This is a genomic window from Nonomuraea sp. NPDC049758, assembly GCF_040674635.1.
Classification (GTDB): Bacteria; Actinomycetota; Actinomycetes; order Streptosporangiales; family Streptosporangiaceae; genus Nonomuraea.
In genome coordinates this window covers 226,579-270,499 of the sequence record NZ_JBFAMZ010000017.1, presented here as the reverse complement: position 1 = coordinate 270,499, position 43,921 = coordinate 226,579, and the positions used below count along the sequence as shown (strand labels likewise).

The following is a 43,921-nucleotide window of genomic DNA, read 5'->3' as shown; positions in this document are numbered from 1 at the left end:
CCCACCTCACGCGCCACCCGCGTGACCTCGTCGGCGAACGACGACAACTGGTCCACCATCGTGTTGACGGTGTTCTTCAGCTCCAGGATCTCCCCGCGCGCATGCACGGTGATCTTCTGCGACAGGTCACCCCGCGCCACCGCCGTCGTCACCTGCGCGATACTGCGCACCTGATCGGTCAGGTTGCCCGCCATCGCGTTCACCGACTCCGTCAGGTCCTTCCACGTGCCCGACACCGCCGGCACATCGGCCTGACCACCCAGCCGCCCGTCCGTGCCCACCTCACGCGCCACCCGGGTCACCTCGGAGGTGAACAACGACAACTGGTCGACCATGCCGTTGAACACCGAGGCGATTTCACCCAGCAACCCGTCGGCGTCCTCGGGCAGACGGGTACGGAAATCGCCGTCCCGGACCGCCGTCAGCCCGCCGAGCAGCTGACGCAGCCGAAGCTCGCCGACCTCGGCGCCCCCGGACGCGGAACGGGAGCCACCGGTCATCGCTTCGCTCATGTCACCCTCGTGTCCTACGACGTTGTCAGGACTGTCCTGCCGGTGACCTCGCGAACGGCCCTGATCAGGAGGCCATGATCGAGGTCGTCGACGGAACAGTCGTGGTTGTTGGTCATCCGGATTCTAGAGCCGGTACTCATGATCTTCAGCCCCGAACGCCGAGGTGCGGCGGGGACCGCTCACGACGACTCGCGGAGGCTGTCGGGGCGCTGCGCGCCCATCGCGGCCACGGCGTCGCCCACGTCGGCGTGGACGGTCAGCGAGGACCACACGCCGGTGACCTGGAGGACGCGCGCGGGCAGCTCCTGCACGCCGGCCAGGCGGAGGACGCCCCCGTGTTCGAGCACCGCGGCGTTGAGGCGTAACAACACGTGCAGGCCGCGGCTGTCCATGAAGCTCAGCCCGCCCAGGTCGAGCACCATGCCCGCCCCGGGCCGCAGGTGCCGCTCGGCGAAGGACTCCAGCCGCGTCGAGTTGGAGGCATCGAGCTCGCCGATCACGGTCACCAGCACGCCGCCGGGCAGGTCGCGGCAGCTCAGGCTCAGAGGGGTCACGTTGTCACCGGAGGCCGGGCAGCACGAAGGCCCGTCCGGCCGAAAGGGGACGGGTGTGGCGGCGGACGAAGGAAATCAGGCATCACAGGCCGGCGGCGGGATCGGCTCGGTCACGGGACCGACGCGGTCGCCCGGAGGGCGCGGCCACCCCGACTGTGGTCCTTCTCGATCGCCTGGCCTGCGGCTACGGCCTCGCCGCGGACGCGCCATGTCGCCGCTACGGCCGGGACTCAATCGCGATCATCTCCTCCGTGCCGCGGCGATCGGTGCTCGCCTCCAACCCTTGAGCCTTCGGCGGTGGCGGGTCAGCACATCAGGCGAAGAATCCGGCTCACTCCTGTCCGCAGAACGAAACGGGCATCAGAGGATCAGTTGCGGCGGAGCTCGGCCGCGGAACGGAGGGTGTCGCCGGGCGAGCAGCCGAAGGCCGCCCGGTGGAGCTGGGCGAAGCGCCCGGGGTGGAAGAAGCCCCAGCGGGCGGCGACGGCGGTCACCGTGGTGGCGGGATCGCCGGTCTTCAGCTCGGCGTGCGCGCGGGCCAGCCGGGTCTGGCGCAGGTAGCCCAGCGGCGTGGTGCCGAGGTGCCGGCGGAAGGCGTACTGGAGGGCGCGGGCGCTGACCCGGGCGGCGGTGGCGATCTCGTCGATGCCGATGGGCAGGTCGGCGTGGTCGTCGATGAAGGCCGTCGCCCGGCGCAGCGCCTCGGGGCGGGTGGAGCCGGGGGAGGCGTCGTCGGCGTTGGTGGGCAGGGCGGTGAGCACGCTGGCGGCCAGGAGCTGCCCGGCGGTGGAGACGACCAGCGGCTCGGCGGCCAGCTCGGGGGCGGCCAGGACGTCGTCGCGCAGGTAGGCGAGCGTGCGCCGCAGGTGGCGGCCGGCGGCGGCGGAGACCGGGCGGTGCCCCACCAGCCGGATCGGCTCGGCCCGGCGGCCGGGCAGCGTGCCGGCCACCTGCTGCAGCAGCGCGGGGTCGAACATGATGATGTCGTAGCGCGAGCGGCGGATCTCGCCGGTGTAGGGCAGGTCGTGCGGGGCGAACAACACCGTGTCGCCGGGGCCGAAGAGCTCGTCCGGCCCGCCGGCGACCTGCTGGGCGATGGTGCCGCTCTCGACCGCGCACAGGCACACCTTGCCGAGCGGGTTGACGTCGAAGCTCATCGCGTATTCGAGGTTGAGCCGGTCGATGCTGACCGAGCCCATGACCTGGCGGGAGATCTGGGTGCGGGGGTTCTTCACGTCGGAGCCGATGCGCATCTTGGCGTACGCCTTGCTGAGGAACTCCTCCGTCTGGCCGATGTCACGGCTGTCGAAGACCTCTGGGCCCATCGGACCACCTCTTTCCGGTCGGGGGGACCCGCGCCTGCCGCGGCCCGTGCCGATTTTCCCAAACGGCTACGACAACGGCTGCACGACGACGGAACAGGGCCCTCTGCCAGGGACGATCCGCGTTTGGTATACCATTTTTCGGGTGACTTCCTGGACGATCTCCAACGTGCGCCCCTGGGGCGGCGCGCCCGTGGACCTGACCATCGACGGTACCCGGATCGCCGCCGTGCTCCCGGCCGGGACCACCCCGCCCGCCGGCGAGCACATCGACGGCCGCGGCCTGCTGGCCCTGCCCGGATTCGTCAACGCCCACGCCCACGTCGACAAGAGCTGGTGGGGCCGGCCCTGGGTGTCGTACGGCGGCGTGGCGACCACGCAGGGCCGCATCGAGCACGAGCGCGCCGAACGGGACAAGTACGGCATCCCGGGTGTCGACGGCACGGTGGCGGTGCTGCGCGAGTTCCTGCGGCACGGCACCACGGCCACCCGCACCCACGTCGACGTCGACCTCGGGGTCGGGCTGCGCGGCATCGAAGCCGTGCGCGAGGCCGCGGCCCGGCTCGACGGGGCGATCGAGGTCGAGATCGTGGCCTTCCCGCAGGACGGCGTCGTCCGCCGGCCCGGCGTGCTCGACCTGCTCGACCAGGCCGCGCGGGCGGGCGCCGCCAGCATCGGCGGCATCGACCCCGCGACCATCGACCGGGACCCGGTCGCCCAGCTCGACGGCCTGTTCGAGATCGCCGAGCGCCGCGGCGTCGGCCTGGACATCCACCTGCACGACGGCGGCGAGCTGGGCGCGTTCCAGTACGAGCTGATCATCGACCGCACGCTCAGGACCGGCCTGCAGGGCAAGGTCACCGTCTCCCACGGCTTCGCCCTCGGCGACCTGGCCCCCGAACGCCAGCGCGGCCTGCTCGACGACCTCGCCGCGGCGGGCATCTCCTGGGCGACGGTCGCGCCGGTGCGCACCGCGCCCCTCCCGTGGCGGGGCATGGCCGAGCGCGGCATCGGCCTCGGCCTCGGCACCGACGGGATCAGGGACCTGTGGTCGCCGTTCGGCGACGGCGACCTGCTGCGCATCGCCCTCGGCTTCGCCCGGCTGCACGGGCTGCGCTCCGACGACGAGCTCACCGCCGCCGTGGAGCTGGCCACCACCAAGGCGGCGCCGTTCGTGCACCGGGACCGGCACGACCTGGTCGCGGGGGCGCGGGCCGACGTCGTGCTCGTGGACGCCGAGAACGTGCCGGACGCGCTCGTGCGGGTGCCGCCGCGGGCGCTCGTGGTCGCCGGCGGCCGGGTGGTCGCCCGCGACGGCGAGGTGCTCCTGGACGCCTGACGCCCACGACGTGCTCCTGGACGCCTGACGCCCGCGCGGGGTCGCCGGACGCCCGCGCGGAGTCAGGGGTCGCCGGACCGCAGCCGGTCGGCGTGCTCCCCGATGAGCCGGCCGCTGGTCGCCACGTGCCGGGCGACCAGCTCGCCGACGAGGGTCACGTCGCGGGCCGCGATCGCCTCGTAGAGCTCGCGGTGCTCGTCGGCGACCGCCTGGAGGTCGTCGTGCCGGCCGAGCAGCCAGCGCATCCGGCTGCGCAGGACCTGCCCCACCTCGACCAGCAGGTCGTTGCCCGCGATGGCGGTGGCCGTCTCGTGGAAGTCGGCGGCGGCCCGCCGGGCGCGGACCGCGTCGCCGGCGCGCGCCGCCCGCAGCTCCGCGTCGAGGTCGGCGCGCAGCCGCCGCAGGCCCTGCGCGTCGTGCCGCCGGGCGGCGAGCTGGAAGGTGACGGCCTCGAACGCCGAACGCACCTCCACCAGGTCGGCGACGTCGCGGGCGGTGAACTCGCGCACCACGGCCCAGGTGCGGGGCCGCAACGTCACCAGCCCCTCGGCGGCCAGGGTGGCCAGGGCGTCGCGCACCGGCACCCGGCTCACGCCGAGCTCGGTGGCCAGGTCGCGCTCGACGAGCTTGCTGCCCGGCGGGCGGACGCCGTCGAGGATGTCGTCGCGCAGCCGCCGGATGACGCGTACGGACTCGGGCTCGAACCCGGCTCCTGCCACCATGCCCTCAGTCTCCCACCGGCGCCGCACCGGACGGGCTGTCCGCGTCCCCGGTGTCGAGGCGGCGCGCCTGCTGCTGGAGGTGGGCGAGCATGACCTTGCCCGCGGGCGTCAGGGCGCGGGCCCCGGGCAGGGTGGCGCCCACCGAGCGGCGCACCGACGGCAGCGGCACCTGGAGTTCGAGGAGCTGGGGGTCGGTCCTGACGAAGAGGGCGGGCAGCGCGGCGATCATGTCCGTGCCGAGCAGCAGGGAGCGGATCGTCAGGATGGAGCTGCATTCGGTGCGGTCGGGCGGCAGCGGCAGCCCGTTGCGGTGGAACACCTGCTCCAGCTCCCGTCGCAGCGAGGTCTGCTCCAGCGGCAGGATCCACGGGTAGTCCAGCAGGCCGGCCAGCGCGCGGGCGTGCGCCGCCGGGTGCCCGGCGCGGGCGACCAGCAGCACGGGCTCGTTGTAGAGCGGGATCTGGCGCAGGTCAGGGCGGTCCTCGATCGGGTTGAGCCGGCCGAGGATCAGGTCGAGGTCGCCGCCGGTGAGCTGGGGGACCAGTGAGTCGAACGTGCCCTCCTTGACGATCACGGTGATGCCCGGCCGCTCGGCCTTGAGCGCCGCGATCGAGCGGGGGAGCAGCACGTTCGTGGCGGCCAGCAGGGTGCCGACGGTGACCGTGCCGGCCGTGCCGTCGGCCAGGCCGGCGATGCGCTCGCCCGCGCGGCGCAGCTCGGCCTGCACGGCACGGGCGTGGTCGATGAACGCCTCGCCGAAGAGGGTGGGGGTGACGCCGCGCGATCCGCGGGTGAACAGCTCCACCCCGAGGATCTGCTCCACCTCCCGCAGCCCCCGGGTCACGGCGGGCTGGGCCAGGTGGAGGTGCTCGGCGGCGCGCAGGACGCCGCCCTGCTCGGCGATGGTGGTCACGAGCACGAGGTGCCGCAGCTTGAGCCGGCCGCTCAGCAGGTCCAGCGGACGAGATATCACGAAATCATCATATGACCAGGGCGAACCTGCCCTATTTCGCTATGTTGGCGGGAACCGGCTGGTCACCCAGGCGTTCGGCGTCGTTGCGCGGGATCACCAGGGCGGCGACCAGACTGATGACCGTCACCACGGTCAGGTAGGCGGTGATCGACAGCGAGGTCCCGGTCGAGGCGAACAGCGAGGCGGCCACCAGCGGCGTGATGCCGCCGCCCAGCAGCGAGGCGAGCTGGTAGGCCACCGACGTGCCGGAGTACCGGATGGCGACCGGGAAGAAGCTGGCGGTCAGCGTGCCCTGCGGCGCGTGGGTCATGGCCAGCACCGCGCCCATCACCAGCATGAACACCGCGATGAGCGGCTTGTTGCCGGTGTTGACGACCGGCAGGATCGCCAGGGCGCCGGCCAGCAGCACCACCGAGCCCCAGGTGAAGACGGCACGCAGCCCGTGCCGGTCGCCGAGGTGAGCCCACAGCGGCGCGGTGACCAGCCAGACGGCGGCGCCGCCGATCACGCAGCTCAGCAGGAACGTCCGCGACAGGCCGGCCGCGGCCTCGCCGTAGCCGAGGATGTAGACCATGAAGATGTAGGCCAGCGCGCTGTTGCCGATGATCACGCCGATCGTGTGCACCACCTCGCGCCAGTGGTCGCGCAGCACCACCGCGATCGGCAGCTTGACCGGCTTGCGCCGCTCGACCAGGTCGGCGTAGTCGGGGCTCTCCTCGATGCGCAGCCGCAGGTACAGGCCGACCGCCACCAGCACGATGCTGAGCAGGAACGGCACCCGCCAGCCCCAGGCCATGAAGCTCTCCTCGCCCAGCAGCGAGGACGTGCCGAGGAAGACGGCGTTGGCGCACAACATGCCCGCCGGGGTGCCCATCATCGGGAACGCCCCGAACAGGCCGCGCCGGCCCTTCGGCGCGTGCTCCATCGTCAGCACCACCGCGCCGCCGAGCTCGCCGCCCAGGCCGATGCCCTGGGCGACGCGCATCACCACGAGCAGCACCGCCGCCCACACGCCCAGGCTGTCGTACGTCGGCAGCACGCCGATCAGCGTGGTGCCGATCCCCATGATGAGCAGCGAGACGACGAGCGTGTTGCGCCGCCCGATCCGGTCGCCGAAGTGGCCGAAGACGATGCCGCCGAGCGGGCGGGCGAGGAATCCCACGGTCATGGTGCCGAAGGAGGCGATGGAGCCGGTGACCGGGTCCATCGCGGGGAAGAACTGCTTGTTGAAGACGAGGGCCGCGGCGGTGCCGTAGAGGAAGAAGTCGTACCACTCGATGGCGGTGCCGATGAAGGCGGCCCGCGAGACGCGGCGGGCGGCCAGGCGGCGATCTGTGTCCATCTCTCTGTGCCTTCCGAATGAGGGTACGGAAGAGGATGCACGCTGGTGGTATGCCAGAACGAATACCGATTCGGTCGGCAGGCATAGCAGAACCGACATATAACGAAATAAAGATAGCCAGGCGACATTTCGGTATTGGACTGTTATGTCGAGCGATCAGCAGAATGTCGACCATGAAGCCCGCGCACTACGTCAACGGCGTCTTCACGACGGCGGGGACCGACTTCCCCCTCATCTCGCCCGTCGACGGCCGCACCGTCGGAGCCGTCCCCGAGGCGTCCCGCGAGACCGTCGACGAGGCGGTCCGGGCCGCCCGCGCCGCCCTCGACGGCCCCTGGGGCGCCACCTCCAGCGAGGAGCGGTGCGCGTACCTGCGCCGGATCGCCGACGGGATCGAGGCCAGGTTCGAGGAGTTCGTCGAGGCCGAGGCCGCCGACACCGGCAAGCCGCGCGAGCTGGCCGCGACGGTGGACATCCCGCGCGCCGCCGGCAACTTCCGCGCCTACGCCGACCTGGCCTACGGGCGTCCCGAACGGGCCTACAACACCAGCGTCCCGGCCTGGAGCGGCAGCGGGCAGGCGCTCAACTACACCGTGCGCCGCCCGCTCGGCGTGGTCGCCGTCATCTCGCCGTGGAACCTGCCGCTGCTGCTGCTCACCTGGAAGGTCGCGCCGGCCCTGGCCGCGGGCAACGCCGTCGTCGCCAAGCCGTCGGAGGAGACGCCCTCCACCGCCACCCTGCTGGCCGAGGTGATCGACGCGGCGGGCCTGCCGGCCGGCGCGTTCAACCTGGTCCACGGCCACGGCGCGGGGGCGGCCGGCGAGCACCTGACCGCGCACCCCGGCGTGGACGCCATCGCCTTCACCGGCGCCTCGGCCACCGGCAGCGCCATCATGCGCAACGCCGCCGCGCACGTCACCCCGGTCTCCTTCGAGCTCGGCGGCAAGAACCCGGCCCTGGTCTTCGCCGACGCCGACCTGGAGGAAGCCGTCGAGGGCACGATCCGCTCCAGCTTCACCCACTCCGGCCAGATCTGCCTGTGCACCGAGCGCGTCTACGTCCAGCGCCCGATCTTCGAGGCGTTCACGCGGGCGCTGGCCGAGCGGGCCAGGGGCCTGCGCGGCTACGGGCCGATGATCTCGGCCCAGCACCGCGACAAGGTGTTGTCCTACTACCGCCTCGCCGTCGAGGAGGGCGCGACGGTGCTGGCCGGAGGAGGCGTGCCGGAGTTCGGCGACGCCCGCGACGGCGGCTTCCACGTCGAGCCCACCGTGATCACCGGCCTGCCGCCGCACGCCAGGACCGTCCGCGAGGAGGTCTTCGGCCCCATCTGCCACGTCGCCCCCTTCGACGACGAGGACGAGGCCGTCCGGCTGGCCAACGACAGCCCGTACGGCCTGGCCGCCACCGTGTGGACCACCGACCTGTCGCGCGCCCACCGCGTGGCACCCCGGATCCAGGCCGGCATCGTCTGGGTCAACTGCTGGAACCTGCGCGACCTGCGCACCCCGTTCGGCGGCGTGAAGGCCTCCGGCATCGGGCGTGAGGGCGGCGAGTACTCGCTCGACTTCTTCTCCGAGCCGGTCAACGTGTGCGTCAAGATATGAGGACAGAAGTGACAGACAACCATCGCGCCGCCGCCGCGCGGCTGCTGGAGGCGTACGCGTCCGGCCGCCCGTGCGAGCCAGTCCGCGACCTGGTCGACGGCCTGGAGGCGGCCTACGCGGTGCAGAGCCTGCTCACCGAGCACTGGCTCGGCGAGGGCAGGCGGATCACCGGCCGCAAGGTCGGGCTGACCAGCAAAGCCGTGCAGCGGCAGCTCGGCGTCGGCTCGCCCGACTTCGGCGTGCTGTTCGCCGACATGGCGGTGCCCGACGGCGCGGAGATCCCGGCCGGCGCGGTGCTCCAGCCGCGCGCAGAGGCCGAGGTCGCGCTCGTGCTCGACCGCGACCTGCCGCACGAGCGCCACACGGTCGCCGACGTGATCGCCGCGACGGCGTTCGCGCTGCCCGCGATCGAGGTCGTCGGCAGCCGCATCCGCGACTGGGACATCACCCTGGCCGACACCGTCGCCGACAACGCCTCCTCCGGCCTGTACGTGCTCGGCAACCGCCCGGTCCCGCTGCGCGACGTGGACCTGCGGCTGGCCGGCATGGTCATCGAACGGCGCGGCGAGCAGGTCTCGACCGGCGTCGGCGCGGCCTGCCTGGGCCACCCGCTGCACGCCGCGGTCTGGCTGGCCGACACGCTGGCCGCGCTCGGCCGCCCGCTCCGGGCGGGCGACACCGTGCTGACCGGGGCGCTCGGCCCGGTCGTCCCGGTGAGTCCGGGCGACGTGCTGGAGGCCCGCATCGACGGGCTGGGCGACGTCCGCGCCGCTTTCGCCGCCGACGACGAGAAGGCCGACGACGAGAAGGAGGAGCGGTGAACGCGCTCGCCGAACGCCTGGACGAGGCCACCCTGACCGGCCGCGCCATCCCGCGCCTGACCGACACGGCCGACCTCGACGTGCCCGCCGCGTACGAGGTCCAGCGCGCCCTGATCGAACGGCGGCTGGCCCGCGGCGAACGGCTCATCGGCGTCAAGATGGGCTTCACCAGCCGCGCCAAGATGGCCCAGATGGGCGTGGACGACGTCATCTGGGGCCTGCTCACCGACGCCATGCTGGTGGAGTCCCGGCTCGACACCGCCGGGCTGATCCACCCGCGGATCGAGCCGGAGATCGCGTTCCTGCTGGACCGGCCGGTGCGCGGCACGGCCGACGTGGCCTCGGCCGTCGGCGGCGTCGCGGTCGGGTACGAGGTGCTCGACTCCCGCTACGAGGGCTTCAGCTTCACCCTGCCCGATGTCATCGCCGACAACGCCTCGGCCAGCGGCTTCGGCGTCGGCCCCTGGCACCGCCCGCAGGACGCCGGTGACATCGGCAACCTCGGCCTGGTCATGGAGATCGACGGCCGCCAGGTCGCCGGCGGCTCGTCGGCGGCCATCCTCGGCCACCCGCTGCGCGCGCTGACCGCGGCCGCCCGGCTGACCAGGGCCGCCGGGATCGAGATGGAGGCCGGCTGGATCGTCCTGGCCGGCGCGGCCACGGCGGCGCTGCCGCTGCCCGCCGGGGCGCACGTACGCGTCGGCGCCGCCGGCCTCGGACACGTGGAGGTGACCACCCGATGAGCGACGCGCTGCTGGTCGAGGGCAAGGCCCGGCCCCGCGGCCGGTTCCCGCACGTCAAGCGGGCCGGCGACTTCGTGTTCGTGTCGGGCACCAGCTCCCGCCGCCCCGACGGCTCCTTCGCCGGGGCGAGCGCGGACGAGCTGGGCACCACCAGCCTCGACATCCGCGAGCAGACCAGGGCGGTGATCGAGAACATCGCCGACCTGCTGGCCGCCGCCGGAGGCGGCCTGGACGACGTGGTGAACGTGACCGCGTACCTGGTCAGCATGAACGACTTCGGCGGCTACAACGAGGTCTACGGCGAGTACTTCGACGAGAGCGGCCCCGCCCGCACCACGGTCGCCGTCCACCAGCTCCCGCACCCGCACCTGCTGATCGAGATCTCCTGCACCGCCCTCATCCCCCGAAGGAGCCAGGCATGATCCCCCCCTTCAACCTGAACAAGTGGATCGACGAGCACCAGGACCTGCTCAAGCCGCCGGTCGGCAACGCGCAGATCTGGAAGGACGCCGACCTCATGGTGACGATCGTGGGCGGGCCCAACCAGCGCACCGACTTCCACGACGACCCGATCGAGGAGTTCTTCTACCAGCTGCGGGGCGGCATGGTGCTGCGGGTCATGGAGGAGGAGGGCAAGCCGCCGGTGGACGTGCAGATCGGCGAGGGCGACGTCTTCCTGCTGCCGCCGCACGTGCGGCACTCGCCGCAGCGGCCGGTGCCCGGCTCGATCGGCCTGGTCGTGGAGTTCGCCCGCCCGCAGGGCGCGCTGGACGCCTTCGAGTGGTACTGCGTCAACTGCCACCGCCTGGTCCACCGCGCCGAGGTGCAGCTCCAGTCGATCGTGGACGACCTGCCGCCGGTCTTCCGCGCCTTCCACGAGGGCGACCGCACCTGCCCCCACTGCGGCGCCGAGCACCCCGGCAAGGACTGGCCTGAGCACCTGCGGCCGGTGGTCCGGTGACCATGATCGACGTGCACGCGCACGTCTTCCCGCGGATCTCCCGCGAGGAGGCCAGGACGCTCGCCGGGGCCGGTGAACCGTGGCTGCGCGACGGCATGATGATGAGCGGCGAGGACGACTACCGCCCGGTCACGCCGGAGCTGTGGGACGCCGGGGCCCGCGTGGCCGCCATGGACCGCATCGGCGTGGCCGTGCAGGCGGTCTCCTCGACCCCGCTGCTGTTCGGCTACGCGGCCGACCCGGCCCGCGCCGCCGAGTGGTGCGCCATGGTCAACGACCGCGTGCTCGACCACTGCGCGCAGGCCCCCGACCGGCTGCTGCCGCTGTGCCAGGTGCCCTTGCAGGACGCCGCCCTGGCCGCGAAGACCGTCACCGAGGCCAAGGCCGCCGGTCACCGCGGCGTGCACATCGGCAACCACGTCGGCCCGCGCAACCTGGACGATCCCGACATCGTCGCCTTCCTCGCGCACTGCGCCGAGCAGGACATGCCGGTGCTCGTCCATCCCTGGGACATGCTCGGCGCCGACCGCATGCGCGGCCACATGCTGCCGTGGCTGGTCGGCATGGCGGCCGAGACGCACCTGGGCATCCTGTCGCTGATGTTGTCCGGGGCGTTCGAGCGGCTGCCGGGCTCGCTGCGACTGTGCTTCTGCCACGGCGGCGGCAGCTTCGCCTACCTGCTGGGCCGGGCCGACAACGCCTGGCACCAGCGCGACATCGTCCGCGAGCACTCGCCCAGGCCGCCGTCGGCCTACACCGACCGCTTCTACGTGGACTCCGCGGTGTTCGACCCGCGCGCCCTGCGGCTGCTGGTGGAGGTGATGGGGGCCGAGCGCGTCATGCTCGGCACCGACTTCCCGTTCCCGCTGGGGGAGCAGGAGCCGGGCGCGGTCGTGCGCGCCTGCGCCGAGCTGGACGAGCAGGGCCGCGCCGCCGTCCTGGGCGGCAACGCCGCCGCCTTCCTGGGGCTCGGGGGATGACGGTCGCCGAGACGCCGCTCGGGGTGTTGCGCGGCGTCCGGGCCGGCGGCGTGAGCACGTTCAAGGGCGTGCGCTACGCCGCGCCCGCCCGCCGCCTGGCCGCGCCGGAGCCCGCACGCCCCTGGCGGGGCGTCGCGGACGCCCGCACCCCCGGCCCGCCCGCCCCGCAGCGGCCCGGCCGCATGGCCTGGGTGCCGGGCCTGGAGATCGACCCGGCCACGTCGGCCGAGGACTGCCTGTTCCTCAACGTCTGGACGCCCTCCGCCGAGGGGCGCCGCCCGGTGCTGGTGTTCCTGCACGGCGGCGCGTTCGTCTTCGGCTCCGGCTCCCAGGCGATGTACGACGGCACCGCGCTCGCCCGTGACCACGGCCTGGTCGTGGTGACCGTGAACTACCGGCTCGGCCTGCCGGGCTTCTGGCACGGCGACGGCGTGCCGGCCAACCTGGCGCTGCGCGACCAGATCGCCGCCCTGGAGTGGGTGCGCGCCAACATCGCGGCCTTCGGCGGCGACCCGGCGAACGTCACCCTGGCCGGGCACTCGGCGGGCGGCACCTGCGTGCTGGCCCTGATGACGTGCGCGCCCGGCCTGTTCGCCCGGGCGGCGGCGATGAGCCCCGTCCCGTACGGGTTCCGCACGCCCGCCGAGGCCGCCGACTGGACCTCAGTGGCACGTTCCGCGCTCGGCGGCGACCCGTACGCCGTGCCGCTCGCCGGGCTGCTGGCCGCCGAGGAGGCCGCCGTCCGCGCCTGCGCCCCGGCCGCGGGGCTGCTGCCCGCGGCACCCGTCGTGGACGGCGACCTGCTGGCCGTCCACCCGGTGGAGGCCGTCCGGACGGGCGCCGCCGCGCGCGTCCCGCTGCTGGTGACGACGACGGCCGAGGAGACCCGCCTGTTCACCGCGATCGGCCAGGACGGCCTGGACACCGGCGAGCTCTTCGCCGGGCCCGCCCAGGAGCTCGCCGACGCCCATCACGGCCCCGCCGGGCACCACGTCTGCGGGCACCGCTCGCCGATGAGCCACGCCGGCGTCGCCCTGGGCGCCTGCCACCTGGCGGACGTCCCCCTCTACCTCGGCACCCACGGAACCCCGCTGACCGGCACGGGCCCCCAGGTGGACGCCCTGTCCCACGCGATGAGCACCACCTTCGCCCGCTTCTGCCACGACGGCACGGGCCCGTGGATCACCACGGCCGGCCGCGAGGCGGACGGGTTCACGGGCCGTCGGGGGTGGTGAGGGGGTGGCCGGGGAGCGGGGTGGACAGGATCATGGTGCTGGAGGGCGGGCCGTAGACCGCCAGGCGGTCGATCAGGTCCTCGAAGGCGACCATGGAGACGGCCACGATCCGCAGGATGCTGCACACGTCGCCGGTGACCCGGTGGATCTCGCGGACCTCCGGCCAGCCGGCCACCTCGGGGTCGCGCAGCACGCAGCGGGTGCCGTAGCAGGACATGCGGATGAAGGCCGAGACCGGCCAGCCGGCCCGCACCGGGTCCACCGCCGCGTGGTAGCCGGTGATCACGCCCGACTCCTCCAGCTTCCGTACGCGGTCGGCCACCGAGGGCGCGGACAGGTGGATCCGGCGCGACAGCTCCTTGAGGGAGAGCCGGGCGTTGTCCTGGAGTTCGCGCAGCAACTCCCAGTCGGTCTCGTCCACGATCATGCCTTCCGTTCGTAAGCCCCAAATCGCGATTTATACCGAAACATAAGCCTATATGGCGATATAGCCTTCCATAGGGCATTCCTTCTCCATCATCCCGACGCCATCATGGGGACAGCAAGGCTAAGAGAAGGGCAAGCGCGTGGACGCGACGCGACAGTTAGCAGCAGTGCGGCCGACCACGGCGGAGGAACGCGCCGAACGAGCCAGGGCGACGGGCGGAGCGCCCACCCTGGACTTCCAGACCCGCACCCCCTACGACGCCTACGTCCGCACCGACGTGCTGCACGACCTGCAGCACCCGATGAGCGACGACGCGGGCGAGATGTCGTTCCTGATGATCACTCAGGTGATGGAGCTGTACTTCAAGCTCATCGCCTTCGAGCTGCGCAACGCGCAGGAGCGGCTGCGGGCCGACGACGTGTGGGCCGCGCTGGACCCGCTCCGCCGTACCGTGCTGCACCTGGAGGGCCTGAACGCGAGCTGGCGCGGCCTGCGCTGGATGACCCCCGCCGACTTCAACCGCTTCCGGGACGAGCTCGGCGAGGCCAGCGGCCTGCAGTCGGCGATGTACCGGCACGTGGAGTTCCTGCTGGGGCTGAAGAACCCGGCCCTGCTGCGCCCGTTCAGACGCCAGGACCGCACCCACCGCGACCTGCTCACCACCCTGGAGTCGCCGAGCCTGTGGGACGACGCCATCGCCCTGCTGGCCCGGCTCGGCCACGACCTCCCCCGCGAGCTGCTGGAGCGCGACTTCGCCGTCGAGCACGAGCCGCACCCGGCCGTCGAGCGGGCCTGGGTCGAGGTGTACCGCGACACCGGCCCCGGCAACGCGCCGCGACTGCTCGGCGAGGCGCTGACCGACGTGGCCGAGCAGTTCGGCGACTGGCGCTACCAGCACGTGACGGCGGTCCGCCGGTCGATGGGCGCCAAGCCCGGCAGCGGCGGCTCCAACGGCCTGGCCTGGCTGGAACGCAGCATGGCGCGGGTGGTCTTCCCCGAGCTGTGGTCCGCCCGGACCCACATGTGAAGGACGGACGACACGTGATCGACGACTGGAAGCCCGCCGAGCAGGACGCCCTGCGCCGCGACCGCGACGACCCGGGCCACCGCGAGCTCTTCCTCATCCCGCCCGCCGACGGCGGCGGTCATCCCGAGTGCGCCTACTTCGCCGGCAACTCCCTGGGCCTGCAGCCCCGGGCGACCGCGGCGGAGCTGGCCGAGGACCTGGAGGCATGGGCCCGGCTCGGCGTGGAGGGACATCTGGAGGGGGCCCGCCCGTGGCTGCCCTACCACGAGCGGCTCACCGGCCCGGCCGCCCGGCTGGTCGGCGCGCTGCCCGAGGAGACCGTGGTGATGAACTCGCTGACGGTCAACCTGCACCTGCTGATGGTCTCGTTCTACCGGCCGCGCGGCACGCGGACCCGGATCCTCATCGAGGACACCGCGTTCCCCTCCGACAGCTACGCCGTGCGCAGCCAGGCCCGCCTGCACGGCCTCGACCCGGACGAGACGGTGGTCCGGCTGCGCGACGGCCGGGAGGTGCTGGACTTCCTGGACCGCGAGGGCGACACGGTCGCGCTGGTCCTGCTGGGCGGCGTCAACTACCTGACCGGCGAGCTCATGGACATCCCGGCGATCACCGCGGCCGGCCGGGCGAGCGGCGCGGCCGTCGGCTGGGACCTGGCGCACGCCGCCGGGAACGTCCCGCTGGAGCTGCACGCGTGGGGACCGGACTTCGCCGCCTGGTGCTCCTACAAGTACCTCAACTCCGGGCCCGGCGCCCTCGGCGGCGTGTTCGTCCACCAGCGGCACCTGGGGGACCCGGCGCTGCAGCGGCTGGAGGGCTGGTGGAGCACCGAGCAGGCGACCCGGTTCGAGATGGCGCCGGTCTCCCGGCCGCCGGCCAGCGCCGACGCCTGGCAGGTGTCCAACCCGCCGATCTACGCGATGGGCCCGGTGCGCACCTCGCTCGGCGTCTTCGACCGGATCGGGATGACCGCCCTGCGGGCCCGCAGCGTACGGCTCACCGCCTACCTGGAAAGCCTGCTCGACCGGATCACCCCCACCAGGCCGCTCACGGTGGTCACGCCGCGCGACCCCGCCCGCCGGGGCTGCCAGCTCTCCCTGCGCGTCGAGCGCGGCGGCGCGGCCGAGCTCACCCGGCGGCTGCGCCACGAGCACGGGGTGATCGCCGACGCCCGCGAGCCGGACGTCGTCCGCCTGGCGCCGACGCCCCTGTACTCGACCTACCACGACTGCTGGCGCGCCGCCGTCGCGCTGGCCGAGTGCGTCGAGGAGGACCGATGAACGTCACCGTGGTCGGCGCGGGCCTGACCGGCTGCCTGCTCGCCTGCTACCTGGCCCGGCGCGGCCTCGACGTGACCGTCTACGAACGGCGGCCCGACCCGCGCGCCGGGCTCGCCGAGCGCGGCCGGTCGATCAACCTGGCGATCTCCGAACGCGGGCTGGACGCGCTGCGCCGGATCGGCCTGGAGGAGCAGGTCATGGCCGGCGCGCTGCCCATGCGCGGCCGGATGATCCACCCGGTGGACGGCCCGCTGAACTTCCAGCCGTACAGCCACGACGGGGTGCGCTCGATCAACTCCATCAGCCGCGGCGCGCTCAACAACACGCTGCTGGACGCCGCGGAGTCGGCGCCCGGCGTGAAGATCTTCTTCGGGCACCGGCTGACCGGCCTGGACCCGGCGACCGGCGCGATGGAGTTCGACACCGCGGCCGGCCCGGTGCGCGCGGCGGCCGGCGTGGTGCTCGGCGCCGACGGGGCCGGCTCGGCCGTACGGGCCGAGCTGGTGGCCCACCGGGGCATCCGGGAGAGCCTGGACTTCCTCGGCCACGGCTACAAGGAGCTGACGATCCCGCCCGTGGCCGGCGAGTTCGCCTTCGACCCCGGCGCCCTGCACATCTGGCCGCGCGGCACCTCGATGATGATCGCGCTGCCCAACCCCGACCGCTCCTTCACCTGCACGATGTTCTGGCCGACCGAGGGCACGTCGAGCTTCGCCTCGCTGAGCGGCCCGGCCGCGATCGAACGCCACTTCCGCACCCACTACCCGGACGTGCCCCCCCTCGCGCCCGGTCTGGTAGAGGAGTACATGGAGAACCCGGTCGGCCGGCTCGGCACCGTCCGCTGCGCGCCATGGCAGACGGACGGCCGGGTCGGCCTGATCGGCGACGCCGCGCACGCCATCGTGCCCTTCTACGGCCAGGGCGCCAACTGCGGCTTCGAGGACGTGACCGTGCTCGACCGGTGCCTGACGGAGACCGGCGGCGACTGGTCCCGCGCGCTGCCGCTGTTCGAGCTGCGGCGCAGGGACGACACCGACGCGATCGCCGAGATGGCGCTGGCCAACTTCGTCGAGATGCGCGACAAGGTCGCCTCCCCGGTGCACCGGCTGACCAAGAGCGTGGAGCACCGCCTCGAACGCGCGCTGCCCGGCCGCTACGTGTCGCGGTACGAGCTGGTGTCGTTCTCCACGGTGCCGTACGCGCAGGTCCGGCGGCGGGTCCGGCGGCAGCACCTGCTGCTGGCCGGGGCCGCCGGGGCCGGGGCCGCGCTGCTGGCGGCGGGCGCGGCCGGGCTCGCCCGGCTCGGCTCCCGCCGGTCCGGCGGGAGGTGAGGGTGGAGAACCGTGCCGTCCTGACCCGCCCGGCGCCCGGCCCGCTCCGGACCCTGCGGTACGGGGCCGACGCCGACCAGGTGATCGACCTCTGGCCGGGCGACGGACCCCTGGTGGCGCTGGTGCACGGCGGGTTCTGGCGCCCGGAGTACGACCGCACGCACCTGCGGCCCATGGCCAACGCGCTGCATCGGGCGGGGTGCGGCGTGGCCGCCGTCGAGTACCGCCGCAGGCCGGGAGATCCGGCGGCGGCGGTCGCGGACCTGCGGGCCGCGGTCGGCCTGCTGCGTCCCTCGGTGGTCGTCGGCCACTCGGCCGGCGGTCATCTCGCCATGTGCGCCGCCCCGGACGGGACCGCCGTCCTCGCCCTGGCCCCGGTCGCCGACCTGCGGCTGGCCGCGCGGCTGGACCTCGACGACGGCGCGGTGGCCGACTTCCTCGGCGGCCCGCCGGACGATCATCCCGGCCTGGACCCGGTACGCCTGCCGGACCGGCGAGGCCCGCTGGTGATCGTGCACGGCACGGCGGACGAGCGGGTCCCCGTCCAGGTCTCGGAGTCGTACCTGGCGGCCCACCCGGGGACGTCGCTGGTGCGCGTCCCGGGGGCGGGCCACTTCGTGCTCATCGACCCGGAGAGCCGTACCTGGCCGCTGGTCAGGCGTGAGCTGACCGCTCTGCTGCCCGCCTGACGGCGTCCGCCGCGAGCAGCGCCGCGCCGAGCTGCACCGCGACCAGCGAGCGCAGCGGGATCGGCGTGCTCTGCGCGTCGGCCTCGGCCTGCTCGAACCACTCGTCGAAGCGCGCGCCGAGCCGGGCGCGCTCGGCCCGGACGGCGGGCGTCGCGTTGCCCGCGGCCAGCTCGGCGTCCAGCATGCGCAGGTAGGTGCCGCAGTACCGCAGCCGCATGAGGTGCACGAGCTGCCGGCCGCCGACCACCTCGGCCACCGTGGCCGGGCGGTCGGTGCCGGGCAGGTCCTCCCACTCGCTGATGAACTCGTCGTGGGCGCCGACGAAGTCCTCCAGCGCCCGGCGGAAGGGGGAGGACACGGTCAGGTCGCCCTTGGCGCGGGCGAGCGAGGCGGCCAGCTCCCCGATCAGGTCGCGCTGCCCGGCCAGGAAGTCGCGGATCGTCTCGTGGTACTTCTGGCCGGTCGGGGTCTGGTCGGCGACGCGGGGGTCGGCCCAGTAGGGCAGCTCGGTGACCAGGTGCAGGGCGCCGAAGCGCTCGGCGTAGTCGACGCTGCCGCCGCCGATGCCGTACGTCGCGGCGATGTCGGCGCCGCGCGGCGTCAGGTAGGCCGCCGGCGCGATCTGGACGGCGCCCGGCAGCTCCGGCGGGCCCATGTGCAGCGGCAGGCCCTCGGCCGTGGCGATGGCGGTCAGGCGGGCGGCGAGCGCGGGGTCGTTCCGGTTGAGGTAGTAGAAGGCGCCCTGGAGCTCGCCGTTGTGCAGGGAGTAGACGAGGGCGGGCCGCACCTCGTCCATCAGCCGCATCAGCGCCTCGGTCTCCGGCAGCGTGCGGTCGAAGAAGTAGTCCTCGCCGGTCAGCGGGAAGGTCCATTCGACCTGGTCGGCCTCGGCCGGGCGGTAGAAGTGCTCGGCGTAGGCGCGGCGGTCGCTCGGGCGGGCGTACCAGCCCTCGTTGAGCCGGGCGCCGTCGGGATCGACGCAGGGGACGAGGTGCCAGCGGAAGCCGAAGTCCTCCCGCAGCGCGGCGTCCTCGACGAGCTGCCGCAGCAGCGTGCTGACGGTGAGCGCGCCGATGGGCTCGTTGGGGTGGGGGCCGCCGATGATCACGGCGTCATGGGGGCCGGCGCCGACGGTGGCCACGCGCAGCGGCTCGCCGAGGCGGGAGGTGCCGATGCGGCGCAGGCGCACCAGGTCGGGGTGGGCGGCGGCGAGGTCGTCGAGCTCGGCGTGCATCTGGTCCACCGTCGGGAACGCGGTGAAGTCCGGTACGCGGCTCATGTGGGGGGCGACGTCCATTTCGGGCCTCCTGATAATCTGGATTATTCTAGTAAATCAGATTATCTTTACGGCATGCAGGAGATGTCATGCGGCTGACCAGAGCGGAAAGCAAGGCCGCCAACAAGCGCGCGCTGATCGAGGCCGCCCGCGAGATCGTCGGCAGGGACGGCTCGAAGGCCAAGCTGGAGGACATCACCGAGTTGGCCGGCCTGACCACGGGGGCGGTCTACTCGTTGTTCGGCGGCAAGAACGGGCTGATGGCCGCCATGGTCGACGACTACGTCGGCCCGCTCGACCTGCGCACGCCCGAGACCGGCGGGTTCGGCACGCGGCTGGCGGAGGCCGTGGCCGAGATCGCCCGCCGCTACCTGCGCATGTCGGCCGACCCGCAGGCGGCCGGCCGGATGTTGTTCGAGACGCGCGTGCTCGACCTCGTGCTCAACGACCCGGACCTGCGCCGCAGGCTCAACACCTCGATCAGGTCGACCGAGGTCGAGCTCGCCGCGCTGCTCACCGGCCGCGAGCACGACGGGGCAGCCGTCACCGCGCAGCAGGCGCTGCGCCTGGCCCGCGCCCTGAAGGCCCTGCTGTCCGGGCTCGGCCAGAGCGTCGTGCTCGGCGCCCACGAGGCCGACGAGGAGTTCTTCGTCGAGACCGCCCTGGCGCTGATCACGCCGACGGTGCTCGGACCGGCCTAGATCACGGCCGGGGTTCGGGGGGACCACACGGCCGCACGTCACCCCACCCCGAAAGGCAGAACCATGTCCAGATCCGGCTTCGGCGTCATCGGCGCGCCGGTGTTGTACATCGGCGTCCTCCAGACCATGGAGATGACGCTCTCGCCCGCGCTCCCGCTCGTCCAGCAGGACCTGGGGGCCTCGCCCGGCGCGCTCGCGTGGATCTTCACCGGCTCGCTGATCAGCTCGGCGATCAGCACCCCCATCGTCGGCCGCCTGGCCGACATGTACGACAAGCGGCGCGTGCTGCTCGCGCTGATGGCGATCAGCGGCGCCGGGGTCCTGCTCTCCGCCCTGGCGCCGAACATCACCCTGCTGATCACCGGCATGGCGATCGAGGGCATCTGGCTGGGCGTGCTGCCCCTGACCGTCGGGCTGTTCCGCGACACCCTCACCCCCGAGCGCGCCGCCACCGGCAACGGCCTGGTCGTCGGCGTCGCCGCGCTGGCCAGCGCACTCGGCCTCATCCTGGCCGGGCCCATCACCTCGGCCCTCGGCTACCGGTCGCTGTTCCTGCTGGCCGTGGCAGGCGTGGCGGCGGCCGCCCTGCTGGCCTGGTTCACCGTGCCGTCCACCCCGCGCGCGGCCGGCGGTCGCGTCGACTGGGCGGGCGGGCTGCTGCTCGGCGGCGGCGTGGCCCTGGTCATGCTGGGCCTGACCGCCGTCTCCAGCTGGGGCTGGACGTCCCCGGCCACGCTCGCCCTCTTCGCCGCCGCCGCGCTGACGCTGGGCCCGTGGGTGGTCGTCGAGCTGCGCGTCGCCGACCCGCTCGTGGACCTGCGGCTGCTGGCCGGACGCACCCCGGCCGGGGTGACCGCCATGGGGGTGCTGCTCGGCTTCGCCTCCTTCGGCCTCGTCGTCGCCCTGCCGATGATGCTGGCCGCGCCCGCCGGCACCGGGTACGGCCAGGGCGCCGACACCCTGTGGATCGGCATCTACATGTTCCCCATGGGCGTCGCGGGCACCGTGATCGCACCGCTGGTCGGGCCGATGACCAGGCTGCTCGGCCGGCGCGCGGTGCTGGTGCTGGGCAGCGTGCTCGTCTGCGCCGGGACCGGCGGGCTGGCCCTGTGGCACTCCGCACCCTGGCAGGTCATGGCCGCGGTGACGGTCATCGGGCTGGGCGCCTCCATCGGCCTCACCGCCGGGCTCAACGCCGTGGCCGCCGACGTGCCCGGCGAGCGCGCGGCCGGGGTCAGCGGCGTGGTCTTCGTCGCCAAGAGCATCGGCGGCACGTTCGGGGCCCAGCTCGGCGCCATGGTGCTGGCCTCCGGCGCCGTCGCGGGGGTGCCCACCGAGCAGAGCTTCGTCGACACGTACCTGCTGTCGGCGGTGCTGGGCCTGCTGGCCGTCGCCGCCGCCTTCGTGATCCCCGCGACTGTGCGGAAGACGCAAGCGGGGCAGGCGGTTTCTGCCCTGGCGACGAAGCCGTCCGTCCGCCCCGGTGAAAGCCTGTGACGATGACGAACGTCTACATCTCCATCGACATGGAAGGCGTGGCGGGCATCGCCACCATGGACCAGGTCTCCCGCGCGGGCCACGGCTACCCGCGGGCCCAGCGCCTGATGACCGCCGAGGCCAACGCCGCCATCGAGGGCGCGTTCGCGGCCGGGGCCGCCAGCGTCCTGGTCAACGACAGCCACGGCACCATGGACAACCTGCTGCACGAGGAGCTCGACCCGCGCGCCCGGCTGATCTTCGGCACGCCCAAGCTCGACTGCATGGCCGAGGGCATCTCGGCCGAGCACGACGTGGCCATGTTCCTCGGCTACCACGCCGCCGCCGGCTCGCCGGGCGTGCTCGCCCACACCTACTCCTCGCACTTCTACGAGGTGCGGCTCAACGGCGCCATCGTCTCCGAGGCCGAGGTCAACGCCCTGCAGGCGGCCGCCGTCGGCGTGCCGGTGGGGCTGCTCACCGGCGACGACGTCATCTGCGACGTCGCCGGCAAGGCGTTCCCCGGGGCGCGCACGGTCGCCGTCAAGATCGCTCACGGGCACACCGCGGCCGACAGCCTCTCGCCGTCCGAGGCGCGGCGGCTGATCAAGGAGGCGGCGGCGGAGACCGTGCGCTCGGCCGGGGAGCTGCGGCCGGTCGAGCTGCCCGGCGTGCTGGAGCTGGAGATCGACATGCCCACCACGCCCGCCGCCGAGCTGGGCGAGCTGGTGCCGGGCGTGCGCCGGATCGCCGACAAGACGCTCGCGGCGACCTTCACCACCCCGAGGGAGGTGCTCGGTTGCGTGACGACCTGCTACCACCTGGCGGCGGACGCCATGATCGCCAGAATGGCCCTGTACGGCAGACCAACCAGGTAGCCCCCAGGTTTGCCGCTCCGGACAAGCGTTTCGAACCCGGACATCCAGATACTTGAACGATGGATTTTGAGCAGGTAGAACGCGCGCTCGACGCCCTTCCCGGCCTCCGCTCCGGCGGGCCGGGTCTGGCGGTCGGGGTCTACGCCGACGGCAAGGTGCTGCACACCGCGGCGAGGGGCGTGGCCACCGTCGAGTTCGGCGTCCCGATCGACTCCCGTACCCGCTTCGACATCGCCTCCATCAGCAAGCAGTTCACCGCCGCGTGCCTGCTGCTGCTGGCCCGCGACGGCAGGCTGAGCCTGTCGGACGACGTCCGCGAGCACGTCCCCGAGCTGCGGCTCGGCGTGCCCGTCACGCTCGACCAGTGCCTGAGGCACACCGGCGGCCTGCCGGAGTGGTACGGCCTGCAGGCCGTCACCGGCGTCCCGTTCACCCTGATGGACGAGGAACGGCTGATGAAGATCGTGGCGGGCATGCGCCGGACCACGTTCGAGCCCGGCACCCGCTTCTCCTACTCCAACACCGGCTACGTCCTGGCCGCCGTCGTGGTCCGGCGGCTCACCGGCCGGTCGCTGGCCGACTTCGCCCGCGAACGGCTCTTCGAGCCGCTCGGCATGGACGACACCGTCTTCCGCGACGACGCCTCCGTCCCGCTGCCGCGGATGGCCTACGGCTACGACGGCGCCGGCGCGCGGGCCGACACGCAGGAGAGCGCGGTCGGCGACGGCGGCCTGGTGACCGGCGTCGCCGACCTCGCCCCCTGGCTCGGCTTCCTGGCCGACGGCCGGGTGCTGGGCGCCGACGTGCGGAGCGCGCTGCTGGAGCGCACCACGCTCGCCGACGGCGCCGTCCTGCGGTACGCCCGCGGCATCTGCCACCTGACCGTCGGCGAGCTGGACGGGTACGGCCACGCCGGCGGCATGCACGGCTACGTCGGCAACCTGCTCCACCTGCCGGAGCCCGGCCTCGGCGTGGCCGTCCTGACCAACCACAGCGGCCTGGACCCCGTCGGCCTCAGCCTCCGCCTGGCCCGCGCCCTCACCGGCCAGGACCCGGCCCCCCGTCCGGCCCCCGCCTCCCGGGCCGACGCCGAGGCCGCGCGGCCCGCCCTGCTCGGGCACTGGCACGACCCGGAGACCGACGCCACGCTCACGCTCGAACCCGCCGCCGACGACGGCGGGATCGCCCTGACCGGCGCCACCGACCTCGAACTCGCCCTCGACGACGACGGCCGCTGGTACGCCCAGGTCCCGGCCGGCCGGATCTGGCTCGTGCCGGAGGACGGGCGGCTGCTGTTCGGCCACGACGGGTCGATCCGATGGCCGCACGTGTACGAGCCGTGCGACCCGCCGGCGGAGGAGCCCGCCCCGCAGGGCGCCTGGCTCAACGACGAGACGGGCGTGCTCGCCGTCATCGACGAGGGGACGCTGCGGGTCGGCCTGACCTTCCAGGCCCCCGTCGCCCCCGCACCCGCCGGGACGTGGCGGGCGGGCCCGTTCACCCTGCGCCTCGACGGGGACGGCGACCTGCTGCTCAGCGGCTTCGGCCTGCTCGGCCTGCGCTTCGCCGCCCAGCCCGAGGGCACCGCGCCCGTCGGCATCCCCCCTGGTCTGGTCTAGGGCCGTGTTGGCCTGCAGCACGAGCCGGGGCGCGCAGAGTTTGGCTGCCGGGTCAGTGAACGAGGGAGGCCGGGCTTCTAGCGTCCGACTATTCCCCCCGCTCACTCCCCGAGGTGGTTCCATGACATCCGCGACCGCACTCGCCAGGCTCGCCACGGGCGCTCTGCTCGTGCTGGTGGCCGGCTGCGCCGGAGCCGCGAGCTCCGGCGCGGCCCCCGACACGCTCCGCTGGGCGACGGGGACGGCCCCCAACAGCCTCGACATCGCCCACGGCTTCAACGACGCCTCCACGACCGTGCAGTTCGCCGTCCTCGACACGATGGTGACCCTCGGCGCGGACGGCAGGGTCATCCCGAGCATCGCCGCCTCCTGGACCCATCCCGACCCGCGCACGTACGTCTTCACCCTGCGCGAGGGCCCGAGGTTCAGCGACGGCACGCCGGTCACCGCCGAGGACGCCGCCTACTCCCTGACCCGCCACCTCGACCCCGCCGTGACCTCCCAGGCCGCCAGCTACGTCACGCAGGTCAAGAAGGTCGAGGCCACCGGCCCGCGCACGGTGACGGTCACCCTGAGCAAGCCCAGCGCCAGCTTCCTGGCCACCGCCGCGCTGGCCTGGCAGATCGTCCCGAAGAAGCTGGCCGCCGCGCACCCGAAGGACCTCGGCTCGCCCGAGGTCGGCACCCTCGGCTCCGGCCCCTTCAAGGTCACGAAGTTCTCGCTCACCTCGGGGGTGACGCTGGAACGCAACGACCTGTACTGGGGCCCCAAGCCGGCGCTGCGCAGGATCGAGATCAAGGCGATCGGCGACCCCGAGACGCTGCGCCTGGCCGTCTCCTCCGGCGAGGTGGACGGCACCAACGACATCCAGGTCAGCGAGACGCGCAAGTGGAGCGCCCTGTCCGGCGTCACGACCGCCTTCTACCCGGCCAACAACATCGCCTACCTGTCACTCGGCGTCCGCGAGGGCCCGCTCAAGGACGTGCACGTGCGCCGCGCCATCGCCCACGCCCTCGACCGGGACGCGCTGGCCACGCTCATGACCAGCGGCCACGGCGGGATCGCCGACCTGATGCTGCCCAAGCCGCAGCTCGCCGCCCTGTACGGCGGCACGCCGCCGAAGCTGCCCGCCTACCCCCACGACGTGAACGCCGCCAAGGCCGAGCTGGCCAAGTCGGCCCACCCCGAGGGCTTCACCCTGGCCGCGCCGTACGACAGCGGCAGCGACGACGTCAAGGCGCTCCAGGCCATCGCCGCCGACCTGGCGGTGATCGGCGTCAAGCTCGACCTCCAGCCGCTGCCCACCGAGCAGTACCGGCAGCGCATGTTCAGCCACCAGGACACCCCGCTGCAGCTCGTCGACCTGCTCTACGGCACCCCCGACCCCGGCGAGGTGCTGCCCGACCTGGTCAGCCGCGCCTCGGCCGGGCCCCAGGGCTTCAACTTCAGCGGCTACGGCTCGCCCGAGATGGACGCCCGGCTCGACGACCTCGGCAAGCGCGAGGGCGCCGACCGCGCCGCCGCGGTCACCGAGGTGCTGGCCGAGATCGCCGACCAGGTGCCGTACGTGCCGCTCTACACCAAGGAGGCCGCCGTCGCGCTGCGCAAGCGGTTCACCGGCCAGTTCGGCACCTGGACCATGAACGTCTTCAGCACCATCCGCCCGGCGGCCGGTGTCTGATGGCCTTCGTCGCCCGCCGCCTGGCCGCCGCGCTGCTCCTGCTCGGCGTGCTGTCCGTGCTCACCTACGCGCTACTGGCGCTCGCCCCGGGGGATCCGGAGCAGGTCCTGCTCGGGCCGCGGCCCTCCACCGCGGAGTCGCGCGCCGCGGTTCGCGCCCAGTACCACCTCGACGACCCGCTGCCCGTCCGCTACGCCACCTGGCTCGGCGACGCCGTGCGCGGCGACTTCGGCGCCTCCCTCTACAGCCGCGAACCCGTCACCAGCGTCATCGCCGACCGGCTGCCCGTCACCGCCGGCCTGGCCGCCTACGCGATCATCCTCACCCTCGCCGTCGGCCTGCCCGCCGGGCTGGCCGCCGCCATGCGCAGGGGCGGCCCGCTCGACCGGGGCATCACGCTCTCCGCGCTGGTCGGCCTCGCGATCCCGCCGTTCGCGATGAGCATCCTGCTGCTGTACGGCTTCGCCGTCACCCTCGGCTGGTTCCCCGTCTTCGGCGCGGGCGAGACGTTCGCCGAGCGGGTCGCGCACCTGACGCTGCCCGCGATCGCGCTGGCCACCGGGCAGGCGGCGGTCGTCATCAGGCAGATGCGGGCGGCCGCGCTCGACCTGGCCGGGCAGGACTACATGACCTTCGCCCGGGCGCGCGGGGTCGGCCGCGCCCGCTACTGGATCGGGTACGCGCTGCGCAACACCGCGCTGCCCGTCCTCACGGTCGGCGGGCTGCTGCTGGCCGCCAACCTCACCGGCGCGCTGTTCGTCGAACGGGCCTTCGGGCTGCACGGCGTCGGCGAGCTGCTCGTCAGCGCCGTCGGGCAGAAGGACCTGCCCGTCGTCCAGGCGCTCGTCCTGATGGGAGGCGCCGTGGTGGTCGCCGTCAACCTGCTGATCGACCTGGCCTACCTCGCGGTGGACCCGCGGGTGCGGCACGGGGCGGTGGCCGCGTGAGCGTCGTGACGGGGACCGTGCGCCTCGGCGGACGGGCGCGGCGGCTGCGCCGGGCCAGGCCGGGGCCGCTGACGCTGCTGTCGGGCGGGATCCTCGCCCTGATGGCGTTCGCCGCCCTGTTCGGAACGTGGATCGCGCCCTACGACCCGGCCGCGCAGGACCTCGCGCTCGGCGCGACGATGCCGAGCTGGGCCCACTGGGCCGGCACCGACGAGCTGGGCCGGGACGTGTTGTCGCGCTGCCTGGCCGGAGCCCGCTCGGCGCTGCTGTGGCCGCTCGTCGTCGCGCTGGGCACGTGCGCGATGAGCACGTCGCTCGGGCTGCTGGCCGGCTACCGCCGCGGCTGGATCGACGCCGTCATGATGCGCGTGGTCGACCTGCTCATCGCGATGCCGGGGCTGCTCATGCTGATCGTCCTGGTGGGCGTGCTGGGCGGCGGCATCGGCTGGGCGGTGCTGGCGATGGCGGTGCTGTTCACGCCCGGCGACATCCGGGTGGTGCGCAGCCTCACCATGGCCCAGCGCGAGCTGGCCTACGCCGAGGCGGCCCGCACGCTCGGGCTCAGCCGCAGCCGGATCATGTTCAGGCACCTGCTGCCCAACATCGCGCCCACGGTCGTGGCCGGCGCGCTGCTCAGCTTCGTCGCCGCGCTGGTCGCGCTGTCCGGTCTGTCCTTCCTGGGCATCGGCCTGCCCGCCGGCACGCCCGACTGGGGGCTGATGATCGAGGAGAACCGCGGCCTGCTCGACCTCAACCCGTGGGCCGCGGTGGTGCCCGCCGCGCTGGTCACCGTCGCCGCCACCGCCGCCACCCTGCTGGGCGACCAGCTCTTCGAGAGGCTCTCCGATGCTTGAGACACGCGGCCTGCGGGTCGTCGGCGACCGGGTGCTCGTGGACGGCGTGGACCTGACGGTCGCCGCGGGCGAGACCGTCGGGCTGGTCGGCGAGTCCGGCAGCGGCAAGTCCCTGACCGCCCGCGCCCTCGTCGGCCTGCTCCCGCGCGGCCTGCGCGCCGAGGGGTCGGTCGAGGTCGGCGGCGCGCAGCTCGTCGGCGCGTCCGAGCGGCTGCTGCGCGGCGTGCGCGGACGGCGGATCTCGCTGCTCATGCAGGACCCCTTCGCCATGCTCAACCCGCTGTGCACGGCCGGCGCGCACATCGCCGAGACCCTGCGCGGCCGCACGTCCCGTCAGGAGATCGCGCGCAGGCTGGCCGAGGTCGGCATCGACGACCCCGCCGTGGCCGGGCGCTACCCGTTCCAGCTCTCGGGCGGCATGCGGCAGCGCGTCGCCCTGGCCGCCGCGCTGGCCGGCGACCCCGAGCTGCTCGTCGCCGACGAGCCCACCACCGCGCTGGACGCCACCACCCAGCACGAGATCCTGGCGCTGCTGCGCCGGGTGCAGGAGGCGCGCGGCATGGGCGTGCTGCTCATCACCCACGACCTGCGCGTGGCGTTCGCCGTCTGCGACAGGGTGGCCGTGATGTACGCCGGGCGCGTCGTCGAGCAGGGGCCGGGCCCGGAGCTGGCCGCGGAGCCCGCGCACCCGTACACCGCGGGGCTGCTGGCCGCGCTGCCCTCGGCGGAACGCACGCTGGAGCGCCTGGTGGGCATCCCGGGCGCCGTGCCGCGGGCGGGCGCGGTGACCGGCGTCTGCGCGTTCGCCACCCGCTGCGACCGGGCCGCCGACGCCTGCACCGCGGCCAGGCCGCCGTTGCGCCCGATCGGCCCCGACCGGCTGAGCGCCTGCGTGCACGACACCGCCGGAGCCGCCCGTGTGGAGCTGCGCGAGGCCGCGCCCCCCGCCGCCCCGGCCGCCGGCGAACCGCTGCTGCACATCGAGGACCTGCGCAAACGGTACGGCGCCCACACTGCGCTCGGCGGCGTCAGCCTGCACGTGAACCCCGGCGAGACCGTCGGCCTGGTGGGGGAGTCGGGCTCGGGGAAGACCACGCTGGCCCGGTCGGTGCTCGGCCTGATCACCCCCGACGGCGGCCGGATCCGGCTCGCCGGCCTCGACGTCACCGACCGCGCCGCCCTGGACCCGCGCGAGCGCGCCCGCGTGCACCGGCTCGTCCAGTGCGTCTTCCAGGACCCCTCCACCTCGCTCAACCCCGCCATGACCGTCGGCGCGACGCTGGCCGAGGCGATCGCCAGGGCCGCGCCCGCCGACCGGATCGGCGTGGGGGAGCTGCTGGAGCTGGCCGGCCTGCCTGCCGCGTACGCCGCCCGCCGCCCCAAGGCGCTGTCCGGCGGCGAACGCCAGCGCGTCGCCATCGCCCGGGCCCTGGCCGTCCGGCCCGCGCTGCTGATCTGCGACGAACCGGTCGCCTCCCTGGACGTGTCGGTCCAGGCGCACGTGCTCGAACTGCTGCGCGGCATCGGCCGGGAGCTGGGCACCGGGATGTTGTTCATCACCCACGACCTGGCGGTCGTCCGCCAGGTCGCCGCCAGGACCGTGGTGCTGCTGAAGGGCGCGGTCGTGGAGGAGGGGACGACCTCGGCCGTCCTGGACGCCCCGGGCCACGACTACACCAGGCGCCTGGTGGCGGCCGTCCCCTGACATGACCGACGAATCTCGTACCCGGGAAAGGTAATACCTTCATGCACGACCTCATCCTGCGCGGCGGCACCCTGCACGACGGGTTCGGCTCGCCCGGCCGTACCGCGGACGTGGCCATCGGCGGCGGACGCGTCACCGCGACCGGCCGCGACCTCGGCCGGGCCGCCCGCGTGGTGGACGTGGACGGCATGGTCGTCGCGCCCGGCTTCATCGACCCGCACAGCCATTCCGACACCGTGCCGTTCATGGCCGGGGCGCAGCCGTTCAAGCTGTGGCAGGGCGTCACCACCGAGATCATCGGGAACTGCGGCTTCTCCTGCGGACCGGCCGACCCCGAGTCGGCCCATTTCACCCCCGGGATCTTCGGCGAGCACGCCTTCACCACCTTCGGCGGCTACCTCGACGCCGTGGAGCGGGAGGGCACGACCAACAACCTGGCCGCGCTCGTCGGCCACAACACGCTGCGCACGGCCGTCTGCGGCATGGACGCCGCGCCGCCGCCCGGCGCGCTGGACCGGATGACCGGGCTGGCCGAGGAGGCGTTCGCCGCGGGCGCGTGCGGGCTGTCCAGCGGCCTGGAGTACGTGCCGGGCGCCTACGCCGGCACCGGCGAGCTGATCGCGCTGGCCCGCGCGGCCCGGCGCTGGAACCTCGTCTACGCCACCCACCTGCGCAGCGAGAGCGAGGGGCTGGCCGGCGCGCTGGACGAGGCCGTCGAGGTCGCGGCGGCGGCCGGGGTGCGGCTCCAGGTCTCCCACTGCAAGGCGTCGGGCCGGGCCGTGCACGGCTCGTCGGCCATGCTGCTGGACAAGCTGACGGCCGCCCGCATCAGGGGTGTGGACGTGCGGGCCGACGTGTACCCGTACCGGGCGTTCTGCACCGGGCTGGTCGCGCTGCTGCCACCCGCCGCGTGCGAAGGCGGCGAGCCGGAGCTGCTCAGGAGGCTGGCCGACCCGGCGGAACGGCGGGCGCTGCGCGCGCTGGCCGAGGACCCGGAGCGCACGACCGGCGTCGGCCTGTGGCGGGAGACGCACCCCGAGGACGTGCGGCTGCTGCGGCACGCCTCCGCCGGCGTCACCGGCCGCTCGCTGGCCGACCTGCTGGACGGCCGCGAGCCCTGGGACGCGCTGTGCGACCTGCTCATGGCCGACCCGCACGCCGACGGCGTCTTCCACACCATGCACGACGACGACGTCACCCGGATCATGCGGCACCCCCTCGTGTCGATCGGCTCGGACGGCGGGCCGCCCGACGGGCCGACCCATCCCCGCACGTACGGCACCTTCCCCACCTTCCTCGGCGAGTACGTGCGCGAACGCGGGCTCGTGCCGATGGCCGAGGCGATCAGGAAGGTCGGCTCGGCCACCGCGGCCCAGTTCGGCCTGGCCGACCGGGGCTGGCTGGGCAGGGGAGCGGTCGCCGACGTGTGCGTGTTCGACCCCGCCGCCATCCGCCACGACGGCACCTACGACGAGCCCGCCACCCGCCCGGCCGGCGTCACCCACGTGCTCCTGGGCGGCCGCATGGTGATCGACGACGGCGAGTTCACCGGCGGCCGCCACGGACGCCTCCTGCGCGGGGGGCGGGCGTGAGCGGCCAGGGCCGGGTGACGCTCGGCGTGCTGCTCGACAGCCTCGGCGCGGAGACGGTGAGCGCGCTGTGCCTGCCGTCCGGCCGCCAGGCGACGGTGGGCGCGCCCGTCATCCACGGCTCCGACGAGCCGCTGGCCGCCTACGCCGGGGCGCTGCTGCTGGCCACCGGCAGGCCGGAGCCGTCCCTGCTGGAGAGCGCGGCCGGGGCGGGCGTCAGCGCGGTCGTCGTCCGGGCCGGGATCGGCGACGCCGCCGCGCTCACCGAGGCGGCCCGCGGCGCGGGCGTGGCGCTGCTGGCCGCCGCCCCCGGCCTGGCCTGGGGCCAGCTCTACGCCCTGGTGGACGCCCTGCTCGCGCTCGTCGCCCCGGCCGCGGACCTGGGCGGCGGCCAGGCGGGCGACCTGTTCGCGCTGGCCAACCAGGTCGCCGCGCGCGTCGGGGGCGCGGTGGCCATCGAGGACCTGGCCATGCGCGTCCTGGCCTACTCCACGATCGGCCAGCCGATCGACGACCTGCGCAGGGAGGGCATCCTCGGCCGGCGCGTGCCCGAGCACCCGACGAACGCCGAGGAGTACGCCGCCGTCCTGCGCTGCGAGGGGGCCGTGTGGAGCCACGAGCCGCGCGAGTACCTGCCCCGGCTGGCCATCGCGGTCCGCGCCAGGGGCGAGGCGCTCGGCACGATCTGGGCCATCCAGGCGGACGAGCCGCTCGCGCCCGACGCCGAGGCCGTGCTCGCCGAGGCCGCCAGGACCGCCGCCCCGCACCTGGCCCGCCTCAGCCTGGCCGCCGACGAGGCCCGCCGGACCAGGGACGAGTGGGTGGGCCGGCTGCTGCGCGGCGCAGGCCCCGCCGGGGAGCTGGCCGCCTCCTTGGGCCTGCGCCCGGACGAGCCGGTCAGGGTGGTGGCCGCCGGGGACCCGGCCGGGCGGACCGACGTCTTCGCCGCCACGCACGCCGCCGACCTGCTGCGCACCGCCTACGCCGTCTACCGGATCAGGGCCGCCGTCGGCGCCGTGGACGGCCGGACGTACGCGATCGTGGCGGCCGGCGCCGGGACCGCGCTGCTGCGCCGCGTCACCGCCGAGACCCTCGGCCGGATCACCGACCGGCTCGGCGGGCACTGGCGGGCGGGCGTCGGACGGGTCACGGCCTCGCTCGCGCAGGTCCCCGCCGCCGCCCGGCAGGCAGACGAGGCCCTGCGCGCGATGGGCGGCCCGTTCGCGGGCGGCGAGGTGGGCCTGCACGAGGAGCTGGCCGCCGCGCTGTTCCTGCTGGACGCGGCCGCCTCGATGCGGTCCGGTCCGGCGCTGACCGGCGAGCCGCTGTCCCTGGTGGCCGAGCACGACGCCGGGCACGGCACCGACTACGTCCGCAGCCTGCGGGCCTGGCTGGCCGCCCACTACGACGTGCCCAGGGCGGCCGAGACGTTGTCGCTGCACCCCAACACGCTCAGGTACCGGCTGCGCCGCATCGGCGAGCTGATCGCGCTCGACGAGCCCGACGTCCGGCTCGTGCTGGGCCTTCAGCTGCGGCTGGCCGAGATCGGGGCGTCCGGCACGGGCGGCGGTCAGAGCCCGGCGTCCGGCACAAACGGCGGCGGCTGAAGTTGGGCTTGCGCGCCAACGATCCGGCGGCGGTCCGGCGGAATGCTGGTGCCATGCTCGATATCCGCATCCTCCACGGGACCTCCGAGTTCCAGGCCGCCGACCGGCTGCTGCGCCGCGTCTGGAACACCAGGGCGGGCGACGACCCGCCGGTGGCCGTCGACCTCATGTGCGCCCTTGAGCACACCGGCGGTTACGTCGGCGGCGCCTTCCTCGACGGCGTGCTCGTCGCCGCCGCCTCCGGGTTCCTCGCCGAGGGGGGCAGCCTGCACTCCCACGTCGTGGGCGTGGCCGCCGAGGCGCGGGGCCGGGGGATCGGCCAGGCGATCAAGGCGCACCAGCGCGAGTGGGCCGCCGAACGCGGCCTGAACTCCATCTCCTGGACCTTCGACCCGCTCGTCCGCCGCAACGCCTTCTTCAACCTCGCCCGGCTCGGCGCGCGGGCCGAGCGGTACGTGCCCGACTTCTACGGGCCGATGAACGACGGCATCAACGGCGGCGACGTCACCGACCGCCTGTTCGCCCACTGGCCCGTCAACCGGGCCCCTTCTCCGGAGCGGTCGGCCCCGGGCGGGACCCGGAAGGCCGAGGTGATCCTCGACGAGACCGGGGCGCCGCGCGAGCCGGGCGGCGCGGCCGTGCTGCGCTGCGCCACGCCCGCCGACGCCGAGCGGCTGCGGCGCGAGCAGCCCGCGGAGGCCGCGCGGTGGCGGGCCGCCCAGCGGGCCGCCCTGGGCGGCGCGCTCGCCCGCGGCTACCGGATCGCCGCCTTCACCAGGGACGGCTGGTACGTGCTGGAGCGCGCGGCATGAGGATCGCCGAAGCCGAGCTGCGCACGGTCGCGCTGCCCCTGATCACCCCGTTCCGCACTTCGCTCGGCACGCAGACCGTGCGCCGGGCGCTGCTGGTGCGCGTACGCGGCGCCGAGGGGGAGGAGGGCTGGAGCGAGTGCGTGGCCGACGACGAGCCCACCTACAGCCCCGAGTACCTGGAGGGCGCGGCCGACCTCATCCGCCGTTTCCTGCTGCCCGCCCTGTTCGCGGTGCCGAGCCTCGACCCGGCCGGCGTCGCGCCCGCGCTGGCGCACCTGCGCGGCCATCCGATGGCCAAGGCCGCCGTCGAGACGGCCGTCCTGGACGCCGTGCTCAGGGCGCGCGGCCTGTCGCTGGCCGCCCACCTGGGAGGGGTGCGGTCCAGCGTGCGCGTCGGCGTGTCCGTCGGCATCGCGGACACCCTCGACGACCTGCTCGACACCGTGGACCGGCACGTCGGCGCCGGGTACGCCCGGATCAAGCTCAAGATCGAGCCCGGCTGGGACCTGGAGCCGGTGCGGCTGGTGCGCGAGACGTTCGGCCCCGGCCTGATGCTCACCGCCGACGCCAACACCGCCTACACCCCCGCCGACGCCCGCCACCTGGCCCGCCTGGACGCCTACGGCCTGACCATGCTGGAACAGCCCTTCGCCCCGGACGACCTGGACGGCCACGCCCGGCTCGCCGCCCGCATGGACACCCCCATCTGCCTGGACGAGTCGATCACCTCGGCCCGCGCCGCCACCGCCGCGATCCGGGCGCGCGCCTGCTCGATCATCAACATCAAGCCCGGCCGGGTCGGCGGCTACCTGGAGTCCCGCCGGATCCACGACCTGGCCCTGGCCGCGGACGTGCCGGTGTGGTGCGGCGGGATGCTGGAGACCGGGCTCGGCCGGACGGCGAACCTGGCGCTGGCCAGCCTGCCCGGCTTCACGCTGCCGGGTGACATCTCGGCGACCGCCCGCTACTACGAGCGTGACATCACCGCGCCGATCGAGCTGACCGGCGACTCCATCGTGGTGCCCGACGGCCCCGGCGTCGGCGTCACGCCGGACCCGGACGCCCTGGCGGCCTTCACCACCGACCCGCCCGTCCGCGTCACCCCCGCCGGGTGAGACGGTCGGGCGTGGGCTGACCGGACGTTGTCACTCCTGCTCGACGAGGTGGTCGAGCAGGACCTGGCTGATGTCGGCCAGGTGCCGCAGCTGTTCCGCGGTGAGCAGGTCGACCAGGTGCTCACGGACGCTGGCCACGTGCTTCGGGGCGGCCGCCCGGAGCGCGGCGTGCCCGTCGTCGGTGAGCACGGCCAGCCACCCGCGCCGGTCGCCGGCGTAGTGCTCCCGGCGCACCCACCCCTTCTGCTCCAGCTTGTTGACCGCGTGCGAGATGCGGCTCGGCTTGGAGTTGGTCCACTGCGCCAGCTCGCTCATGCGCATCGTGCGCCCGGGGGCCTCCGACAGCAGGACGAGCAGCTCGTAGTAGGTGGGCGGCATGTCGGCGGCCGCCATCAGGTCGCGTTCCAGGCGGTCGGTCAGCAGGCGGGTGGCCAGCCCGAACCTGCGCCACGCCTGCTGTTCGTCGTCGTTGAGCCAGCGGGTCATGCCCCGATCGTACTGGAAGGTTGCGTGCTGAAATAAATCTATGTACTGTCGTGCCGAATCTTCCAGTACTGAACTAATTGGAGTGCGGCATGTATCCCAGCGAGCTGAGCGGCGACTACACCTTCGACCCGGCCCACAGCCGGTTCGGGTTCGTCGCCCGCCACGCCATGGTGACCAAGGTGCGCGGCAGCATCCCCGTCCTGGAGGCCACCGCCCGCCTGGACGCGGCGAACCCGGCGGCCTCCGCCGTCCGCGTGGTGCTGGACGTGGCCGGCATCCAGACCGGCAACCAGATGCGCGACGGCCACCTGCGCACCGGCGACTTCCTCGACGCCGCCGCCCACCCGCACATCGTCTTCGAGTCCACGTCCGTCAAGCACGCGGGCGGCGACGCCTTCGAGGTCACCGGCGACCTGACGATCCGCGGGGTGACCCGGCAGGTCACCGTCCCGCTCGACTACACCGGCACCGCCGTCGACGCCCAGGGCGTGACCAGGGTGGGCTTCGAGGGCGGCACGGCGATCAACCGCAAGGACTTCGGCATGACGTACAACGCCGCGCTGGAGACCGGCGGCGTGATGATCTCCGATCGGATCGCCCTGGAGTTCGACATCTCCGCCGTCAGGTCCGCCTGACCGCGCGCCGGAGGTTGCTCAGCGTCCCAGCCAGGCGTCCAGGCGGGACAGCAGTTCCGGGGTGGGGATCCTGCCGCCCGTCGATCCGGCGTACACGGCCCGGCAGGGCGCGCGCCAGACCCGCACCTCGGCGACGGCGCCGGTGGTGTCGCCCGCCCACACCACGTCGAGGGCGGCCGGGCGGGTGAACCTGCCGAGCCCGCGGTCGGTGACGCTCTCCCGTCCGCCAGGGTCGGTCACCGTGTCCACGGCCGTCGAGACATCCCCGTCGAGCCGGTACCGGCAGGCGGCGGCGGCCCGCAGCGCGTCCGCGCATCCGGAAGCTGCACGGGCGCCGGCCGTGCCTCCAACTGCGCCCGGTAACGGCGGAGGAAGTCCTCGCTCGGATCGCCGAACCGCGTCCGGCCCGCGTACCGGGCGGTGCCGCAGTTGCGATCGACCAGGACGACGGCGGGCCGGCGCAGGTCCCCGTAGTGCACGACGAAGGACAGGCTCGTGCCGTAGCCGACCGCGTTGCAGATCTCGCCGAGGCGGAGGTCGTCGCCCAGGACGCGGCCCTTGGCCGACTCCCTCCGGCGCAGCTCGGCCTCCAGCGCGTCGCGCGTGGGCAGGCCGTTGAGCTCGGAGACCATCGCGCCGGCCCCGGCGGTGAGCCTCCTGATCCGCGCCGCCGCCTGCCCTGACGCGTACGGCAGGGGCAGCTCGCACATCGTCACCGACACCGCGCCGTCGGCGGGCACCAGCTCCCCGGGCCGGTCACCGCGCTCCCACCCGCCGGCGGACGAGACCGGGCAACCGCCGGCTCCGAGCCGCGGCCCCAGGGCGTTCAGCGGAAAGGCGGCGGAAGCCCCCAGCACCAGCGCGACCACACCCGCGACCACCCGGCCGACGCGCAGCAACATGCCAGCAATGTACGCGCCGGAAGCCGGCCGCGCCGCCCCTCCGGGAGGACTGCTCCACCGGGAGGACTGCTCCTCCGGTGGGGCTGCTCCCCAACCGCGCGTCCGTCGGCCGCGGTGACACCTCCGGCGGCCCGGTCGCGCGCTCAGGGCCAGGCCATGACCAGCTGGGTGTGGCGTTTGCGGAAGACGCGGCCGTCGGCGGGAGCCGGTACCGCGGCGTCGGCCGGGTGGAGGGTGAAGACCGGGTCCGGGCGGTCGCGCCGATCGCGATCCCAGGTCAGCACATGGTCGTGCAACTGCCGGGCGAGCCCGTCGCCCTCGCGACCGAGGCCGCAGGCCCCGAACTCCCAGCGCCGCTCGGCGTCGTGCGGGCCGCAGGTCTCGCGGATGGCGAGGTAGGCGAAGCTGTCCGGGACGATGAGCGCGGGGCAGTACCAGCGCATGGCCGGTCGGACGAGCCCGCAGTCGCGATCGGGATCCTGCCAGAACATGCCGAACCGCTCGTCGTCGGCGGCCATCGACAGGTGCATCGTGTCGAACGGCCGGCCACGGCCGACGGTGACGCCGGTCCACAGCTCCGTGCGGTCGCCGTCCAGCGCCTGGTCGAGGCGGGCCGCGTCGAGGGCGGGCCCGTGCTCCAGCGTCAGCCTGACGGCACCGCCGGCCAGGACCGGTTCCTGATCGGGCAGCCTGCCGGCCCCCTGGCAGGGGACGAAGCCGCAGACCGTCGGGTCGAGCCCGGTGAAGTGGCCGCCCGCGCGGACGAAGGTGAAGGACCGGCTGATCGTGGAGAAGCGCAGCGGGACGACCATCCGGCCGTCCGGGGCGAGCAGGTGCCCCCAGGGCACGTCCCAGACACCGACGGTGACGATCACGGCGTCGAAGCCGCCGCTCGGCGTGTGCCGCTCGGCCGCGTGCTCGGCGTCGCCGAGGACGACCCGCACCTGTCCGTAGCCGGTCGCGGCGAGGAAGCGGCTCGCGCGTTCGGTGACGAAGGGGTCGATGTCGACGGTGACGACCAGCCCGTCCGGCCCGACGATCTCGGCGATGAGGGCGGCGTTGCAACCGCCGGAACCGACCTCCAGCACCTTCGCGCCGGGGCGGAGCCGGGCTGCTTCGAGCATGTCGGCCTGCAGCCAGGGCGCGCTGATCGAGCTCGTGGCCCTGCCGTCCGGGCCACGTTTGGTGACGACGACGTCGTCGGCCGCGTAGGCCGCCTCCGGGGACGCCTCGGGGGCGAACCGCTCGCGCGGCACCTTCGCGAAGGCCGCCTCGACCTCGGGGGAGCGGATCCAGCCGGCTCGCCGGAGCTCGGCGACCAGGTCGGCGCGCAGACGTTCGGGAGAGCCGGACGGCGGAGTGCTCACGGCAGCGAGGGTAACCGGGCCGCGCGGGGACGCGACGGCATTCCAGCGACACGGGCGAGCCGCCGACCCCAACACGCGAGGCAGCGCGAACCCGCGGCCCACCCCAAAGCTACGGCCCGGCGGGGGACACGGGGCCCGCCCGGAACAGGCGGCCCGCCGAGAACACCGCGTCCGTCCTGAACAGCGGGCCCGTCCGGAACAGCGGGGCCGTTCGAGCACCCGGCCCGCCCGAACGCCCAGGCCGCCCGAGCACCCGGGCCGGGCCGAACGTGCGGGCCGGGTCGGTGGGTCAGGTGGCCGGGGTGGTGCTGTCGGGCTGCTGGGTGGCGGCGTCGGTGCGGGCGCCGGACAGGAAGGGGCGCTCACCGTGACCGGCGGGTCCACGCTGCTGGTCTTCGCCCTGGTCGAGGGGCCCGCGCTGGGCTGGGGCAGCCCCCTGGTCGCGGGCGCCTTCGCGGTGGCCGCCGTGCTGCTGGTGATCTTCGCGCTGGTCGAGGCCCGCAGCGCGGATCCGCTCATGCCGTTCCGGCTGTTCCGCAACCGCAGCCTGACCGTCGGCATGCTGGTCACCTTCGTCTACATGGCCACGTTCGGCGTCCTGCCGTACTTCCTCACCGTGCTGCTGCAGAGCGTCCACGGCTACAGCGCCCTGCAGAGCGGGCTGGCCTTCCTCGTCCCGTCGCTGGCCATCGCCGCCGGCACCCAGGGCGGCGAGCGCCTGGCCACCCGGATCGGCACCCGGACCACGCTGCTGATCGGCTTCGCCGTCGGCGTCGCCGGGACCGCCGTCCTGGCCCTCGGCTTCGACGCCGACGCCGGGTACGGCCTGCTGATCCCCGGTCTCGTCGTCTCCGGCCTGGGTCAGGGCGTCGTCTGGACCGCCATGTGGATCGCCGCCGCCACCGGCACCCCCGCCCACGAGCAGGGCGTCGCCAACGGCATCGCCTCCACCGCGCTCAACATCGGCAACGCCATCGGCCTGGCCGTCTTCACCGTCATCGCCGACCTCGGCGCCGCGGGCAGGACCGGCCGGGCCCTGCGCGCCGCCACGGCGGACGGCGAGTTCCTGGTCGTCCTGCTCACCGCGGCGGTGATGATCGCCGGCCTCCTGGTCACCCTCACCCGGCCCCGCCGCACCCCCTGACGGTCCGCTCCTGACCGCCTTCCCCTGACGCGCGCCTCGGCCGCCGCGAGCACCCCTTCGGTGCATGCGGCGGTCACCGCGTCCGCGTCCGCGCCCGCCGGGCCGCCGTTCAGTGCTGGTGCGCCTCTTCCAGGGACGCCCCCGCCAGCCGCGCCCTGACCGCCCCGGTGAAGGCGGGACACTCGAAGACGTTCTCGTGCGGGCAGGCCATGCCGTGCGCGATGGCGGTGCGCGCCACCTGGGCGCGGGCGATGCGCTCGTCCAGCTCGGCGAGTTTGCGCCGGTACAGCTCCCGCCACCCGTCGCCCGGCTCGGACCGGGCCGCGATGAACGTCCTGATCTCGCGCAACGTGAGGCCGACCTCGCGCAGCAACAGGATCACCGCGACCAGCTCGGCCGCCGACGGCGGATACCGCCGCTGCCCCGAGACGCGCTCGGGCTCCGGGATCAGCCCGAGCTCCTCCCAGTAGCGCAGCGCGGAGGTGGCGACGCCGGTGCGTTCGGCCAGCTCGCCGATCGTCAACTGCTCACTCATGGGACCGCAAGCATACGTGAGCCCGCCGCCCTGGATCATGCCTCGGCAGGCGGCTCGGCGATTGGCGGCGCCCCGTGTTGACAGTGGCCGACGCCTCTCCTAATCTCTTCTTTGGAGAAGATAAATCTTCAAGGAAGTAAATGCTTCCGTGAAGTTACCTGAGGAAGGGCAACGACCATGAGCAACACCCTTACCGCCGCCGACGCCGCCGCCATCACCTCCGTGCTCGACCGTCTCGCCGACGCCTGGAGCCGGGCCGACGGCGGCGCGTACGGCGACCTGTTCACCGAGGACGCCACCTACATCACCTACGTCGGCACCCTCTACACCGGCGCCCGCGAGATCGGCGACGCCCACCAGGCGCTGTTCGACAGCTTCGTCAAGGGCACCAGGCTGGCCAGTGAGACCGTCGGCATCCGTCTCGCCGGCCCCGACACCGCCCTCGTCATCACCCGCGGCGACACCTACAAAGGCAAGCCCGGCAAGCTGCACAAGATCCAGACCTACACGATGGTCCGGCAGGCGGACGGCGACTGGAAGATCGCCGCCTTCCAGAACACCAAGCACCAGGCCCTCATGGAGGCCATCTCCTTCCGGTTCCAGCCCGCCAGCAAGCCCGCCGTCCAGCCCGCCGCCCCGGCGGCCTCGACCTCGACCACCCGCGGCTCGTCCACCGCGCCGCCGACGTGACCGACCCCATCAGCCTTCGTGACGCGCTGACCGGACACGACACCGTGATCTCCGCCCTCGGCCCGTCCGGCCGCGGCCCCACCACGGTCTACTCGCAGGGGACCGCCGCGATCGTCGCGGCGCTGCCGCCGTCCGCCCGGCTCGTCGTGATCTCCTCGGCCGGGCTGGCCGTCCCGCCCGGCGCGGGGCCCGTCGCCCGCCTGCTCGGCCGCGTCCTGCACCACGTCATGCGCCATCCGTACGCCGACATGGCCCGCATGGAACAGGCGCTCGCCAGGACGCGGCTGAACTGGACGGCCGTCCGCCCCACCGGCCTGACCGACCGGCCCGGCACCGGCCGCCCCCGCGTCTCGATCGGCGCGACCGAACGCCTGGGCGCCCGTACGTCCCGCGCCGACCTGGCCGCCTTCATCGTCGGCCACCTCGACGACCCGCGGACCTGCCGCCTGCCCGTCGCCGTCTCCTCCTGACCGCGGCCCGGCCTCACCGCCCCGGCGGAGGCGCGAAGGCGCCGGCCGCGGCGGCGAGCACGGCCGTCCGCGCCGCCTGCTCCGGCAGGTCCGGGGCGGGGGGCGTGCGGAGGAGCACCAGGTGGTGGTAGAGCGGCGCGGTGGCGGCGACGAGCAGCCGCCGCGCGTCGGTGCCGGCCGGCAGCTCGCCCCGCTCGACCGCCCGCCTGACGATGACCTCGCAGCGGGTGTACCGGTCCTCCCAGAGCCGACGCACGCCGCCAGCGGCCTCCTCCGAGCGGAACGAGGCGGCGATCAGGGCCGCGGCGATCGACGGCTGCGCGGTCATGGCCGCCTGGTTCTCGTGGTTGAGCGCCGCCAGGTCGCCCAGCAGGGAGCCGGTGTCCTGGGGCTGCCAGTCGTCGTCGCCGGTCGCCTCCAGGACGTCGGCGAGCAGGCCGCCGACGTCCCGCCAGCGCCGGTAGACCGTCGCGCGGTGCACGCCCGCGCGGGCCGCGACGGCGTCGAGGGTCAGCCCGTCGAAGCCGCGTTCCGCGAGCTCGGCGCGGACGGCATCGAGAACCTGCGCGCGGATGCGACCGGTACGGCCACCAGGACGGCGGCGCGGCCCGGACGACGGGCTCTCGGGCGTCATCGCTCCCTTTCCCGTTTGCGAGGCGGACGTCGGCATGCCACCATCTTAATGTACAAGTTGTCGCATTAGCAGTGGCGGAAGGAAGAGATCCATGAACGCCCGCGTCCCCGCCGACCCCACCGTCCTGCACCCGATGCCCGCCCAGCCACGGGTGGTGCTGCTGCGGCCGCTGGTCAAGTCCCCGCTGATCGAGGTGGGGGAGTTCTCCTACTACGACGACCCCGACGACCCGACCGCGTTCGAGACCCGCAACGTGCTCTACCACTACGGCCCGGAGAAGCTGGTCATCGGCCGGTTCTGCGCCCTGGGCACCGGCGTGCGGTTCATCATGAACGGCGCCAACCACCGCATGGACGGCCCCTCGACCTTCCCCTTCCCCACCATGGGCGGCTCGTGGTCCGACCACTTCGACCTGCTCACCGGCCTGCCCAACCGCGGTGACACCGTCGTCGGCAACGACGTCTGGTTCGGCCACGGCGCGACGGTGCTGCCCGGCGTGCGGATCGGGCACGGCGCGATCATCGGCGCCGGGTCCGTGGTCACCTCCGACGTGCCCGACTACGGGATCGTCGGCGGCAACCCGGCCCGCCTCATCCGCACCCGCTACCCGGCCGACGACGTCGCCCGCCTGCTCGCGGTGGCCTGGTGGGACTGGCCCGCCGAGCACATCACCGAGCATGTGCGCACGATCATGTCGGGCAGCGTCGCCGACCTGGAGGCCGCCGCGCCGGATGCGCGTCGCGCCTGACCGTCGTCCAGCGCCCGTCCCGCCGCGCAGAACCCGAAATGAGTGATTCGCCCATGTCTCGCCGCCGCGCCCACATCGCCATGGTCGGCATCCCCGCCGTCAGCCACGTCCTGCCCAGCCTGGAGATCGTCCGCGAGCTGGTGGCCCGCGGACACCGGGTGACGTACGCCAACGACCCGGCGGTCGCCGACCTGGTCACAGGCACCGGCGCCGAGCTGGTCCCGTGCACCTCGACGCTGCCGGTCGCCGACAACGACTGGCCCGACGACCCCATCGCGGCGATGAGCCTCTTCCTGGACGACGCCGTCCAGGCGCTCCCGCAGCTGCGCGCCGCCTACGACGACGACCCCGCCGACCTCTACCTGTACGACATCGGCGCCTACGCCGCGCGGGCCCTGGCCGAGGCGCAGGGCCGTCCCCTGTTGCAGCTGTCGCCGACGTTCGTGGCCTGGAAGGGCTACCAGGAGGAGGTGGCGGCGCAGCTGTGGCGGCTGCCGGGGGCCGACGCCTACCGGGCCAGGTTCGCCGGCTGGCTCGCCGGGTCCGGCGCCGCCACCACCGACGTCGACGCCTTCTCCGGCCGTCCGCCCCGCGCGCTGGCCCTGATCCCGCGGGCCATGCAGCCGCACGCCGACCAGGTCGACACCGCCACCGTGACCTTCGTCGGCCCCTGCCACGACCTGCGCGGGCAGGGCGGCTGGACCCGTCCGGGCGACGCCGCGAACGTCCTGCTGATCTCCCTGGGGTCGGCCTACACCCGTCAGCCGGAGTTCTACCGCCGGTGCCTGGCGGCCTTCGGCGACCTGCCCGGCTGGCACGTCGTGCTGCAGATCGGCAAGTACACCGACGTGGGGGAGCTGGGCGAGATCCCGTCCAACGTCGAGGTGCACCCGTGGGTGCCGCAGCGGGCGATCCTCGACCAGGCCGACGCGTTCGTCACCCACGCGGGCATGGGCGGCTGCTGCGAAGGGCTGCTGGCGGGCGTGCCGATGATCGCCGTCCCGCAGGGCGCCGAGCAGTTCGCCAACGCCGACCGGCTCGTGGAGCTGGGCGTGGCCCGCCGCATCGACACCGCCGACGCCACGGCCGAGGCCCTGCGCGCCGCGCTGGCCGAGCTGACCGGCGACCCCGACGTGGCCCGCCGCCTGACGCGCCTGCAGGCCGAGGCACGGGCCGAGGGCGGCACCACCCGCGCCGCCGACCTCGTCGAGCAGATGCTCGGCTGAGCCGCCGGGCCGCGCGACGGTTGTGACCGGGTGAAGATCTCGTGGTAGGTACTCTCGGCATGGAGTTCTTCTGCTACCACCGTGACCGTCCCGGATCGGGCCCCCTGCGCGGGGAGTTGGGGGAAGCGCACTGGTCCTACATGGACCGGTACGAAGCGGAGCTGATCGCCCGCGGCCCCACCTTCGACCGCGACACCGACGCGGCCACCGGCAGCGTGCACATCGTCGACCTGCCCGACCCCGCCGCCGCGCGGGCGTTCGCCTTCGACGAGCCCAACTACCAGGCCGGGGTCTACCGCGACGTGCTGCTCCGCCGCTGGCGCAACGTGCTGGGGCGCACCATGTGGGAGTTCCCCGGCGGCCGCCAGGGCGGCAACCGGTACCTGGTGCTGGGCCTCGGCTCCGGGCAGCCCGCCGACCTCGTCCCGCCGGCCGACGGCGACGAGCTGATCGCGTACGGGCCGCTGCTGTCCGACGACGGCGCCACCTGGGTCGGCACCGCGCTGCTGGTCCGCGCGCCGGACGCGGACGCGGCCCGCGCGGTCCTCACCGCCGACCGCTACGCCGGGATCGAGGTGCACGACTGGGAGTTCGGCGGCCGTCGATGACGACCGGCGGCTACCACTCGGCGAACGAGCCGTCCCGGTGCCGCCAGATCGGGTTGCGCCAGGCGTGCGACGACGCCTGGCGCACCGCCTTCTCGTCGACCTCGATGCCCAGGCCGGAGGCCGTCGGGCGGTCGAGGTGGCCGTCGGTGAAGGTGAAGACCGAGCGGTCCACCAGGTAGTCGAGGAGTTCGCTGCCGTCGTGGTAGCCGATGCCCAGCGACTGCTCCTGGATGAGGAAGTTCGGGGTCGCGAAGTCGATCTGCAGGCAGGCGGCCAGAGCGATCGGGCCGAGGGGGCAGTGGGGAGCGAGGGTGACGTCCCAGGTCTCGGCCATCGCGGCGATCCGGCGGA

Annotated in this window: 46 protein-coding genes (1 of these 46 cut by a window edge); 31 read left to right on the top strand and 15 right to left on the bottom strand. The window is 74.0% G+C overall.

The window, feature by feature from the left end; translation table 11 throughout:
* The 3 genes from AB0J46_RS37030 to AB0J46_RS37020 all read right to left on the bottom strand — a co-directional run.
* On the bottom strand, positions 1–512 hold a 512-nt coding region (locus AB0J46_RS37030), incomplete at its 3' end, for a HAMP domain-containing protein (RefSeq protein WP_364338859.1).
* 179 nt (positions 513–691) lie between these two features.
* A complete protein-coding gene (locus AB0J46_RS37025) occupies positions 692–1,066 on the bottom strand; it encodes an STAS domain-containing protein (RefSeq protein ID WP_364338856.1) in 375 nt (124 codons plus the stop codon).
* Positions 1,067–1,434: 368 nt separating this feature from the next.
* Positions 1,435–2,391 carry a helix-turn-helix transcriptional regulator gene (locus tag AB0J46_RS37020; RefSeq protein ID WP_364338854.1) on the bottom strand — a complete coding sequence of 319 codons (957 nt, stop codon included), beginning with the start codon at positions 2,389–2,391 and terminating at the stop codon, positions 1,435–1,437.
* Positions 2,392–2,533: 142 nt separating this feature from the next.
* Here AB0J46_RS37020 and AB0J46_RS37015 point away from each other — a divergent pair, with 142 nt between their 5' ends.
* Complete coding sequence (locus AB0J46_RS37015) at positions 2,534–3,727, top strand: amidohydrolase (RefSeq protein ID WP_364338852.1); 1,194 nt, start codon at positions 2,534–2,536, stop codon at positions 3,725–3,727.
* A 62-nt stretch (positions 3,728–3,789) separates the two neighbouring features.
* Here the strand turns inward: AB0J46_RS37015 and AB0J46_RS37010 are convergent, their stop codons facing one another.
* The 3 genes from AB0J46_RS37010 to AB0J46_RS37000 are packed head-to-tail and all read right to left on the bottom strand — an operon-like array spanning position 3,790 to position 6,764.
* Positions 3,790–4,449 (bottom strand): GntR family transcriptional regulator, encoded by a 660-nt coding sequence (locus tag AB0J46_RS37010; protein ID WP_364338851.1) that lies wholly within the window; start codon positions 4,447–4,449, stop codon positions 3,790–3,792.
* 4 nt (positions 4,450–4,453) lie between these two features.
* A complete protein-coding gene (locus AB0J46_RS37005; protein WP_364338849.1) occupies positions 4,454–5,422 on the bottom strand; it encodes a LysR substrate-binding domain-containing protein in 969 nt (322 codons plus the stop codon).
* A 31-nt stretch (positions 5,423–5,453) separates the two neighbouring features.
* A complete protein-coding gene (locus AB0J46_RS37000) occupies positions 5,454–6,764 on the bottom strand; it encodes an MFS transporter (protein WP_364338847.1) in 1,311 nt (436 codons plus the stop codon).
* A gap of 173 nt (positions 6,765–6,937) precedes the next feature.
* Here AB0J46_RS37000 and AB0J46_RS36995 point away from each other — a divergent pair, with 173 nt between their 5' ends.
* Genes AB0J46_RS36995 through AB0J46_RS36965 form a run of 7 tightly spaced genes read left to right on the top strand, consistent with a single transcriptional unit; the run spans position 6,938 to position 13,111 of the window.
* Positions 6,938–8,371 carry a 2-hydroxymuconic semialdehyde dehydrogenase gene (locus tag AB0J46_RS36995; protein ID WP_364338845.1) on the top strand — a complete coding sequence of 478 codons (1,434 nt, stop codon included), beginning with the start codon at positions 6,938–6,940 and terminating at the stop codon, positions 8,369–8,371.
* A gap of 8 nt (positions 8,372–8,379) precedes the next feature.
* Complete coding sequence (locus tag AB0J46_RS36990; RefSeq protein ID WP_364338843.1) at positions 8,380–9,192, top strand: fumarylacetoacetate hydrolase family protein; 813 nt, start codon at positions 8,380–8,382, stop codon at positions 9,190–9,192.
* On the top strand, positions 9,189–9,935 hold the full coding sequence (locus AB0J46_RS36985) for a fumarylacetoacetate hydrolase family protein (RefSeq protein WP_364338841.1): 747 nt from the start codon (positions 9,189–9,191) through the stop codon (positions 9,933–9,935). The genes AB0J46_RS36990 and AB0J46_RS36985 overlap by 4 nt, the downstream gene beginning before the upstream one ends.
* A complete protein-coding gene (locus AB0J46_RS36980; protein ID WP_364338839.1) occupies positions 9,932–10,357 on the top strand; it encodes a RidA family protein in 426 nt (141 codons plus the stop codon). Before AB0J46_RS36985 ends, AB0J46_RS36980 begins: the two co-directional genes overlap by 4 nt.
* Positions 10,354–10,896, top strand: a complete 543-nt coding sequence (locus tag AB0J46_RS36975; protein ID WP_364338837.1) for a 3-hydroxyanthranilate 3,4-dioxygenase — start codon at positions 10,354–10,356, stop codon at positions 10,894–10,896. Before AB0J46_RS36980 ends, AB0J46_RS36975 begins: the two co-directional genes overlap by 4 nt.
* A gap of 2 nt (positions 10,897–10,898) precedes the next feature.
* Entirely contained in the window at positions 10,899–11,876 is a 978-nt protein-coding gene (locus tag AB0J46_RS36970) for an amidohydrolase family protein (RefSeq protein WP_364338863.1), read from the top strand.
* The gene (locus AB0J46_RS36965) at positions 11,873–13,111 is read left to right on the top strand and encodes a carboxylesterase family protein (RefSeq protein WP_364338835.1); all 1,239 of its coding nucleotides are present in this window, start codon (positions 11,873–11,875) and stop codon (positions 13,109–13,111) included. Before AB0J46_RS36970 ends, AB0J46_RS36965 begins: the two co-directional genes overlap by 4 nt.
* Here the strand turns inward: AB0J46_RS36965 and AB0J46_RS36960 are convergent.
* Complete coding sequence (locus tag AB0J46_RS36960) at positions 13,089–13,538, bottom strand: Lrp/AsnC family transcriptional regulator (protein ID WP_364338833.1); 450 nt, start codon at positions 13,536–13,538, stop codon at positions 13,089–13,091. The two genes, AB0J46_RS36965 and AB0J46_RS36960, sit on opposite strands and share 23 nt — an antisense overlap.
* A gap of 166 nt (positions 13,539–13,704) precedes the next feature.
* Between AB0J46_RS36960 and AB0J46_RS36955 the strand changes: the two genes are divergently transcribed.
* From AB0J46_RS36955 to AB0J46_RS36940, 4 genes are read left to right on the top strand one after another with little or no spacing between them, the layout of a single operon-like run.
* Complete coding sequence (locus AB0J46_RS36955) at positions 13,705–14,565, top strand: tryptophan 2,3-dioxygenase family protein (RefSeq protein ID WP_364338831.1); 861 nt, start codon at positions 13,705–13,707, stop codon at positions 14,563–14,565.
* A gap of 14 nt (positions 14,566–14,579) precedes the next feature.
* On the top strand, positions 14,580–15,845 hold the full coding sequence (gene kynU, locus AB0J46_RS36950; protein ID WP_364338829.1) for a kynureninase: 1,266 nt from the start codon (positions 14,580–14,582) through the stop codon (positions 15,843–15,845).
* Positions 15,842–17,176 carry an NAD(P)/FAD-dependent oxidoreductase gene (locus tag AB0J46_RS36945; protein ID WP_364338827.1) on the top strand — a complete coding sequence of 445 codons (1,335 nt, stop codon included), beginning with the start codon at positions 15,842–15,844 and terminating at the stop codon, positions 17,174–17,176. Before kynU ends, AB0J46_RS36945 begins: the two co-directional genes overlap by 4 nt.
* A 2-nt stretch (positions 17,177–17,178) precedes the next feature.
* Positions 17,179–17,865, top strand: coding sequence for an alpha/beta hydrolase (locus tag AB0J46_RS36940; protein WP_364338825.1), 687 nt, complete (start codon positions 17,179–17,181; stop codon positions 17,863–17,865).
* Here the strand turns inward: AB0J46_RS36940 and AB0J46_RS36935 are convergent.
* The gene (locus tag AB0J46_RS36935) at positions 17,831–19,162 is read right to left on the bottom strand and encodes a M14 family zinc carboxypeptidase (RefSeq protein WP_364338823.1); all 1,332 of its coding nucleotides are present in this window, start codon (positions 19,160–19,162) and stop codon (positions 17,831–17,833) included. The two genes, AB0J46_RS36940 and AB0J46_RS36935, sit on opposite strands and share 35 nt — an antisense overlap.
* 68 nt (positions 19,163–19,230) lie before the next feature.
* Between AB0J46_RS36935 and AB0J46_RS36930 the strand changes: the two genes are divergently transcribed.
* The 12 genes from AB0J46_RS36930 to menC all read left to right on the top strand — a co-directional run bounded on the left by AB0J46_RS36930 (position 19,231) and on the right by menC (position 34,125).
* Positions 19,231–19,842, top strand: coding sequence for a TetR/AcrR family transcriptional regulator (locus AB0J46_RS36930; protein ID WP_364338821.1), 612 nt, complete (start codon positions 19,231–19,233; stop codon positions 19,840–19,842).
* Between the two features lie 63 nt (positions 19,843–19,905).
* The gene (locus AB0J46_RS36925; RefSeq protein WP_364338819.1) at positions 19,906–21,339 is read left to right on the top strand and encodes an MFS transporter; all 1,434 of its coding nucleotides are present in this window, start codon (positions 19,906–19,908) and stop codon (positions 21,337–21,339) included.
* Between the two features lie 2 nt (positions 21,340–21,341).
* Complete coding sequence (locus tag AB0J46_RS36920; protein WP_364338817.1) at positions 21,342–22,196, top strand: M55 family metallopeptidase; 855 nt, start codon at positions 21,342–21,344, stop codon at positions 22,194–22,196.
* Between the two features lie 59 nt (positions 22,197–22,255).
* Positions 22,256–23,815, top strand: a complete 1,560-nt coding sequence (locus AB0J46_RS36915; protein ID WP_364338815.1) for a serine hydrolase domain-containing protein — start codon at positions 22,256–22,258, stop codon at positions 23,813–23,815.
* A gap of 121 nt (positions 23,816–23,936) precedes the next feature.
* Entirely contained in the window at positions 23,937–25,496 is a 1,560-nt protein-coding gene (locus tag AB0J46_RS36910; RefSeq protein ID WP_364338813.1) for an ABC transporter substrate-binding protein, read from the top strand.
* Positions 25,496–26,443: an ABC transporter permease gene (locus tag AB0J46_RS36905; RefSeq protein WP_358001330.1), complete on the top strand. Its 948-nt coding sequence runs from the start codon at positions 25,496–25,498 to the stop codon at positions 26,441–26,443. Before AB0J46_RS36910 ends, AB0J46_RS36905 begins: the two co-directional genes overlap by 1 nt.
* Entirely contained in the window at positions 26,440–27,297 is an 858-nt protein-coding gene (locus tag AB0J46_RS36900; protein ID WP_364338811.1) for an ABC transporter permease, read from the top strand. Before AB0J46_RS36905 ends, AB0J46_RS36900 begins: the two co-directional genes overlap by 4 nt.
* Positions 27,290–29,002, top strand: coding sequence for an ABC transporter ATP-binding protein (locus tag AB0J46_RS36895; RefSeq protein ID WP_364338809.1), 1,713 nt, complete (start codon positions 27,290–27,292; stop codon positions 29,000–29,002). The genes AB0J46_RS36900 and AB0J46_RS36895 overlap by 8 nt, the downstream gene beginning before the upstream one ends.
* 41 nt (positions 29,003–29,043) lie before the next feature.
* A complete protein-coding gene (locus AB0J46_RS36890) occupies positions 29,044–30,594 on the top strand; it encodes an amidohydrolase family protein (protein WP_364338806.1) in 1,551 nt (516 codons plus the stop codon).
* A complete protein-coding gene (locus tag AB0J46_RS36885; protein WP_364338804.1) occupies positions 30,591–32,198 on the top strand; it encodes a helix-turn-helix domain-containing protein in 1,608 nt (535 codons plus the stop codon). Before AB0J46_RS36890 ends, AB0J46_RS36885 begins: the two co-directional genes overlap by 4 nt.
* 53 nt (positions 32,199–32,251) lie before the next feature.
* Positions 32,252–33,010: a GNAT family N-acetyltransferase gene (locus tag AB0J46_RS36880; RefSeq protein WP_364338802.1), complete on the top strand. Its 759-nt coding sequence runs from the start codon at positions 32,252–32,254 to the stop codon at positions 33,008–33,010.
* Positions 33,007–34,125 carry an o-succinylbenzoate synthase gene (gene menC / locus AB0J46_RS36875; protein ID WP_364338800.1) on the top strand — a complete coding sequence of 373 codons (1,119 nt, stop codon included), beginning with the start codon at positions 33,007–33,009 and terminating at the stop codon, positions 34,123–34,125. Before AB0J46_RS36880 ends, menC begins: the two co-directional genes overlap by 4 nt.
* Before the next feature lie 30 nt (positions 34,126–34,155).
* On the opposite strand, the gene AB0J46_RS36870 is transcribed toward menC, so the two are convergent.
* Positions 34,156–34,611 (bottom strand): MarR family transcriptional regulator, encoded by a 456-nt coding sequence (locus tag AB0J46_RS36870; RefSeq protein WP_364338798.1) that lies wholly within the window; start codon positions 34,609–34,611, stop codon positions 34,156–34,158.
* 89 nt (positions 34,612–34,700) lie between these two features.
* On the opposite strand from AB0J46_RS36870, the gene AB0J46_RS36865 reads away from it, so the two are divergent.
* Positions 34,701–35,246: a YceI family protein gene (locus AB0J46_RS36865; protein ID WP_364338796.1), complete on the top strand. Its 546-nt coding sequence runs from the start codon at positions 34,701–34,703 to the stop codon at positions 35,244–35,246.
* 18 nt (positions 35,247–35,264) lie between these two features.
* On the opposite strand, the gene AB0J46_RS36860 is transcribed toward AB0J46_RS36865, so the two are convergent.
* The 3 genes from AB0J46_RS36860 to fxlM form a co-directional block, all read right to left on the bottom strand.
* Positions 35,265–35,486, bottom strand: coding sequence for a hypothetical protein (locus tag AB0J46_RS36860; RefSeq protein WP_364338794.1), 222 nt, complete (start codon positions 35,484–35,486; stop codon positions 35,265–35,267).
* Positions 35,483–36,148, bottom strand: a complete 666-nt coding sequence (locus tag AB0J46_RS36855; RefSeq protein ID WP_364338792.1) for a hypothetical protein — start codon at positions 36,146–36,148, stop codon at positions 35,483–35,485. The genes AB0J46_RS36860 and AB0J46_RS36855 overlap by 4 nt, the downstream gene beginning before the upstream one ends.
* Before the next feature lie 143 nt (positions 36,149–36,291).
* Positions 36,292–37,515 carry a methyltransferase, FxLD system gene (gene fxlM, locus AB0J46_RS36850; RefSeq protein WP_364338790.1) on the bottom strand — a complete coding sequence of 408 codons (1,224 nt, stop codon included), beginning with the start codon at positions 37,513–37,515 and terminating at the stop codon, positions 36,292–36,294.
* Here fxlM and AB0J46_RS36845 point away from each other — a divergent pair.
* Positions 37,508–38,659: an MFS transporter gene (locus tag AB0J46_RS36845; protein ID WP_364338788.1), complete on the top strand. Its 1,152-nt coding sequence runs from the start codon at positions 37,508–37,510 to the stop codon at positions 38,657–38,659. The genes fxlM and AB0J46_RS36845 overlap by 8 nt on opposite strands.
* A gap of 109 nt (positions 38,660–38,768) precedes the next feature.
* Here AB0J46_RS36845 and AB0J46_RS36840 read toward each other — a convergent pair whose 3' ends face one another.
* Complete coding sequence (locus tag AB0J46_RS36840; RefSeq protein WP_364338786.1) at positions 38,769–39,194, bottom strand: MerR family transcriptional regulator; 426 nt, start codon at positions 39,192–39,194, stop codon at positions 38,769–38,771.
* A gap of 177 nt (positions 39,195–39,371) precedes the next feature.
* On the opposite strand from AB0J46_RS36840, the gene AB0J46_RS36835 reads away from it, so the two are divergent.
* Positions 39,372–39,884: an SgcJ/EcaC family oxidoreductase gene (locus tag AB0J46_RS36835; RefSeq protein WP_364338784.1), complete on the top strand. Its 513-nt coding sequence runs from the start codon at positions 39,372–39,374 to the stop codon at positions 39,882–39,884.
* Positions 39,881–40,354, top strand: a complete 474-nt coding sequence (locus AB0J46_RS36830) for an NAD(P)-binding oxidoreductase (protein ID WP_364338782.1) — start codon at positions 39,881–39,883, stop codon at positions 40,352–40,354. Before AB0J46_RS36835 ends, AB0J46_RS36830 begins: the two co-directional genes overlap by 4 nt.
* A gap of 13 nt (positions 40,355–40,367) precedes the next feature.
* On the opposite strand, the gene AB0J46_RS36825 is transcribed toward AB0J46_RS36830, so the two are convergent.
* Positions 40,368–40,988 carry a TetR/AcrR family transcriptional regulator gene (locus AB0J46_RS36825; protein WP_364338780.1) on the bottom strand — a complete coding sequence of 207 codons (621 nt, stop codon included), beginning with the start codon at positions 40,986–40,988 and terminating at the stop codon, positions 40,368–40,370.
* A 91-nt stretch (positions 40,989–41,079) separates the two neighbouring features.
* Here AB0J46_RS36825 and AB0J46_RS36820 point away from each other — a divergent pair, with 91 nt between their 5' ends.
* Genes AB0J46_RS36820 through AB0J46_RS36810 form a run of 3 tightly spaced genes read left to right on the top strand, consistent with a single transcriptional unit; the run spans position 41,080 to position 43,570 of the window.
* Complete coding sequence (locus tag AB0J46_RS36820; protein ID WP_364338778.1) at positions 41,080–41,736, top strand: CatB-related O-acetyltransferase; 657 nt, start codon at positions 41,080–41,082, stop codon at positions 41,734–41,736.
* A 53-nt stretch (positions 41,737–41,789) separates the two neighbouring features.
* Positions 41,790–42,962 carry a macrolide family glycosyltransferase gene (locus AB0J46_RS36815; RefSeq protein ID WP_364338776.1) on the top strand — a complete coding sequence of 391 codons (1,173 nt, stop codon included), beginning with the start codon at positions 41,790–41,792 and terminating at the stop codon, positions 42,960–42,962.
* A gap of 41 nt (positions 42,963–43,003) precedes the next feature.
* Positions 43,004–43,570, top strand: a complete 567-nt coding sequence (locus AB0J46_RS36810; RefSeq protein WP_364338774.1) for a YciI family protein — start codon at positions 43,004–43,006, stop codon at positions 43,568–43,570.
* 10 nt (positions 43,571–43,580) lie between these two features.
* On the opposite strand, the gene dgoD is transcribed toward AB0J46_RS36810, so the two are convergent.
* Positions 43,581–43,921: the end of a galactonate dehydratase gene (gene dgoD / locus AB0J46_RS36805; protein WP_364338773.1), read on the bottom strand. It continues 802 nt past the right edge of the window; the window shows 341 of its 1,143 coding nt (coding positions 803–1,143); its start codon lies beyond the right edge, outside the window; it ends in the stop codon at positions 43,581–43,583.

Excerpts from the sequence above, each read along its gene's own strand:
- AB0J46_RS36925 (WP_364338819.1), top strand. The coding sequence starts at position 19,906 with ATGTCCAGATCCGGCTTCGGCGTCATCGGCGCGCCGGTGTTGTACATC.
- AB0J46_RS36895 (WP_364338809.1), top strand. The coding sequence starts at position 27,290 with ATGCTTGAGACACGCGGCCTGCGGGTCGTCGGCGACCGGGTGCTCGTG.
- AB0J46_RS36820 (WP_364338778.1), top strand. The coding sequence starts at position 41,080 with ATGAACGCCCGCGTCCCCGCCGACCCCACCGTCCTGCACCCGATGCCC.
- AB0J46_RS37000 (WP_364338847.1), bottom strand. The coding sequence starts at position 6,764 with ATGGACACAGATCGCCGCCTGGCCGCCCGCCGCGTCTCGCGGGCCGCC.
- AB0J46_RS37020 (WP_364338854.1), bottom strand. The coding sequence starts at position 2,391 with ATGGGCCCAGAGGTCTTCGACAGCCGTGACATCGGCCAGACGGAGGAG.
- menC (WP_364338800.1), top strand. The coding sequence starts at position 33,007 with ATGAGGATCGCCGAAGCCGAGCTGCGCACGGTCGCGCTGCCCCTGATC.
- AB0J46_RS36815 (WP_364338776.1), top strand. The coding sequence starts at position 41,790 with ATGTCTCGCCGCCGCGCCCACATCGCCATGGTCGGCATCCCCGCCGTC.
- AB0J46_RS36835 (WP_364338784.1), top strand. The coding sequence starts at position 39,372 with ATGAGCAACACCCTTACCGCCGCCGACGCCGCCGCCATCACCTCCGTG.
- AB0J46_RS36870 (WP_364338798.1), bottom strand. The coding sequence starts at position 34,611 with ATGACCCGCTGGCTCAACGACGACGAACAGCAGGCGTGGCGCAGGTTC.
- AB0J46_RS36920 (WP_364338817.1), top strand. The coding sequence starts at position 21,342 with ATGACGAACGTCTACATCTCCATCGACATGGAAGGCGTGGCGGGCATC.
- AB0J46_RS36965 (WP_364338835.1), top strand. The coding sequence starts at position 11,873 with ATGACGGTCGCCGAGACGCCGCTCGGGGTGTTGCGCGGCGTCCGGGCC.
- AB0J46_RS36980 (WP_364338839.1), top strand. The coding sequence starts at position 9,932 with ATGAGCGACGCGCTGCTGGTCGAGGGCAAGGCCCGGCCCCGCGGCCGG.
- AB0J46_RS36825 (WP_364338780.1), bottom strand. The coding sequence starts at position 40,988 with ATGACGCCCGAGAGCCCGTCGTCCGGGCCGCGCCGCCGTCCTGGTGGC.
- AB0J46_RS36890 (WP_364338806.1), top strand. The coding sequence starts at position 29,044 with ATGCACGACCTCATCCTGCGCGGCGGCACCCTGCACGACGGGTTCGGC.
- AB0J46_RS36995 (WP_364338845.1), top strand. The coding sequence starts at position 6,938 with ATGAAGCCCGCGCACTACGTCAACGGCGTCTTCACGACGGCGGGGACC.
- AB0J46_RS36880 (WP_364338802.1), top strand. The coding sequence starts at position 32,252 with ATGCTCGATATCCGCATCCTCCACGGGACCTCCGAGTTCCAGGCCGCC.
- AB0J46_RS36930 (WP_364338821.1), top strand. The coding sequence starts at position 19,231 with ATGCGGCTGACCAGAGCGGAAAGCAAGGCCGCCAACAAGCGCGCGCTG.
- AB0J46_RS36910 (WP_364338813.1), top strand. The coding sequence starts at position 23,937 with ATGACATCCGCGACCGCACTCGCCAGGCTCGCCACGGGCGCTCTGCTC.
- AB0J46_RS36915 (WP_364338815.1), top strand. The coding sequence starts at position 22,256 with ATGGATTTTGAGCAGGTAGAACGCGCGCTCGACGCCCTTCCCGGCCTC.
- AB0J46_RS36905 (WP_358001330.1), top strand. The coding sequence starts at position 25,496 with ATGGCCTTCGTCGCCCGCCGCCTGGCCGCCGCGCTGCTCCTGCTCGGC.
- AB0J46_RS36855 (WP_364338792.1), bottom strand. The coding sequence starts at position 36,148 with ATGTTGCTGCGCGTCGGCCGGGTGGTCGCGGGTGTGGTCGCGCTGGTG.
- AB0J46_RS37010 (WP_364338851.1), bottom strand. The coding sequence starts at position 4,449 with ATGGTGGCAGGAGCCGGGTTCGAGCCCGAGTCCGTACGCGTCATCCGG.
- AB0J46_RS36960 (WP_364338833.1), bottom strand. The coding sequence starts at position 13,538 with ATGATCGTGGACGAGACCGACTGGGAGTTGCTGCGCGAACTCCAGGAC.
- AB0J46_RS36970 (WP_364338863.1), top strand. The coding sequence starts at position 10,899 with ATGATCGACGTGCACGCGCACGTCTTCCCGCGGATCTCCCGCGAGGAG.
- AB0J46_RS36975 (WP_364338837.1), top strand. The coding sequence starts at position 10,354 with ATGATCCCCCCCTTCAACCTGAACAAGTGGATCGACGAGCACCAGGAC.
- AB0J46_RS36840 (WP_364338786.1), bottom strand. The coding sequence starts at position 39,194 with ATGAGTGAGCAGTTGACGATCGGCGAGCTGGCCGAACGCACCGGCGTC.
- AB0J46_RS36945 (WP_364338827.1), top strand. The coding sequence starts at position 15,842 with ATGAACGTCACCGTGGTCGGCGCGGGCCTGACCGGCTGCCTGCTCGCC.
- AB0J46_RS36865 (WP_364338796.1), top strand. The coding sequence starts at position 34,701 with ATGTATCCCAGCGAGCTGAGCGGCGACTACACCTTCGACCCGGCCCAC.
- AB0J46_RS36935 (WP_364338823.1), bottom strand. The coding sequence starts at position 19,162 with ATGGACGTCGCCCCCCACATGAGCCGCGTACCGGACTTCACCGCGTTC.